The following is a 57671-nucleotide window of genomic DNA, read 5'->3' on the forward strand; positions in this document are numbered from 1 at the left end:
GGATGCCGGCGCAACAGGTTGTTGCAACCCTTGTGGGTCTTGTCGCCTCTCTGATCAAGATTGATGAATTGAAGACCTCCTGGCCCAGTGCGGTCGCGGTGTTGCCGTCGCTTGGCAAGGGCTTGCCAAATCTGGCGGAACTCTTCCATTGGTTGCAGGGACTGTCGAAGGAGTTCGCGGCGTCACCGGTCGTTGGCAAGTTGCCGCAGGACCCTCAATCGATACCTCTTGAAATTGCCAAATATATTCCCGAGGATATCAAGGCCCAGTATCCGAAGCTTGTTGCCTTGCTTAAAGGCAAGGGGCACATCAAACCGTTCCAGGTGCAGCGCGGTACCGATTCAGCCGGTGAATATAAATCATTCGGGCTGATGCACACCTATGACGATCAGCGTGATGCCATCAATCGCGGCTGGAATGATCAATGGATGCTGACAAAGGGCGAGGCGGCGATGGCGCATCTCGATGTCGCCAAGGACCTTTCATTCTACCACAAGCTTGTGGACGCCTTCACCATTTGCGACGGATATCATTGTTCTTCCCATACGGGGACGGACCCTAATCGTGCCCATTTTTATTCAGGCACGGCCAATGGCTGGACCAGCAATCTGTTTTTCAGCGGCGGCAAAACCGTGCCCGACTGGAAAACCTATCCGGAGACGTTGCAGAACCTGGGTGTAAGCTGGAAATGCTATCAGGATGGCCTGGGAGAAGAAGACTTATTTCATGGCAATTTCGGCGACAATCTGCTGGCGGATTTCAAGCAATATAAAGTTGCCGACAGTGAAATCGCCAAGCATACGCTGATCGTGAACACGATATTACGCACCGATGCCGATGTCCCCTCGCAACTGGAAAAGGATATCGCTGAGGGTACGCTGCCCGCCGTTTCCTGGATCGCCGCGCCCCAGGCCTTCTGCGAACATCCAAGCGGTATCTCGCCGCATTTCGGCGAATATTACGTTAACCAGATATTGAAAGCTCTCGCGGCCAATCCGGAAGTGTGGAAGAAGACCGTCTTCATCATCAATTACGATGAAAATGACGGTTTCTTCGATCACGTGCCGCCGCCATTGCCGCCGTTGCCCGCAGCCAAGGATGCAGGCAAGGTCTCGGATGGCATCGCGATTTCAGCGAACGGCTTCAATGCAGAACATGCGACGAAACTGGCGCAGGACCTTGTCACGGCGGAGTATGCCCGCTATCCGACCGGGCCCAAAGAGCAACTGACCATGGGTCTCGGCTGCCGTGTGCCTTGCCTTATCATATCGCCATGGACTGTCGGCGGGCGTGTCTGCTCCGAACTCTTCGACCATACCTCGACCTTGCGCTTCCTCGACACGTGGCTTGCGGCCAGGGGAATGCAACCGGCCGGCTCGACGTTCGAGAACATATCTTCCTGGCGTCGAGCCATTTGCGGCGACATGACCAGCGCCTTCGATTTTACCCGCAAGCTCGACACCGTCGCCAGCCAGGGCAAGACCAGGATCGATGCGGCGGTTGCGGCGATAAAGTCTGTTCCGGCTTACCGGACCGAGGCCGATCAAGCGGCGCTGATGAAGGCTCTGCCAAAGTATGAGGGGAAGGGAACCGATATCGCCGCCGACCTGGCCAAGGAAACACGGCTAAAGCAGGATCGGACGCAGGTGGAGCTCTTGCCACTCGGCTATGATTTCAACGTCCTTTCTGCCATTACCGAAGACGCTGGCAACCCGGACAAGTTCAAACTGACCTTCCGTAATAAGGGGAAGATCGGTGTCGCACTCAATGTCTATTCCTACCATAACTACGACGAGGACAGGGGTGCCTGGTTCTATGCGCTGACCAAGGCGGACAAGGATGGCAAACCTGTGGAACTTGCCGATGAGTACGATCTCATCGCGCGCGGCGGCGCCTATGAATTTGCCGTGCACGGCCCGAACGGCTTCTTGGCCGAGTTCAAGGGAGATACGAACCGGACGGAGCAGCGGCTTCCGGAGGTGATCGATATACGCTCGATCGACGGCGGCGAGACGGTCGAGTTCGTGTTCGATAAGTGGCCGACAGCCAATGGCAGCATAAAGGCAATCTCTGCCTATACCGGGCAGATAACTTATTTAAGCAGCGGCGCAATCAAACTTGCTTTGCCAACCGAGAATGGTTGGTACGATGTCTCTTTTATCGACAGCGACAACGCTATCGTGGTGTCAGCGGAAACGACCACCGGTTATCTGCGACGTTATGCCGGGCATCTCGAAAACGGCAAGCTCAGCAAGACCGACCCTGCCATCGGCAGGAAATATAACGAGAAAACCAGAATTTACGAGGCGGCGACAGCCTGACCTACAACTGCGCTTCCGCCGGGCGGGAGGGCTCTCCTGGCGGCAGAGCCTGATTTTTCGAATTTTGTTTCATTCATTTTTGTAGGGGATTATTTATGGAAAGACGCGATTTCATCAAGATGCTGGGCATTGCCGGCACCAGCGCTGCGGCCTATACGGCTTGTTCCAACTATATGAGTGAGGCGCTGGCGCAATCGACGGTGATCGACGATTTGCTGACCGCTTCGGCTGATTGCAAGCTCGGCTCGCTCAAGGATATCGATCATGTGATTTTCCTGATGCAGGAAAACCGCTCCTTCGATCATTATTATGGGACCTTGCGCGGGGTGCGCGGCTTTGGTGACCCGCGGCCGCTGCGGCTGAAAAATGGCGAGAGTGTTTTCAACCAGCCGAAAGGGAAGCTCAAGCTCAGTGGCAGCCACATCAAGCCGTTTCAGATAAGGCGGGGAGTGGAATCGGCAGGCGATTATAAGGGGTTTGGATTGGCCCATGGCTATACTGATGGTTTAAGCGCGCTTGGCGGCGGCTGGAACGATAATTGGATAGTCGCCAAAGCCAACGATGCCTCGGCAATGGCGCATCTTGAGACAAGCAAGGATCTCCCATTCTACCAAAAGCTCATTGAAGCGTTCACGATTTGCGACGGCTACCACTGCTCAATGCATGGATCAACGTCGCCCAACCGCTCGTATCACTTGACCGGCACAGCGAGCGGAGGAACCGAAAACAAATATTTCGGCGACACCACCGAGAAGGGTCTGCCGGTCCCGGATTGGAAAACCTATCCTGAAAGATTGCAGGATCTTAAGGTTAGCTGGAAATTCTACAAGAATGATCTTGTCACCGACGGCACGGGCTTGAAGGACAGTTTCAGCGGTGTATATGCGAACAGTACGCTCCGTTTCTTCAAACAGTTCCAGGATAAAGAAACCGACTTTGCAAAACAGTTTGCGATCAACAGTTCCGTTTTGCGCAACAGCGCCACACCGGACGAGCCATCACAATTTGAGCTAGATGTGAGGGATGGCAATCTGCCCGCTGTTTCGTGGGTCATGGCAAATGGGGCTTTCCACGAGCATCCGGGCTCAACCACGCCGCATTTTGGCGAATTCTACGTCAATGAAATATTGAAAGTGCTTGTTACCTATCCGGAAGTCTGGAAGAAAACCGTGTTCATCCTCAATTATGACGAGAATGACGGGTTTTTCGACCATGTGCCGCCACCCCTCTCGCCGCTGCCAGGCGTGAAAGATGTTGGCAAGGTTTCGGCAGGCATCGTCATTCCGGAAGCGGGCGATGTGACGAATGTAGATACTGAAAGCATGATATTTCCCAAGGTCGACGCCACAAAGACCCTGGGCCTTGGCTCGCGCGTTCCTTGCCTGATCGTATCTCCCTGGACAGCTGGCGGGCGGGTCTGTTCCGAACTCTTCGACCATACCTCGACATTGCGCTTTCTCGATACGTGGCTGGTGGCCAAGGGGCTGCAGCCGGAGGGAACGATTTTCGATAACATCTCCTCTTGGCGCCGGGCGATATGCGGAGACTTGACCAGTGCGTTCGATTTCAATCGGAGCGGAGCCAAGATCGCCAAACAAAGCCTTGCACAATTGAGTGATGTCACGAAAATCGTCAAACCAGTTACAACATATGTCAAGCCGAAAGATTACGCCGAATTCCTGAAAAATCTCCCGCAATATACAGGCGAGGATGCGGACATCGCCATCGACAATGCCAAGGAGACGCGTCTGAAACAGGACCGCACGCAGGTGGAGCTTTTGCCGCTTGGCTATGATTTCAACGTGTTTGCGACGATCATCACCAAGGCCGATGCGGCTAAAACCGACAAGCTGCTGCAACTGACCTTCAGAAACAGGGGCAGGATCGGCGTTGCGCTCAATGTTTATTCCTATGTGAAAGCGGATGAGAAGCGGGGCGCCTGGTTTTATGCGCTGACCAAGGCTGCAAAGACCGATGCGCCGGTGGTGGTCTCCGATGAATACGATCTCGTCAAACGCGGCGGCAAATATGAATTTGCCGTGCATGCACCGAATGGCTATCTGAGTGAATTCCGGGGCGATGCCAACAATGCCAATCAGAAGCTGATCGCGGATATTGTCGATGTGCAATCGGCCGACGACGCAACAAAGGTCCGCTTCGATTTCGGTGCTTGGCCGACGGCCAATGGCGATCTGACGATGATCAATGCCTATACGGGGGAGAGCGAGACTGTTGCCGCACAAACCACGTCGGTCAGCGCTGCCACCAGGGATGGCTGGTACGATGTGGCTTTCGTCGACAAGGCGGGCACCGGCTATCTGCGGCGTTATGCCGGCCATCTCGAAAACGGCAAGCTCAGCAAGACCGATCCTGCCATCGGCATTCGATACGATGTGACAAAACGAATTTACGATTGGGCGGGCGCTTAGCCCGAAATCCGAGTGCATTCAAATATTGATTTTTAAAATTTACAACTTTTACTTTGGAGTATTTATTTTGAAAAAGAATCTATTGTTGGTATTTCCGTTGATCCTGCTTTCCGCATGTAATGGATCGGATTCAAATTCAGACAAGGTTGCCAAATCGACTTTCGATGCGGTGACGGCAGAGCTTGAACAGGCAAACAAAGCCAAAGATGAACTGACCAAGAAAAATCAGGAACTTGCCGGTCAGCTCAATACCGCCAACGTGACCATTGTCGGACTTACCAGCGAACGCGAGGCCAGTTTGAAGAAAATCGCGGATCTGAACACCAGCATCGAAGCTGAAAAGCAAAATTATCTGACTTTGACGACAGACTATGATGCGTTGCAGATAAAACACCAGAATGCGCTGAGCACCGGCAAGATCGGACCGGATGGCAAGACCGGGTTTGAAGGTGAACTCAAGGACAAGGCGGATGCACTGAAAATTTCCGAAGATAACCTGACCAAGATGACATCGGAGCGCGACGCTGCAATCTTCGATCGTGACCGGTTAAACGCGGCGCTGGCAAAGCTCGTCGAAAAAGTCTGCAAATAACGGTTGGCGCAGGGTCAGGCGGCGCTTGTTTGGCTGCCTTGACCCTTTCACTCCCAACATCCTTTGTCGTTCAAAAAATTTCAGGTAGCCATTATGGATAGACGCGATTTCATCAAGATGCTGGGCCTTGCCGGCACCAGTGCCGCAGCTTACACCGCTTGTTCTGCCTATATGCAGGAGGCGCTGGCACAATCTACAACGATCCAGGACTTGCTGACCAGCGCTGCCGAGTGCCCGGGCGGTACGCTCGCTGACATCGAGCATGTGGTGATCCTGATGCAGGAGAACCGCTCCTTCGATCACTATTTCGGCACGCTGCGCGGCGTGCGCGGCTTTGGCGACCCGCGGCCTTTGCGGTTACGCAACGGCAAACCGGTCTGGGAACAATCGGATGGCGCAAGACCTTATCGGCTGCCCAAGATGAAAGCCCATGAATCGGGCATCGACGGGGAAACAATCCCGGCCAATAGCGCGGGGAGCGTCTTCCTCCAGGATCCGGCGCATGGATACGACACCGGCCTCTATGCCTGGAACGGCGGTTTGATGGATGAGTGGAAAGAACGGAAGGACTTCGTGTCCTTTGCTCACTATACTGAAGCTGATATTCCGCTTTATTTTAAACTGGCAGAAGCCTTTACGCTCTGCGATGCCTATTTCTGCTCGCACAACGGCGCGACGGATTCCAATCGCAGCTACTTTTGGAGCGGGACGTGTAATGGCCTGGCATCCAACGATTTCTTCAGCAGCAGATCAGGGCCGAGGCCTGAATGGAAAACCTATCCGGAGAAGCTGGAAGACCTGAAAATTGACTGGAAATTTTATCAGGACGGGCTGACCTGGACGGCTAACGATGCATTTGCCGGAAATTATGGTGACAACACGCTCGAATTTTTCAAGCAGTACGAAGACAAAACGACTGCCCTTTACAAGAAAAACCAGAGTGTCAATTCGGTGTTGCGCACGGATGCCAACAAGCCGTCGCAGTTCGAACAGGACATTATCGACGACAAATTGCCGGAAGTATCCTGGATCGTGCCGGCGGAAGCCTTCACCGAACATCCGAAATATCCACCGCATTTCGGCGAATATTATGTGCATGAGATTTTGCGGGCGTTCGCTGCCAACAAGAAGGTTTGGCACAAGACCTTATTCCTGATCACCTATGATGAGAATGGCGGTTTCTTCGATCACGTCCTGCCGCCAGTCCCTCCGCTGAATTCGAGTCTAGGCCAGGTTTCACCCGGAATCAAATTGACTTCGCCAGGTTTGCCTCGCGATTTCAATTCCGAGTATCCGGATAAGGTGTACGGTGACCCCGCGAAAGACGCACTCTATGTGGATGTCAAACCGAAAATCCCGCTCGGGATGGGTTCGCGCGTACCGATGCTGGTCATCTCGCCGTGGAGCGCGGGCGGCCGGGTCAATTCCGAGACGTTCGACCATACGTCGGTCATTCGCTTCCTCGACAAATGGCTGATTGCCCGGGGCAAGCAAGCCGCGGACACGCCCGTCTTTGCCAACATTTCCTCCTGGCGCCAGGCCATTGCCGGCGATCTGATCAGCACGTTCGATTTCAGCCGGACGCGGACCGAAGGACTCGACAAACTCATCGCTCCTGGCGAAAAAGCGACGATGCTTACGGAAGCCAACCGAACAAGTGCAAGGGCGGCGGCGGCAAAGGGTGCCCATTTCACACCGGGGATTGCAGACGTTAAGGCCGACGCTCATGCGGGCAGGCCGATCGGCAGCAAACAGGATAAAACACGCTGCGAAATCCTTCCCATCGGCTATGATTTTCAGGTGTGTTTCCGCTTCGGTACCCATGGTGATGGCAAGAAGCGCGTCGAATGGGTGATCCGCAACAGAGGGCCTCTCGGGGCGGCATTTTATGTCACCCCCTATTCGAGGACGGACGCGCCATCCTGGTATTACAGCGTCGAAGGAGTGAAGCCCGGCGGAAAGCCCATCGAGGTCGGGGATTATGCCCAGATTGCCAACGGCGTTTACGAGCATGCCATCCATGGGCCGAACGGCTATCTGTTCGAGTTTTCCGGAGACTCGCTGGACCCGTTGCAAACGCAACTTCCGAACATCATCGAGATGAAATCGGTGGATGACGGCAAGAAGCTGCAGATCGTCTTTGAGAAATGGCAAACGGCGAGCAGCAAGCTGAAACTGATCGATGCCTATTCGGGTACCGAACAGGCGATCGGCAAGGCGAAGGAAGTCAGTGGAACGACGACGGTCGAGATCGCGACAATGGATGGCTGGTACGATGTAGCCGTTGTCGATGGCGTTAACGGCAATAATTTTCTGCGCCGCTATGCCGGGCATCTGGAAAACGGCAAGATCAGCAAGAGCGATCCAGCTATTGGCCTGGAATACGATCCGTTGAAGCGGGTGTATGTCGGTATGGTGGTGTAGGAAGTTCGGAACGACTGCAGGTGTGGGGTGCGCTTGTCGAACCACACACCTGAGGCCCGCAGTGCAATTGCTTGTCTCAGGCTGCGTTTGCGGTTAGCTCTTGCATGAGTCACAGCAACGCCAGGATACCATGCGACCGCATATTCGACGCCGCCGATCGATTTCCGCCACATGGTCGGTACGCATCGCGTTTCTTGGCCTCATTCTGTTTGTTCTTTCGGGACTTGGCCATCGGTTCGAACGTATAGAAACGCCGGAGTTTCTCTGGCTGCTTGCCATTGTTGCTGGCCTCGCGCTGCTGGCGCTGTTGCTCAGTCTCAAGGGTTTCACCAGTGTCTGGCGCCGGGGCGATATGGGCTTTCCCAGTGCCTTTTGGGGTATGGTGATCGCGTTTGTGGTGCTGGCGCCCTTTGCCACGACGCTCTATCAGGCGTTGATGCTGCCGAGGATCTACGACGTTTCGACCGACATCGCCGATCCGCCCGAACTGTTTGCGGCCGGGCAAAGGACCGAGCGCATGAACCCGGTCGTGAATGACGAGGACAGCCGCGCGCTTCAATCCAGCGCCTACCCGCAGGTGACAGGCCGCCGCTATGATGGCTCGCCTGATCGCATTCTGACCGCAATCAACAAGGTCATTGCGGCTAATGGCTGGACGGTTGTTGCCCAAAAAGGCGAGCCGGGCGTTGATGAGGAAATCCTGCTCGAAGTGGTGGCGCGAACCTTTTTGCTCGGTTTCACCAGCGATGCGGTTATCCGCCTTTCCGATGAGGGCGAAACCACCTATGTCGATATGCGCTCGGTCTCCCGCTACGGCATACATGATCTGGGCGAGAATGCCGACCGCATCATTGCCTTCATGGCGGCGCTCGACGCGGAAGTGCAAAGCGCCCAGCCAGAAGAAGAAACGACCGAGCCGGCGCAGTAGGTTGCTTCACCGCTGCCCTTATCTCTCCCCTTGTGGGAGAGAAAGCGATTTCAGCATCTTAGCTTCTTTAGCTAAGTGCTAGAAATCGCCAGAGAGGGGATTTGCCTCACTCAACTACCCCCTCTCTTGGATTTTCTAAGGATTTAGCGAGGAGGCTAAATCCAAGAAAATCCTTTCTCCCCCACAAAGGGGGAGATAAGCGGCATAGACCATTGGTGCTGTTACTGGGTACTTTCACGCCCAATAAACGCCATCGATTGCCGGGCTGCCTTCGGTCTGCACGAGGCCGCGCGCGACCATATCCTCAAGATGCGCCAGCACGGAGAGGGCGGCCGCGCCGTGCAAGCGCGGATCGGTCTCGCGGTAGATCACCTTGACCATAGCAGGAATGGTGCGGTCTCCGGCGCGCACCCGTTCCAGAATTGCGCGCTCGCGCATTTTCCTGTGCGCTTTCAGACCGCGCATGAAGGTTTTCGGCTTGGTAACCGGGCCGCCGTGGCCAGGAAAGTAGACGCGGTCATGCCGTGCGAGCAGCCGATCCAGCGACGCCATATAGTCGGACATCGAGCCATCGGGCGGCGCGACGATGGACGTTGCCCAAGCCATGACGTGATCTGCGGAAAACAGGATATCCGTACCTTCGAGCGCGAAGACCACGTGATTTGCCGTGTGGCCAGGAGTATGGATGCTTCGAAGCGCCCAGCCATCGCCCTCGATGATGGAATCGTCTGGTGCGATGATGTCCGGCATGAACTCCGTGTCGCCGCTCGCATCGAGAAAGTTGATCTCTCCCGTGTGCAACGGGCGGGAGGGGCGGTGCGGCCCTTCTGCCACCAGAATGGCGCCGAGTTCATCCTTCAACACGCTTGCCAGGGGCGAATGATCGCGGTGCGTGTGGCTGATGAAAATATGGCTGACCGGGCGCCCGGCTATGGCACGCAGGAGCGTCGCCTTGTGCGCTTCGTCGATGGGACCTGGATCGATCAGCGCGAGGGTATCTTTACCGATCAGGTAGGAGTTCGTGCCGTGAAAGGTAAAGGGGCTCGGATTGTTGACTGTGATACGCTGTATATTCGGCGCAATATCGATGGCTTCGCCATAGTGCGGCGTAAATACCTTGTCGAAAACGAGGTTCATTGATCGGGATTTACCTTTTGTGCGGCTTTCGACGTATTGCAGTGCGGCATGATCCTCAATATACATTTTTCATGAAATGGTGAAAGCTTGAGGCGTGAATTTGCAGGGTTCACGACCTTCCGGAGGATAAGAACATGATTGCTGCCCAGACTCGTTCTCTTGCCGAGACGTTCCAGCCGGAAGGCCAGCTCGCCAAAGCCGTGTGGTTTGTTTCGCTCGCCCTCGTCGGCACTGCGTTGATGACGCTTGCCGCCAAGACCAAGGTCGACATGGTCTTTGTCAACGTGACGATGCAGACATTTGCGGTGTTCGCGATATCGGCGGCTTTTGGTTCCCGGCTTGCCGTTGCGACGATGGCGCTTTACCTGCTCGAGGGTGCGCTCGGCATGCCGGTATTCACCGGAACACCGGAAAAGGGCATCGGGCTCGCCTATATGGTCGGTCCGACAGGCGGCTATCTCCTGTCCTATATTGCTGCCGCCTGGATCGTCGGCCGCGCTGCCGACAACGGCTTTACCCGCAATCCGATTGTCCTTGGCCTCGCCATGCTGGCCGCCGAGGTGACTATTCTCGGCATGGGCTTCCTGTGGATGGCCTATCTCTTCGGCTTCGAAAAGGCGCTCGCCTATGGCGTTGGCGTTTTCATCGTCGGCGATATGCTGAAGCTTGCACTGGCTGCCGCGATCGTTCCGGCCGTTGGATCTTTGCTCAAGCGCCGGTAATACCGGCGCTCCAGTTCGCTGTTTTCATTATGTGTTTTTTGTAATTTCCTGTTTTGACCGGTGTCATATTGGATATTCCGACTAGCGTTCAAAATGAGCGAACGAAGCTGACTGCTACTTGGCTGAATGGGGCATCTGTTGCACTTTATGCCGTTGGAGGATTGGCGCCGTTAACGTCCAGTATTTATAATGAAAAGGCCCCGACTGCGTTGATCGCAGCGGGGGCGAGTATTTGTATTATGGCGGCCATTGCACTACATTGGATAGCAAGACAGACGCTGAAAGGGTTAAAACCGTGACATTGGAACAGTTTATGCTCTTTATGATTATGCCAGTAGGTGGGCTCCTGATGGGTGCCTTTGCGTTGTTTATTACGCGCAAGGATCGCTCAGACAATAATAAGCCGCGCCAATCCCACTGATAAGTACGTTCCTTGGCAGACTATCCCCGCAATCTGATTGGCTATGGCCGTAATCCACCTGATCCGAAATGGCCGGGTGGCGCGAAGCTCGCCGTGCAATTCGTTGTCAACTACGAAGAGGGCGGAGAGAGCTCGATCCTCGACAATGATCCGGCATCCGAGTGCCTGCTGTCGGAGATAGTCGGGGCGCAACCCTGGCCGGGCCAGCGCAATCTCAACATGGAATCGATCTATGAATACGGGTCACGCGCCGGTTTCTGGCGGCTGTGGCGCATCTTCACGCGCCGCAATCTGCCGGTGACTGTCTACGGCGTGACACTCGCCATGGCGCGCAATCCGGAAGCGGTTGCAGCCATGAAAGAGGCTGATTGGGAGATCGCCAGCCATGGCCTGCGCTGGCTTGAATACAAGGATTTCCCAGAAGAGTTGGAGCGCCAGCACATCCTCGAGGCTGTGCGCTTGCACACGGAAATCACCGGATCGCGTCCGCTTGGCATCTATCAGGGCAAGCCTTCCGATAACACGCTGAAGATTGTCATGGAGGAGGGCGGGTTTGTCTATTCCGCCGATAGCTATGCCGACGAACTGCCTTACTGGGTGCAAGGTCCGAAGGGACCGCACCTGATCGTGCCCTATACGCTCGACGCCAATGACATGCGCTTTGCAACGCCGCAGGGGTTCAACTCCGGCGATCAGTTCTTTACTTATCTGAAAGATACGTTCGATTGCCTGCTTCGCGAGGGCAAGGACGGCGCGCCAAAGATGATGTCGGTCGGGTTGCATTGCCGGTTGGTAGGGCGCCCGGGACGAGCGGCGGCGCTGGAACGGTTTCTCGATTACATCCAGCACCACGAGGATGTGTGGATCACACGCCGCATAGATATTGCAAGGCACTGGCATGAAAATCACGGGCCTTGATGTCCGAGCGCTGACCAAGGCAGCGTTTGCGCGGTTCGGCGATGTGATCGAGACGCAAGGCGCGGAATTGCGCCTGATCAATGGAGGCACGACAGAGCGCTACCACGATCTCGCCAATATCGACCTAACGGGCGAAGGCGCGCGGATGCTGGTCAATATCTTCCGGGGCAAGCCCTTTGCGCTGCCTGTCGATATCAGCATGTTGGAACGTCATCCACTTGGCAGCCAGGCATTCATACCGCTGCAGAACCGCCGGTTTCTGGTTGTGGTGGCTGAGGACGACGGCGGTAAGCCGGGAATGCCTGTCGCCTTTCTGTGCCAAGGCAATCAGGGCGTCAACTACGCCCGCAATGCCTGGCATCACCCGCTGATCTCACTGGACGAAGCGTCGGATTTTCTCGTCGTTGATCGTGGCGGCGGGGGTGATAACCTCGAAGAGTATTTCTTTGACGATGTGATCTACAGGATTGAAAAACTCTAGGTCTATGCAGCTTGATCGTCTCGCCCGGCAAAGAAGATTGCAAACCCAACCAGAATAAGACTGAGTGCGCTGAACGCGGTTCGCAAACTATTCCACCAGGTCCAGGGATCGGAATAATCGGTCCATATTTTGTCCGGTTGCGAAGCAGTCGAGAGATTCACTCCGGCAAGTTCATTGTTCATGGGGACATTGACCGCAAAGGTCGGCACGAATGCTCCACCAATGTATATAGCTGCCGCCGCCAGCATCGCGAGGCCAGCGCGTTTGCGTCCCAGAATCAGAAAGACGGCGCCAGCAGCAATCCCGGCGACAGGCGTACCAAAAAATGCTGGAGCAAACATGGCGTTGCGAACCGTCGCATTGATTCCCTGCATGGCGACAATTGCACTTTGTGGAGCAATGGCATCAAGACCCCGCATCACGGAAACGGAATAGGCGTAAAAAAAGCCGGTGATTGCTCCGGTGAGCACAAGCGTTGTTGCGGACAGGAGAAACGCGATGGATATCCATGATGACCTGTTCTTGGGTTGCGTCATGAAATGCTCGCGAGCGCTTGAGATGGCCAAATCTCGTTGACCGGAAGGTCGAAATCTATGCAACCACCATAAGCGAATTCCGCCTGAAAATTCAAACAGAATAATTGCTGGCCGAGACGGATAGACAACATTGCCGCCTCCCATTCATCGTCCCCCTTGACGCCCAAGCCCAGCCGGTTGAAGCTGGCAACATGTCACAAACGATACGTTTTTTTCTGAATGGTCAAAAGCAGGAAGCCTCGGTTCGGCCGGATACGACAGTACTGGACTGGCTGCGCAGCGGGCCTCGGCTGACCGGCACCAAGGAGGGCTGCGCCGAGGGCGATTGTGGGGCCTGCTCGGTGCTGATCGGCGACCCTTGGTTCGACGACGCTCACCATGAGGGGGCCGTGCACTATCAAGCGGCCAACAGCTGCATTCTCGCCATGGGCCAGATCGACGGCCGCGCCGTCGTGACGGTCGAGGGTTTGAAGACGGAGCAGTTGCACCCGGTACAAGCGGCGATGGCGGAAAACGGTTCGTCCCAGTGCGGCTTTTGCACGCCGGGTATCGTGATTTCGTTAGCCGGCCTTGCAGCGCAAAGAAGCGCTGCGGGAGCCGGTCTTGCAGCCCAAGAAAGCGCGGCGGGAGCAGGTCTTGCTCACAAGGCGGAAGTAACGGATTCCGACATCCACGATGCACTGGCGGGCAATCTGTGCCGTTGTACCGGCTACCGGCCGATCGTCGAGGCCGCGCGCAAGGTTGGAAATGCGACGATTGCGGGCCCGCATGTCGCCGCCTTTGCCAAGATCGAACCACGCACGACGATTTCGGCGTCCGGTTCGACATTTCATCAACCACAGTCGCTGAACGATCTGCTGCAACTGCGCAAGGAAAAGCCCGATGCGATATTGCTTGGTGGCGGCACCGATCTTGGCGTCGCACTGGCGGACTATCATTCCGACTGGAACGAGGTGATTTCGCTTGCCCGTGTCCGCGAACTGCGTGCCATTGGCGAGACCGGAAATCATTTGAGCTTTGGCGCGGCAGTAACGTGGGAAGAGATTCTCGCGAGCGTCATCGAATATTACCCCTCTTTTGCGACCTTGATCCGCCGTTTTGGTTCGACCCAGATACGCTCTATGGGAACGATCGGCGGTAATATCGGCACCGCAAGCCCGATCGGCGACGGCCCGCCTGCGTTGATTGCGCTCGGAGCCGAGATTGAACTTGCTTCGACGGGCGGCCACCGTTTTCTGGCGCTCGAAGACTTCTTCCTCGACTATCGCAAGACCGAACTGCGCGCCGATGAGGTGATTGCTTCGGTATCGATCCCGAAGCCCGCCGAGGGCCAGGAGTTCCGCGTCTACAAGATTTCCAAGCGCTATGATCAGGATATATCGACTGTCTGTGCGGCGTTTTCCATTGTCCGCGAAGAAGGTCAGGTTCGCAGCGCTCGCATCGCATTCGGCGGCATGGCGGCAACGCCGCAGCGCGCCGCAAAGGCTGAACAAGCATTGGTCGGCAGCACGTTTGACCATAGAGCCATCGAAGCATGCGCAAGTGCCATCACTGCGCAGTTTAAACCGCTGAGCGATTGGCGCGGCAGTGCCGAATATCGTTTGCAGGTTGCCGCGAACCTCGCTGAACGATTCTGGCGCGACGTTGCGGGCGAGACAGTGGAGGTCGTGGCGCTATGAATGTCGATGACATCGCATCAGGAGGCAACCCGCTTGAGATAATGGTGCGACGTGACCGCGTCTTACCCTCCCCCTTGTGGGGAGGGACGGAGCGAAGCGACGGGGAGGGGTTCTTTCTCTGTCACGGTGCAAAATTCTATGCCTCAAAAGACCCCTCCCTGCTGCTGCGCAGCCTCCCTCCCCACAAGGGGGAGGGTAAGGCGGCAACGTCGGAATCCTTCGATCGACGCGGGAGGGCGCTATGAATATTGACGCCAAGATCGTCCAGCGCAGCATTGTCGGCAAAGGCATCGCGCATGATTCCGCCGCGCGCCATGTGGCGGGTGAGGCGAATTACATCGACGATATGCCGGAACTGCCTGGCACGCTGCATGCGGCTTTCGTCCTTTCGCCGGTGGCGCACGGGAAGCTGAACGGCTTCGATGCCTCCGAAGCGCTGGCGATGGATGGCGTTGCCGGTGTCTGGGCAGCGCAAGATGTGCCCGGCCACAACGAAGTCGGGCCAATTCTCCATGGTGAGACGCTTTTTGCCGAAGATATTGTCGATCACGAAGGACGGGTGATCGCGGTCGTTGCCGCCCGGGATTTCGAAACGGCGTATCGCGCCGCGAAAAAGGTAAGGCTCGATATCGAGACGCTCGAGCCCGTGCTGGATATCGAAGAGGCACACCGGCGGAAAAGCTATGTTCTGCCGCCGCAGGAGGTCATCGAGGGCGATGTCGAAACGGCTCTTGCAGGCGCGCCACACGTCATTTCCGGCAAGCTGCACATCGGCGGGCAGGACCATTTCTACCTCGAAACCCATATCGCCTATGCCATTCCCGGCGAGAACGGTGAAATGCTGGTGCATTCCTCGACCCAGCACCCGACCGAGGTACAGCACCATGTTGCCGGTATTCTCGGCATACACGCCAACGCTGTGGAATGTCAGGTGCGCCGCATGGGCGGCGGATTTGGCGGCAAGGAAAGTCAGCCGACGATCATTGCCGGGGCTGCGGCACTGGTTGCGGCCAAGACCGGCAAACCTTGCAAGATGCGGCTGAAACGCCGCGATGACATGGTAGCGACTGGCAAGCGCCACGATTACATCGCCAACTGGAAGGCCGGTGTGGACAACAGGGGCCGCATTCTCGGTCTCGATGTCGAATATCTGGCGCGGGCGGGCAATCTGCCAGATTTGACGGGACCGGTTATCACGCGGACACTGACTCACACGGACAATTCCTATTTTATCCCGAACGCGCGCTTTATCGGCCACGCATGCAAGACCAATACCGTATCAAACACGGCGTTTCGCGGCTTTGGCGGCCCGCAGGGAATTATCACCATCGAGGCCGTTATCGATACGATCGCCCGCGAATTGAAGCTTGACCCCAATGCGGTCCGGGCGGTCAATTATTATGGCGACGAGACCGGCGACATGACGCCCTATGGCCAGCAGGTCGAGGATAATCGTCTGGTCGAGGTGACGGATGCGGTGCTTGGCTCCGCCGAGTGGGACTATCGCCGCGCTGAAATCGACGCGCACAATGCTGCCAATCCTGTTATCCGGCGCGGCCTGGCGATGATGCCGATCAAATTTGGCATCTCGTTCAATCTGACCTCGCTCAATCAGGCGGGTGCGCTGGTCCACGTCTATCTGGATGGGTCGATCTTCCTCAATCATGGCGGCACCGAAATGGGGCAGGGCCTGTTTGTGAAGGTCGCGCAGGTAGTGGCCGAGGTGTTTCAGGTTGAGCTCGACATGGTCCGCATTTCGTCCACCGCGACGGGCAAGGTGCCGAACACCAGTGCAACTGCGGCTTCTACCGGCTCGGACCTCAACGGTATGGCGGCGTTCAAGGCCGCGATGGCCATCAAGGCGCGCATGACACGGGTGGCAGCCGAGCATTTCGATGTCGAAGAAGACGTGATCGTCTATCGCGAAGGCCGTGTCCACGCCGACAATCGTTCCGTATCCTTCGGTGAACTGGCGAAAATGGCCTGGGCCAAGCGCATCCAGCTCTCGGAAGCCGGACATTATGCAACGCCGAAGATTCATTGGGACGGCAAGACGATGAAAGGCCGGCCTTTCTTCTATTTCAGCTATGGCGCAGCCGTTGCGGAAGTTGCTGTCGACACGCTTACGGGCGAGACGCGTTGCCTGCGCGCCGATATCTTGCAGGACGTCGGCTCGCCGCTCAATCCTGCCATTGACCTTGGCCAGATCGAGGGCGCCTTCGTGCAGGGGATGGGCTGGGTAACTTGCGAGGAGCTTTGGTGGGATAAATCCGGACGGCTGCGGACTGTCGGGCCATCGACCTACAAGATACCCGGATCGCGCGACGTACCGCCTGAGTTCAATGTGCGCATTCTCGACAATATGCCCAACAGGGAAGAAACAGTGTTTCGCTCCAAAGCGATCGGTGAGCCCCCATTGATGCTTGGCATCTCGGTCTGGCTGGCCATTCGCGATGCAATCGCTTCGATCCGTGGCGGGGTGCCGCAGCTCGATGCGCCTGCCACCCCCGAGGCGGTTTTGCGGGCTGTGCAGGCCGCACGAGGGGAAATGAATGACACTTGATGAGTTGAACAAGGTAAGCGCCACGGATTTCGTTGCAGCGCTAGGCGGCATATTCGAGCACTCGCCTTGGGTTCCGGAGGCTGTGGCGAAGTTGCGGCCTTTTGCCAGCACCGAGAATCTGCACGCCGCGATGGTCAATGCGGTGAACGCGTCAGGGCAGGTGGCGCAACTCGGCTTGATACGGGCACATCCCAGTCTCGCGGGTAAGGCGGCGCGGCAGGGCAATCTAACCGCGGAATCGACGAGTGAGCAGAAGGGCGCCGGTCTCGACAGGTTGACGAACGCTGAGTTCGATGAATTTCACCGGTTGAACAACGCTTACCAGAGCCGTTTCGGCTTCCCGTTTATTCTTGCGGTCCGGGGACACGACAAGCATTCTATCATGGCGGCGTTCCGCCAACGCCTGAACCACAATTCGGGCGAAGAGGTGATCGAAGCGCTGCGGCAGATCGCTTTGATCGCACGCTTTCGTCTCGACGATTTATTTGCATGAGGAGCTTTTGATGGGAAAGTTATCCACACATGTGCTCGATACGGCGGCGGGAAGGCCGGCCGCGGGCATGGCTTTGACACTGCACCGGATCGACGAAACCGGCCGTCATTTGCTCAAGACTGCGGTTACGAATGCCGATGGCAGGACAGATGCGCTGCTGCTATCGCCGGATGAGATGATGGCTGGTCAGTACGAGTTGACGTTCTTCATAGAGGATTATTTCAAGGCATCGCAAATTGCGCGTGACGAGCCTCCGTTCCTTGACGATATTCCTCTCCGGTTTTCAATAGCCAATGCCGATGGCAATTATCATGTGCCTCTGCTCGTAACGCCGTGGGGGTATTCCACCTACAGAGGGAGCTAGCGATTTCCATTTTAAGTCGGCGGCTGATGCCGGTTATCTCTCCCCTTGCGGGAGAGAAAGCGATTTCAGCATCTTAGCCCTTGCTAAGTGCTAGAATCGCCAAAGAGGGGATTTCAAATTTATGGGTTCAAATCCCCTCACTTGGATTTTCTAAGAATTTAGCAAAGGGCTAAATTCAAGAAAATCCTTTCTCTCCCGCAAGGGGAGAGATAATCGGCATCAAAACTTATCCATAAATCCCGATCACGCTGAAGCTACGAGCTTCATCGCTCTTGAAGTAAACGAGATTGGATGCGGATGTAGGGGACTGATCCGTGCAGGTGACGGTGATAGTCCCGGTGTTGCCTGCATCGAGCAGAATTCCATTCTGCCGGAATTCGCTTCCCAACATCTTCTGCATCAGCGGCGAGACATCAATGGCAATGAGGTTGGTAACCGGATCGCCAAGCTGGATCGTATCGCCCGCAGACCATAGCTTGATGTCCTCGACGTTGCTCACTTGCAGCTGATTGGCCGCCGTATCCCATTTGGCAAAGGCTGGTAGCGCGGGTGTTTTAGTTACATTCCAGATGCGAACCATCGATAGGCCGCGTATGGCAGCGCCGAAGAATTCGCCGGCGGTATTGTTGGTGAAAGTCACGATATCAGCGCTGATCGAAGCCAGTTTGGCGGTCTTCAGGGCTTGGGCGCGAACCCCCAGCGGCTGGAAAATCACCGTGCCGCTGTCGCTTGGCGGGAGGAAAATCAGACCGGACTGCTTCTTGCCGGTGGCCGAATGAGCAATGCCTGAGGGAAAACGGATAATCCCTGTAGCACTATCGACGACCACGGCCTCTTGCCAATGATCGCCGTCGGAGCTGGTCTTGATACGAAAATCACGACCCGACATGGTGCCCATCTCGGCCCGGCCCTGATAATTGGACTGGAAAAGCAGCGAGGCGGTATGGCCGTCATCCACCTTGTTTATTTTCAGCTGATGCCCCCCGCCAACATGATCGAATAACGAGGCAGGGCTTTTTAACGCCAGCCGGTTGTTCACGTCGGCGACCGTATTGATACCGATCAACGCAGCCGGGTTGGTTCCGCCAGCTACCCTGCTCCAGGAATTGCGATCGAAAACGACGAAGGTTTGCTCTTCTGCAACCCAGGCATGCCAGCCCTCCTGAGGCTGGAAGAACACCCAGGCGTCATCCTGCCACGCGGCGATCTGGTCCGTCTTCCCCGCCCACGGCGTGACGGCCTCGGACGCGACGATGTAACGGTCGCCTTCTGAGGGCTCCGGCGGGGCATTCTTCAATTTGCGGCTCATCACCGAGAGCTGCACCAGCGCATCGAGCGCACGGATAGCCTCGTTGTGGGTGACATGTTTCTGCGCCTGCGACGGCGCAATATAAGGTAATTTGAGGTTTGTCGTCGTCTGGTCCATCTGGCTGTCCTTTCAGCAATCGATCAAGACCAGAGACTTTAAGGCCACCCCATAGGTGGTGGATAAACCGCCAGCTGGAAGTGGCTGGCCGTAACAACCTCGCAGCGTGTTTCGGGCGCGTCGATGCAACCCTGCATTCGTTGCACACGGTGAACAATCCAACCATGGTTTGAAGGTTTTCAGGTGAAAGCAGCAGCATTGAGCCAGCCGGTGCATTCGAAGGGGATAGGCCGCTTCGACCGAGGCGAGGGCCTCGCCAGGAAACCGGAGGTGAAAGCGATATGTGGTATCTACCACTGAGCATCACCCTAGAAATGAAAAAGACCCGGACGAGCTGGCAACTCACGATCCGGGTCCATTTCATCAACTAGGAAAGGAGGGCGGGCGCAAGCCTGCCCTCTCTCCGACACCCAATATATCGAGTTTTCTGTTGATTTCCAAGCACGTCCCGGTTGATCGATAGACGAGCATTGCATTTATGATGCCCTATGCTACTGGTCTTGCGTTTTTTGCCTTGAACCTTGAGGATTAATGAAATTGGAAATCTTTCGGCAAAGCGTCTCGATGATGCCGCGTCGTTACAAGCAGATACTCCTTGTCATTTTTGACATGGTTACGCTGACTTTCGCTATTTGGCTCAGCTATTTGCTGAGATTCGGTGAATTTTTTATCCCGAACAGCGAGCAAGCTTTGTTGATGGTCGCTGCGCCGCTGATTGGTCTGCCGGTGTTCGTGCGCTTCGGGCTGTATCGGTCTGTCATCCGCTACCTTCCTGACAAGGCAATCTGGACGATGATTCAGGCCGTGACGATCTCCGTCATTCTCTGGGTCTGCCTCGCCTTCCTGACGCTAATGACCGGCGCAGAAGGCGTGCCGCGCGCCATACCATTTCTCTATTGGGTGCTGAGCATCGGTCTCATCTGCGGCAGCCGTTTTGCCGCAAAATGGCTGCTGTGGAGCCCCTTGCGTGAAAAGCTGCTGGCGCGGCAGTGTCTTATATTCGGGGCGGGCGATGCTGGCCGCCAATTGGCCAACGCTTTGAGGTCGCAAAACGAAGTCTTCGTCGCGGGTTTTGTCGATGACGACAAGAGCCTGCATGGCATGGATATTCTTGGTATCCGTGTTTACCCGACATCGCAGCTCGAGACTCTCATCGACAATTTCGGCATCAACGAGATGATCGTGACGACCTCGTCACTGAGCGGCATTCAGCGCCGCCGCCTGATCGGCAGGTTGAAGTCTCTCGATGTCAAGGTTCGTATCCTCCCGGCGATTTCAGATCTGACCGCAGGAAAATACCTGATCAGCCATCTGCGCGACATCGATATCGATGACCTGTTAGGCCGCTCGCCAGTGCCGGCCGATCCTATCCTGCTCGACAAGACCGTGGAAGACCGCGCCATTCTCGTGACTGGCGCTGGCGGATCGATCGGGTCGGAGCTTTGCCGCACTATCGTCAAGCTGGCACCGGCGAAGCTGGTCATTTTCGATGTCAATGAGCACAGCATCTATCAGCTCCATCGCGAGCTCGCCGCGGTCAGCGATTGTCTGATCGTACCGGTGCTCGGTTCGATCGCCGATGCGCCGTTGATCAGAAGCGTACTTGCAGCGCATAAGATCGAGAATGTCTATCATTGTGCCGCCTATAAGCATGTGCCGCTGGTGGAGGAAAATGTTGTCGAGGGCGCGCGAAACAATGTGATCGGTACGGAGGTGCTGGCCGCATTGTCGCGCGAGGCAGGGGTCAGAAATTTCGTCCTCATTTCGTCCGATAAAGCCGTGCGGCCATCGAATGTCATGGGCGCGACCAAACGATGGGCCGAGCTCATCGTACGCTATCATGGCGATGAGGCGAGCAGGCAGGGCAGCGGGCAGATATTCGCGTCGGTTCGCTTCGGCAATGTGATCGGTTCCAGCGGTTCGGTCGTGCCGCTGTTTCGCGAGCAAATTGCCCATGGCGGTCCGTTGACGGTTACCCATGACGATATGACCCGCTATTTCATGTCGGTGCGCGAAGCTGCGGAACTGATCATTCAGGCGGGAGCGCTTTCCGGGGGCGGGGATATTCTGCTCTTGGAAATGGGCGAAGCCGTGCGCATTCGCGATCTTGCAGAAAACATGATTCTTCTTGCCGGCCTTTCGATCAAGGACAGCCTCCATCCGGAGGGTGATATCGAAATCGTCACAGTCGGCATACGCGATGGCGAGAAACTGCATGAAGAGCTGTTCTACGATCCGACTGGTGTGTCGCCGACGAACCACTCCAAAATCCTGCGCGCCAAGCGCGGCGCCAATTCCGTAAACCATTTGCCCGAAGCGATCGCAGAGTTGCGGCAGCTGATCGAAAGGCAGGAAGCCGATGCTGTACGCAAGCTTCTGTTCGAGTACGCAACGTCCTAGAGCCTAGCGCAATTTGGCTCGAAACCGGAGCAAGACGAACCCGACGCCAATCAGCGCTACGACAATGCCTGCGGCACGAAATAGACCGTGTTGTGCCGCTGCAATGGCGCAGGCTCCAAGTATGACATTGAGCACGCCAACGCTGATGACGATGCCCCAGATCGACCAGCCGGAGCGCTTCGCCACCTGATAGGCGTGCTTGGAATGCGCGGCGAAAATATTGTCGCCGACCGCAAGCCGCATAAACAGCGTCGATGTTGCATCGGCGATAAAAAACAGCGGGAGGATCAGCCCGGCCCAGATCGACAGATCATGACCAAGCCGAAAGAAGGCAAGGCCACTGAGCAAGCCGATGGGCAAGCTGCCGGAATCACCGAGAAACACGCTCGCTTTCGGCCGGTTGAAGACGGCAAAGCCTAACAGCCCTCCTGCAATCGAAGCGGCAAGGCTGCCGGTCCCGAGCGTGGCAAGTCCGAAGATCGCAAAGCCGGCAAGGAGGGCGAGAGGAATACCGAGGCCTGAGACGACCATCAGGTCGAGCCCGTCCATGAAATTGGTCAGGTTGATGAAATAGACGAGGGCGAGAACGAGAAGGCCTCGCTCCACAAGGAAAGGCATGAGTTCCGGCAGCAGACGAAAGTCTGCCCCGAGCCCATGGACTGCAACCGCCGAGGCTGCGAGTTGCGATGCCAGCCGGATTGTCTCGGGCAGATGACGGCGGTCATCTAGGAAACCCACAACCCATAGCACGGCGGCTGCAATGGTTGTTGCGCTGAGAAACTGCGGGTCAAGGCCTGACGACGGGCCGAATATCCACAGCGAAACGATGATGACTGGAACGATGGCGAGGCCGCCCAATTGCCGCGCCGCCTGCGTATGATTGGAGCGCTCGGTCACCGCCGCGCCGAGGAAATCTGCGGGAAGCGCCCGCATTATGATCGCCAGCAAGAGGGCACTTGCGACGGCAGCGGCAAGAAAAGGAGCGATGATGGCGGCCAATGCTGATTCCCGTAATTATACGACCTCGGAGCGGTCACTTAGCACTCTTGGAAAATTTCTGAGAAGTGTTATATTTTAGCTTGGACAGGAGGCAGGCCGAAGCCCACCTCCGATCCTAGAGTAATGCAAATGAGACCCGCACCTTGAGTGTCCAGCTCGTGCGGGTCTTTTGCAGTTCTAGGGTGATGCTCAGCGGTAGATACCACATTCGCTTCACTCCAAGTTTTGACAGCATATTGGCCGTATGCCTCAGCCAGGGAGGCCCATCCCCCTGATCGCACCGGCTGGCACGGTGCTGCTGCTTCGCCGTCAAAACGCAATACTGCTCCAGCCTAGCGATATGCATTTCTGAACAGAACCCCGACTTAAGTTCAATGCCCCGCTCCTTGGGTATTGGTCATGAAAACGCGGAAACAATTGTGAAGAGCACAAACTCTCCAATCATTCACATTGCACAAGCTGGAACCAGAGGTTATAAGGCCGCGCTGTCACGCCGAATATTCTGATTGGCGCTGGCATTTTGGGGCGTAGCCAAGTGGTAAGGCAGCGGTTTTTGGTACCGCCATTCGGAGGTTCGAACCCTCCCGCCCCAGCCAGTCATTTCATGACAAGACCTGTTCCTTTCCGGCCAATCATTGCTATAGATCATTGGCAAAAGACTATTGAGAGGAAACAGATATGGCACGTCGCATCGCGGTCGTTGGTAGCAACATGACCGATCTCGTCACATCGATCATCCGCATGCCTGCGCCGGGAGAAACTTTGGAAGCGCCGGCATTTTCGATGGGATTTGGCGGTAAGGGCGCCAATCAGGCGGTCGCTGCGGCAAGACTTGGTGCCGACGTGATGATGGTCACCAAGGTTGGCGACGACGTTTTCGGTCAAAGCACCATCGACAACCTCAAGAGCAACGGCATCGACGTCTCGCATGTCGGAACCGTCACGGGCAAATCGAGCGGCGTTGCGCCGATCTTTGTCGATGAAAGCGGCGAGAACTCGATCTTTATCATCAAGGGCGCGAACAATGATCTGAAGCCCGCCGATATCGATGCTGCTGCAGAAGATTTGAAGCGCTGTGACCTCATCCTGATGCAATTGGAAGTGCCGCTCGAGACAGTCTACTACACGATTACCTTCGCTGATCGGCATGGCATCGAAACGATCCTCAATCCGGCACCCGCTGCGCCTGATCTCGATCCGAAACAGGTCACCAAGGCAACCTTCGTCGTTCCCAACGAAACCGAACTGGCCCTGCTGACGGGTATGCTGACCGGGACAGATGCCGAGATTGAAACGGCGGCGCGTTCCCTGATCGACAAGGGCATCCGCACGGTCATCGTTACGCTCGGCTCGCGCGGCGCGCGCCTGATCACAGCAAGTTCTTCGACATTGATCGAGCCGCTCAAAGTCAAGCCGAAAGACACGACAGGCGCCGGCGATGCTTTCATTGGCAGCTTCGCTCGCTATTACGTGGAGGGCCGGGAGCTCGAGGCCTCGCTCAGGAAAGCGGCGCTCTATGCCGCTGACTCGATTACCCGTGAAGGCACACAGAAGTCCTATGCAACAGCCGCAGAATTCGATCAATTCCTGCAAAATCACACGAAATAATCAGACGTACCGGGAGGAAACATGCTCAAGAATCTGGATCCATTGCTGAATGCGGATGTGCTCTACGCTCTGAGAGCTATGGGCCATGGCGATCGGCTGGTCATATGCGATACGAATTTTCCGGGGGATTCCATTGCGCGCCAGACACGGCTCGGCCGGCTGTTGCGCATTGACGCTGTGACCGCGCCGAGAGCCGCGCGTGCCATTCTCTCGGTCATGCCGCTCGACACGTTCATCGATGACGCCGCCGCGCGCATGGAAATCGTTGGCAGTCCCGACGAGATCCCTGATGTGCAGGTAGAAATGCAGGCGGAGATCGACGCCGCCGAAGGCAAGCATTGGCCAATGGTCTCGATCGACCGGATGGATTTCTATGAACATGCGAAGAATGCCTATTGCGTCATCGCCACCGGTGAGCGGCGGTTTTATGGGTGTTTTATCCTGACGAAGGGCGTGATCCCACCGGAAGACCTTCGATAATCCACCTGACGGCCATCTGATGCGATTTTCTGTGCTTCCGGTGCTCATGGACGAGAATGTCCACTGCGCCCCGGTTCTCGAAAACCACACCAGCTGTCTCATCAAGCTGAATTCTCAATAGGTCTTCCAAAGTCGCCCAAAATCCGGGATCAATTTTCCACGGATTGTATGTTTTAAAAAAGCTGGACTCCGGCGTTGCACTGCTATGGAATCGCATTCTGATAAAATGTCGTTCACGGCAATAAATTGGCGCGTATTTCGTATCCCTTGTGAAACCATCCTTTCCTTAAATATCGCCCTTCCACTATGTTGCCGCGAGCAATGGCGATATTGATACGCCGCGTGATTCAGTTGATATTCGTTGCGCCTGATGCTGGCAGCGAGAGTGGATAGTAATTTTCATGACCAAGAACCTGACGCATCTCCAGCGTCTTGAAGCCGAAGCAATCCATATTTTTCGTGAGGTCGCGGCGACGTTCTCCAATCCCGTGATGCTTTATTCGATCGGCAAGGATTCGTCCGTCATGCTGCATCTGGCGATGAAGGCCTTCTATCCGGCCAAGCCGCCATTTCCATTCCTCCACGTCGATAGCACGTGGAAATTCAAGGAGATGATCGCATTTCGTGATTCAGAAGCTCAGCGACTTGGCTTCGATCTTCTGGTTCACAGCAATCAGGAAGGCATCGAGCAGGGCATCGGTCCCTTCACGCATGGCTCCAACACGCATACGCACATCATGAAAACCGTCGCACTGCGGCAGGCACTCGACAAATACGGGTTCGATGCGGCCTTTGGTGGCGCACGCCGTGACGAAGAAAAGTCTCGGGCCAAGGAGCGGATTTTCTCGTTCCGCAATGCGCAGCATTCCTGGGACCCGAAGAACCAGCGGCCGGAAATGTGGAAGATCTACAATACCCGCGTCGCCAAAGGTGAATCCATCCGCGTGTTTCCAATCTCCAACTGGACCGAACTCGATATCTGGCAATATGTCATGCAGGAGGAAATTCCGATCGTTCCGCTGTACTTTGCCGCGAGGCGTCCGGTTGTCGAGCGTGACGGCATGCTGATCATGCGCGACGATGAAAGGATGCAACTGCTTCCCGGCGAAGTGCTGCAGCAGAAAATGGTGCGGTTCCGCACGCTTGGCTGCTATCCTCTGACGGGGGCTGTTGAGTCCGAGGCGGCAACGCTGCCGGAAATCGTGAGCGAAATGCTCGTCTCGCGCACCTCCGAGCGGCAGGGACGCATGATTGACAAGGACGAGGCGGGCTCCATGGAGAAGAAGAAGCGTGAGGGCTATTTCTGATGTCTAAGCTAGGACAGATCAAGATTTCGCCTGCAGCTTCAGCCGCCGAAGAAATCAGCGCCTATATGGTCGAGCAGGAAAAGAAATCGCTGCTGCGGTTTCTCACTTGCGGCTCCGTGGACGATGGCAAATCCACGCTCATCGGACGTCTGCTTTACGATACCAAGCTGATCTTCGAGGACCAGCTGGCAGCGCTGACCAAGGATAGCCGCAAGCATGGCACCAATGGCGAAGATATTGATTTCGCCCTATTGGTAGACGGGCTGGAAGCTGAACGCGAGCAAGGCATCACCATCGACGTCGCCTATCGCTTCTTCTCGACGCCGAAGCGCAAGTTCATCGTCGCCGACACACCTGGCCATGAACAATACACGCGCAACATGGCGACTGGGGCTTCGACTGCGGACCTCGCAATTGTGCTGGTCGATGCGCGGCAGGGCATCCTGCGCCAGACGCGGCGCCACAGTTTCATCGCGTCTCTGCTTGGTATTCGCAACATCATTCTTGCCGTCAACAAGATCGATCTCGTGGATTATTCACAGGACGTCTTCGACAAGATTGTTGCGGATTATCAGGAGTTTGCCAGCAAACTCGGATTCAAGACAATACAGGCCATCCCGCTTTCGGCGCGCTTTGGCGACAATGTCATTGGGCCATCGGCCAATCTGCCCTGGTACAAGGGACCGGCGCTGTTGCAGCATCTGGAGAACGTGCCGTTGGAAAGCGCGGATGACGCACGTCCGTTCCGCTTTCCGGTTCAGTTCGTCAACCGGCCCAACCTCGACTTCCGCGGTTTTTCCGGCACCATTGCCTCGGGCAGCGTTGCGCCGGGCGACGAAGTCGTCGTCGCCAAATCCGGCAAGTCTTCGCGGGTCAAGCGTATCGTCACTTGGGACGGCGACCTCAAGTCTGCAGGCGAGGGCGAAGCGGTCACGATCGTTCTCGATGACGAGATCGAGGTTTCGCGCGGCAATATGCTGGTCGCACCCGAAGCTCGGCCTGACGTTGCGGACCAGTTCGCCGCCAACGTCGTGTGGTTCGCCGAGCATGCGCTGATCCCGGGGCGATCCTATATCCTGCGGACGGAAACCGATCAGGTCACTGCGACGATTACCGATCTCAAATATCGAATCGATATCAATAGTTTCGCGCAGGAAGCAGCCAAATCGCTTGACCTGAATGAAGTTGGCGTCGTCAATATCTCGACGCAGGAGCCAATCGCCTTCGATCCCTACAAGTCGAACCGCTCGACAGGTTCGTTCATCCTAATCGACCGCCTGACCAATGCGACGGTCGGCGCCGGCATGATCGACTTTGCGCTACGCCGTGCTTCCAATGTGCATTGGCAGGCGCTCGACGTCGACAAGGCATCACGCGCCGCTCAAAAAGACCAGAAACCCGCGGTCGTGTGGTTTACCGGCCTATCGGGTTCCGGCAAATCGACGATCGCCAATCTGGTCGAGAAGCGCCTGTCGTCACTCGGAAAGCACACCTATATTCTCGATGGCGACAATGTCCGTCATGGTCTCAATCGCGATCTTGGCTTTACCGAAGAAGACCGCGTCGAGAACATCCGCCGTGTCGGCGAGGTGGCCAAGCTGATGGCGGACGCCGGATTGATTGTGCTCGTATCGTTCATTTCGCCGTTCGCTTCCGAGCGCCGCATGGTGCGCGAACTGCTCGGTGAAGGCGAATTTCTCGAGGTCTTTGTCGATACGCCGTTTGAGGAATGTGCGAAGCGCGATCCCAAGGGATTGTATGCCAAGGCACTGCGTGGTGAGATCAAGAACTTCACCGGCGTGGACTCGCCCTATGAAGCGCCTGAGAATCCGGAACTGCATTTGAAGACAGTTGGCCGGACGACGGAAGAGCTGGCGTCAGAGGTTGAAAAGCTTCTTGTAGAGCACGGTATTATCTTCAACTACGATCAAAGTTCGTGGTCGATCTAGCTCTGGCTATCTCTTCCCCACAAGGGGGGAGATAAACAGCGCAACAACTGGAAATCCCGTGACAATGCTCTCGCAATTCAATTATTCCGCTCTTCTCACGACCTTTGAATCCACAGCGATCGCCGCTGGACGCGAAATTCTGCGCATCTACATAGAAGGCTGCGATGTCGCGTTGAAAGACGACAATTCGCCGGTCACGGCGGCAGACCGCGCCGCGGAAGTGATCATCCTCGAAGCGCTGCGCCAGGCAACGCCCGACATTCCGATCGTGGCGGAGGAAGAGATTTCCGGCGGGCATGTGCCAGGTGATCTCGGCGACCGTTTTTATCTGGTCGACCCCCTCGATGGCACACGTGAGTTCGTCAATCGCAATGGTGACTTCACTGTAAACATCGCCCTGATCGAAGGCGGCGTTCCGGTGCTGGGCATCGTCTATGCTCCGGTACGCGGGTGGCTGTTTACCGGCGGCCCGAACGGCGCGCAGGAAGTGACCGTCGATTCCACCGGAAGCGTGACCACGCGCAACAGCATTTCGTGCCGGACTGCGCCGACGGAAATGATTGCCGTCGCCAGCCGCTCGCATCGTACGCCGGAAACCGATGAATACTTGAAGGATTTCGCCATCGCCGATTGCGTCTCGGTTGGCTCATCGATCAAGTTCGGGCTGTTGGCGCGCGGCGAAGCGGACATCTATCCGCGGCTCAGCCGGACGATGGAATGGGACACGGCGGCAGGTGACGCGGTTCTGCGCGCCGCGGGCGGCATCACGCTGACCCTTGACGGCAAGCCGCTGACCTATGGCCGCCGCAACCAGACCAATGATGCGGATTTCGCCAATCCCAGCTTCGTGGCACGCGGCAGGCTCTAGCCCGACCGCTTGCGCAACAGCAGCGTCACCACGAAGAACGCCCCGACGGAGCTCGTAACGATGCCGATCGGCAGTTCCTGCGGCGCGAGCAGGAGCCGTGCGGCAAGGTCGCTAAGGAGGATCAACGTTGCGCCGAGCAGTGCGCAGGTGAGGATCAGGCCCGCATGAAGCTGACCGGCAAAACGCCGGGCGATGTGCGGAATCATCAGGCCGACAAAACCGATGACGCCTGCGACCGAAACGAAGATCGCTGTTGAAAATGCGCAGACGATGAAGACTGTGTTGCGTGTACGGTTGACGCGGACGCCCAGGCTTTCGGCCGTATTTTCGCCGGCGAGAAACGCATCGAGGTTGCGATGGTTATAGAGCGCGTGGATGAGAATTGCGGTTAGGCCTAGCAATGCCAGCGGCAGGTTTTCCCAGCGTGCGAGGCCGAGCCCTCCAAGCGTCCAGAACAGGACGGAATGGGCGGCGCGCTGATCACCCGAAAACACCATGTAGTTGGTGAGTGCGGCAAACAGGAACGAGACGGCAAGGCCGGCAAGGATCATGCGTTCCGGCCCCTGACCCTGGACGCGGCGCACCAGCAACAGCACAATGATCGCAGCGAGCATGCCGCCAATGAAGGCAGCGATTGGCAGCGTCCAGATGCCGAAGCGGTCGCCGAAAATGCTGATTACCGAAACCGCACCGGCTGCGGCACCCGATGATAGCCCGAACAGGAATGGGTCGGCGAGATCGTTACGCGTTACCGTCTGCAACATCGCGCCGACAATGCCGAGCCCAGCGCCGACGCAGATGGCCAGTATGACGCGCGGCAAGCGCAGATCGACGACAATGCGTTCGATTGGTATCGTTGTGTTCAGATCGCTGAGACCAGCCGCATGAGAGAAGGCATTCAGCACATCACCCAAGGGTATAACAGTCGAGCCGTAGGCGATGGATAGCAGAGCGAGGGCGATGACCAGCATCACCCCTGCCACGAGCGAAATGCGTTGTCGGGCTTGCACTCAGAAAGCTTCCGGATGCATGGCCTTGGCGATCTTTCCGATGGCTTCGATATTGGCCGGACCCGGCGTGAGCTCGGCATAGCGCAGTGCCACGAAACGCACATTCTTCACCGCATCGGTTTCTTTCATCGCGGGATGCGATTTGAGGAAGTCGAGCAGCTTCTGATAGCCTGCACCATCCTGATAATCGAGCAGGATAAGGAATTGCGGGTTGCGCGCCGCGACGGTTTCCCATGACGTCGTGCCCCAACTCGTCTCCATGTCGGACATGATGTTGGTACCGCCGGCCTCGCTGATGAGTGCCGTCGGCATTGCGAACTTGCCTGCAGTGAAGGGCTTGTCCTCGCCGGAATCATAAAGGAAAACACGGGTTTCGCCGCTGCTGCTGATTCTCTTTTTGATCTCCGCGAGCTGTGTCTTCCAGCCGGAAACCAGTGCCTCAGCCTGGTGTTCCTTGCCGAAAATCTTGCCGAGTTTTGTTATGTCGCCATAGAGCAGATCCATCGAGGCGGCCGGGCGATTCTTGTCGAGGTGCACGCAGCTCTCGGTCAAGACGAGGGTCTTGATGCCGTAGGGCAAAAGCGTATCCGGCGTCACATCGCCGCCGGGTTTCATCCCATAGTACCAGCCGGCAAAGAAGAAATCGGGGTTGGCGGCGACGAGGTTTTCCACCGTCGGTTCCTTGGAAGCGAGCTCCGGGATTGCACCAAGCTGCTTCTTGAAGGCGTCATCCACCTTGTACCAGCCTGTGATGCCGGTCACACCGACCATTGACGATTGCAGGCCGAGTGCGAAGGCCATCTCGCTCATATTGAGATCCTGAATCACGGCTCGTTTTGGTGCTGCATCGAAAGTCAGCGGTTTACCGCAATTGTCGACAGTGACGGGGAACGCGAACGCGGGCGTCGACAATATGGTGAGTGCGAGGACGAGAATTGTCTTTTTCATCAAATGCTCCGTGCGTGGGGGTGGACTGATGGCGATGGTTCTGGCGTCTCGAACACCATGAGGTCGCGGTTCTGCGATGGATGGCGCAGGCGAAGCACGTCGAGGTCGAACACATCGCCGACAATGCGCGGCGTCAGCGTTTCATCGGGGGTGCCGGTGGCCACTACCCGGGCGTTGTGCATGACTGCGACATGCGTTGCAAAGGGCGCGACCAAAGGCAGATCGTGCAAGACCGCGATCGTCGTCACGTCAAGTCCGGCGACCAGTGACAGCAACTCGCTGCGCGCCCTGGGGTCGAGATGGTTGGTTGGTTCATCAAGGAATAGCACAGCCGGTTGTTGGGCAATGGCCCGCGCCAACTGTACGCGCTGACGCTCGCCGCCCGACAGCGATCCGATGGCGCGTCGCGAAAACTGCGCGATCTTCGCGCGATGCAATGCTTCGGCCACGATCTCGCGTTCCCGTGCCTTGCTAAAGGCGCCGATATGCGGAATACGGCCGAGAGAGACATAATCCTCGACGGAAAGTTGCAGCGCCGGCGTGTCGTTCTGGCCGACAAAGGCAAACTGCCGGGCACGCTCAAGCGGTGTCAAATGGCTGACGCTTCTGCCACGGAGTGTGATATCGCCGAAAGCCGGCTGGAGAAGACCTGCCAGCATGCGTAACAAGGTCGACTTGCCGGCGCCGTTCGGTCCGATGATCGCCAGGCGTGCACCGCATTCGATCGTCAAGGATGCCTTGTCGACCAGGGTCTCGCCGGCGATGCGATAAGTCACGACCTCGGCGTTGAGCACGATATGACTCATGAGTGAAGTCCTCCGGATGCTGAAACGCGGCAAAAGTCGCAGCGCGCAGCACCTCCATTACGTAACGTTATAACGTATGTAAAGAGCGGCGATGTGATGAAGGCAAGAACTGGCCTGACGCGGGAGAAAATCTTTGGGGTGCTCATTCCCGTCCATCTGCTAGCGACGGGATCAGGGAACGGACAATGTAGCCATCAGGCACGGACCCGCGAAGGGGACCGTTGCAGCGGGAAACATCGCATCGCTCCCGGCACACCCCGTCCGGTTCGAATTTCAGTATTGATGGCAGGTCTCCTGGCTCGCGGGTCTCGGTTTGGCCCGGCCTTCCCGGTTTTCACCAGTGGCGCTATTGAGCCTCACTCACCGCTTACAGTTGCGGGGGCAGCCACGGTCTCGGTCCCTTTTGGGTACGCCTCACCGTGTTCCCTTTTCATCTCCAGCGTTGTCTTGCCGGAGAAACCATCACAATAACCAGTAGAGGAAAGAACGTTCGAAGGGAACCTCTTTCGCTGAAACACATAGAGCTTGGAAAAAAGTCGAGAAATGCTATGTTTGGGAAGGGAGTGGAAGGCAAGCTTTCGCCTGCCTTCCGTTTTCCTGGTTTTATTGAAAGTGGACCCGGACCGTTATTGACCAACTCGTCCGGGTCTTTTTCAATTCCAGGGTGATACGCAGTGGTAGAAACCACATAGCGTCACCTCCTGTCTTGCGAGCAAGGCCCTTGCTCTAGCTCGGAGAGGCCTATCATCTCCGATACACCGGCTGGCTCGGTTGTTTTCTGCTTCACTCACAAAACTCGACGAAGGTGCCTGTGATCGACCTTGGCGGCAACGGATGCAGGGTTGCATTCGTCAGGTCGCGACGGCGTTCCAAGTTGTGTGGCCAAGCCCGTTTATGCGGCAACGGTCTGATGTGCTAAAATAATTGGCAGGGACATTTAACAAAGGCGTGGAGTAGGCTACGGTTCTTCGGGGACAAGCATTTCAGAAAAAAATTTGAGGCGACATGGCAATTCACGCAGCAGTCTATCATCTGACCCATTACAAATATGACCGCCCGATCATGCTCGGGCCGCAAGTGATCCGCCTGCAACCTGCGCCTCATTCCCGGACCAAAGTTCTCAGCCATTCGTTGAAGGTCAGTCCGGCCAATCATTTCGTCAATCTGCAGCAGGACCCCTACGGCAATTTCCTGGCGCGCTTCGTTTTCCCGGAGCCGGTGACGGAACTCAAGATCGAAGTCGACCTCATCGCCGACATGACGGTCTACAATCCATTCGACTTTTTCGTAGAACCCGTCGCCGAGACCTGGCCCTTCGCTTACCCTGACGACATAAAAGATGACCTGTCGATCTATCTGAAACCGGACCCGATCGGTCCGCTGCTCTCGAATTTTCTTGCGACTGTCGATCGTACTCCGACAAACACCGTGAATTTCGTCGTGGATCTCAATGCACGTATCCAGCGCGAAGTTGGCTATGTCATTCGAATGGAAACCGGCGTGCAGGAGCCGGAAGTGACGCTGGACGTGCGTACAGGCTCCTGCCGTGATTCGAGCTGGTTGCTGGTGCAGGCGTTACGCCATTTAGGTCTCGCTGCTCGGTTTGTTTCCGGTTACCTGATCCAGTTGAAGCCCGATCTTGTTTCGCTGGACGGGCCCGCCGGCACGAGCCAGGATTTCACCGATCTCCATGCCTGGTGCGAGGTCTATCTGCCGGGTGCCGGCTGGATCGGCCTTGATCCGACATCCGGTCTTTTGACTGGCGAAAGCCACGTGCCGCTTGCTGCCACGCCGCATTATCGCAATGCGGCGCCGATCTCGGGGATGGCAGAACCCGCGAATGTCGAATTCGGCTTCGATATGCGTGTTACACGCGTCTCCGAACACCCGCGCATCACCAAGCCATTCTCCGATGAATCGTGGACAGCGCTGGATGAACTCGGTGAAAAGGTCGACGCGTTCCTCAAAGAGCGCGACGTGCGCCTGACGATGGGCGGCGAGCCGACATTCGTATCGATCGACGATTTCGAATCCGGCGAGTGGAATACCGATGCTGTCGGCCCGACCAAACGCGAAAAGGCCGACAAACTCATACGCCGCCTGCGCGAGCGTTTCGCTCCGGGCGGGTTCCTGCATTACGGGCAGGGGAAGTGGTATCCCGGCGAAAGCCTTCCGCGCTGGACGTTCTCCCTCTACTGGCGCAAGGACGGCAAGCCGATCTGGGTCAATCCGGATCTGATTGCAGCCGAGAACAGCGTGGCAAAGATTAAACCGGACGATGCGGGCAAGCTTCTGACCGGCATGGCGGAGGTGCTCGGGGTCGAGAACGAGATGGTCACACCTGCCTACGAAGACCCGGCTGAATGGATCGTCAAGGAAGGCAATCTGCCTGCCAACGTCGATCCCTCCAATTCCAAGCTTAAGGACCCGGAAGAGCGCAGTCGCATGGCCCGCGTCTTCGAGCGCGGACTGACCGAACCCACAGGTTTCGTACTCCCCGTGCAGCGCTGGAACAGCCAGGCTGCCACGGGTCCGCGCTGGCGCAGCGAAAAATGGACGACGCGCCGTGGCAAGCTTTTTCTGGTGCCGGGTGATTCGCCCGTTGGCTATCGCCTGCCGCTCGGCTCCTTGCCGCATGTTCCCCCATCTGAATATCCGTTTATCGTGCCGGTAGACCCATCTGTCGAGCGCGGCCCTCTGCCGGATTCGGTTGCTCAGCCTGGAGTCGCTCCCCGAGATGCGCCGCAGACTGTGGCCTCGTTCACCGCGGCCGAGGGTAATCAACAGGAGCGTGTCGAACAGGAACTCGGTGAGATCGGCGGGGCGGTGCGCACGGCCATTTCGGTTGAACCGCGCAATGGCCGATTAAGCGTTTTCATGCCGCCGGTTGAGGCGCTGGAAGACTATCTCGAACTTGTTGGCGCGGCGGAAGCTGCGGCGGCAAGCCTGGGCCTGCCGGTCCATATCGAAGGTTACGGGCCTCCGCAGGACCCTCGCATCAATGTCATTCGCGTTGCGCCAGATCCCGGTGTCATCGAGGTGAATATCCACCCGGCGTCGAACTGGCGCGAATGCGTCGAGATAACGACGGCGATCTATGAAGAGGCGCGGCAGACTCGGCTTGGAGCCGACAAGTTCATGATCGACGGCCGCCATACCGGTACAGGCGGCGGCAATCACGTGGTGGTCGGCGGCGAGACACCGAACAACAGCCCGTTCCTGCGGCGGCCTGATCTGCTGAAAAGCCTCGTTTTACATTGGCAGCGTCACCCGTCACTGTCGTATCTGTTCTCGGGGATGTTTATCGGGCCGACCAGCCAAGCGCCGCGATTCGATGAAGCGCGCCATGACAGTCTTTACGAGCTCGAGATCGCCATGGCGCAAGTGCCGTTACCCGGCAAGGGCACGCCGCCACTGCCTTGGCTCGTCGACCGCCTGTTCCGCAATCTGCTGGTCGACGTGACGGGCAATACGCATCGCTCGGAAATATGCATCGACAAGCTGTTTTCTCCCGATGGTCCGACCGGAAGGCTGGGTTTGGTCGAGTTTCGTGGATTCGAGATGCCGCCCAATGCCCGTATGAGCCTCGCGCAGCAATTGCTGGTGCGGGCATTGATCGCGCGGTTCTGGAATACGCCGATCGAGGGGAGTTTTGTGCGCTGGGGCACCACGTTGCATGACCGCTTCATGCTGCCGGCGTTCGTCTGGCAGGACTTTCTGGATGTTTTGGCCGATCTGCGCCAGAACGGCTTTGATTTCCGCCCGGAATGGTTCGAGGCGCAACTTGAATTCCGCTTCCCATTCTGCGGCGAAATCGAGAACGAAGGCGTCAAGCTTGAACTGCGCCAGGCGCTGGAGCCTTGGCACGTCATGGGAGAGCAGGGCGCGATTGGCGGTACGGTGCGTTTCGTCGATAGCTCGGTCGAGCGGCTTCAGGTCAAGGTCGAAGGCTTCAATCCTGCCCGCCACAGCGTCGCCTGCAATGGTCGCGAAGTACCGCTGAAAATGACCGACGTGCAAGGCACGGCCGTCGCCGGCGTCCGCTACAAGGCGTGGCAGCCCCGATCCGGTCTCCACCCGATGATCCCGGTCAATACGCCGCTGGTGTTCGACCTCTACGATCAATGGTCGGGACGTGCTATCGGCGGTTGCGTCTATCATGTCGCACATCCGGGCGGGCGTAGCTATGATACGTTTCCGGTGAATTCAAACGAGGCGGAAGCACGCAGGCTTACCCGGTTTGAGCCGCGCGGGCACACAGCCGGAGCTTACGAGCTCAGAAGGGAACAGCCCGCAGCGGAGTTTCCAATGACACTTGATCTGCGAAGGCCACGCGTGTGAACACAGGTATCGAAAAGCGACGATGTCAAAGGTGAGCCAAGCTCCGTCCCTCGTCAGTACCGGCCTGCTTGCAAGCTATAAGCCCCTGCCTGATGTAGCCGATGAGATGATCGATCCATCGGGCGCGGTGCGCCCTGGCTGGGAAACGCTGCTCCATACGCTCGACCAGATTGGTCCTGAAAAGCTCGCGACGCGTTTTGCCCGCGCCAACCAGTACTTGCTCGATGCCGGTGTGTTTTACCGCGTCTACGATGAGAACGGCACGCAGGAACGCGAGTGGCCGCTGGCGCATATACCGATTCTGATCAATGAGGCGGATTGGCAGACAATCACTGCCGGTCTCACACAGCGAGCCGACCTCCTGGAGGAGATCGTCGCGGATATCTATGGTGAGACCAAGTTGATCCGCGATGGAGTATTGCCGCCTGACCTTATTGCGTCCAATCCGGAATTCCTGCATCCGCTGGCAGGCGTAAAACCGGCGAGCGGCCATTTCCTGCATTTCTGCGCATTCGAACTTGGGCGTGCGCCTGATGGCCGGTGGTGGGTGCTGGGTGATCGCACCCAAGCCGCTTCCGGTGCCGGTTTCGCGCTCGAAAACAGGGTGGCGACGACACGCGCACTTTCGGATATTTCCGGCGCCATGAACGTGCACCGTCTAGCGGGGTTCTTCAAGGATTTCCGCGATTCGCTGCAGAGCCTCGTCACCGATCCACAGGGACGTGCCGCGATCCTGACACCTGGACCCAACAACGAGACCTATTTCGAACATGCCTATATTGCCCGGTATCTCGGCTTCATGCTTCTGGAAGGCGATGACCTGACAGTCAGCAAGGGCAGGGTGATGGTGCGCACTGTCTCCGGTCTCAAGCCTATCGACGTTCTATGGCGGCGGATGGATGCCGCATATATGGACCCGCTCGAGCTTAAAACCGACTCGTGGATCGGCACGCCCGGCATTGTCGGCGCACTCCGTCAGCAATCGGTCTCGCTGGTCAACGCGCTCGGCTCCGGAATACTCGAAACGCGTGCGCTGCTAGCGTTTCTGCCGGCAATTTCCAAAGCCTTGCATAATCGCGATCTCGCGCTGCCGAGCATCGCCACGTGGTGGTGCGGGCAGGAAAAGGAACGTAAGCATGTCATGGACCGGCTCGACCAGATGATGGTTGGCCCGGCACTTTCGACGCGTCTTCCTTTCGAGGATGTGGACGCGACAATGCTTGGCTCATCGCTCGATGCCGATGCGAAGGCTGCGCTTCTCGCCCGGCTGGAGAAGGATGGGCGCGGACTGGTCGGCCAGGAAAAAGTCAAGCTTTCGACCACGCCGGTTTATGTCAATGGCAAGCTGGAACCGCGGCCATTCGTGCTGCGCGTTTTTGCGGCACGCCACAAGGACGGCTGGAGCTTCATGCCCGGCGGCTTTGCCCGGGTCGGACGCACGATGGACACGGCGGCTATTGCCATGCAGCGGGGTGGACAGGCCGCCGACGTCTGGATTACCAGCAGTGGATCCGTGCCCAAGGATACATTGCTGCCACGCGAGGATGACACATTCCGGCGTAATGTGCCGGGCACGCTACCTAGCCGCGCTGCCGAAAATTTGATGTGGATGGGACGCTATATAGAACGCGCTGAAGGAACGGCGCGGATCCTGCGCGCCTGCCATGCACGCTATGCCGAAGCGGCCAACATGGAAATTCCGCTGCTAGTGGAAATGCGCGCTTACCTGAAACCGCTTGGCGTCAATCTAGATACGGCAATTCCAAAGGGATTACAGCGCTCCATTGACGGCGCCATGCTCAGCGCAGGCCGCGTCCGTGACCGCTTCTCACCCGATGGCTGGCTGGCATTGCGCGACCTGTCCAAGACGATTCACCGTTTTAACGATGCAGTTTCGCCGGGCGATGACGCCACGCGTGCCATGACGATTATCCTGCGCAAGCTTGCCGGGTTCTCCGGCCTTGTGCATGAAAACATGTATCGTTTCACAGGATGGCGCTTCCTCGAAATCGGCCGCCGCCTGGAGCGTGGCATCCAGATGACGCGCATTCTGGCGACGCTGTCGCGGGATGATGCGGCCGAGGGTGCGCTGGAAATGCTGCTCGAGATCGGCGACAGTGTCATGACCCATCGGCGCCAGTACAGCGTCTATTCGGGCCGTCTCAGCGTGCTCGACCTTCTGGGGCTCGATCCGCTCAATCCGCGCTCGATCATCTTCCAGCTTGACGCGCTTAAGACGGAGTTTGGTCTGCTGCCCGCGCGCGATACGGACACCCACATGCCTGTATTTTCCAAGGAAGTGCTGCGTCTGCATACGGAGCTTGCGATTATGGAGGCAAACGACCTCACGCCTGAAAAGCTCGAGACAATAGAATTCGAATTGGGCAATCTTTCCAACATGATTTCCGACACCTATTTCGCGTGAGAGTGTGAGAGTGCTGGTTATCTCTCCCCTTGCGGGAGAGAAAGGATTTTCCTGGATTTAGCCTCTTTGCTAAATCCTTGGAAAATCCAAGAGAGGGTAGTTCAGTGAGGCAAACCCCCTCTCTGGCGATTTCTAGCACTTAGCAAGGGCTAAGATGCTGAAATCGCTTTCTCCCCCACAAGGGGGGAGATAATCGGCGCTCTCGATCAACTACTTCTAAAGGCAAGAAAACAGGTACATGCTCTACAATATCCGCCTTCATCTTCACTACGATTACGAGCGGTCTGCTGCGGGTGGGCGGCACCACGTCCGGGTCATGCCGCAGGCGATGCCCGGCATTCAACGCATTGTCGCTTCCAGCCTTTCGTTCGATCCGGTTTCGGCGGAGCGCTCCGAATTTACGGACTTTTTCTCCACCAGCGTGACCTCGATCGTCTATCGCAATCCGCACGAGACGCTGGATGTGACGATGATGGCACGGGTGAATGTGACGCGGCCGCAGAATATGCTCGATGTTTCGCCCGATCTTGCCGGACTTCGGAAGGAGATACGCAGCGTCTGGTCGATTGCCGCCGATGCGCCGCACCATTTCCTGGCCACGAGCGCTCATGCAGCGATCGACCCGGATATCACGGCCTACGCCGCGCAAAGCCTTGTCGATGCGCGGACGGTGATGGAAGTGGTCAATGATCTCAACAAGCGCATCCATGCGGACTTCACCTATGACGGTGACGCGACAGACGTGCGCACGACCGCGCGCCAGGCATTCGATCTGAAGGCGGGTGTGTGCCAGGATTTCAGCCACGTGATGATTGCAGGGCTGCGCGGACTGGGCATTCCGGCCGGTTACGTCAGCGGTTTTCTGCGAACAATCCCGCGGCCGGGCAAGGAGCGGCTGGAGGGTGCTGACGCGATGCACGCGTGGGTGCGCGCATGGTGCGGACGGGAAGCCGGATGGCAGGAATTGGATCCGACCAACAATATGGTTGCGGGGAACGATCACATTACCATTGGCTATGGCCGCGACTACTCCGATGTGTCACCCATTGTGGGCGTGCTCAAGACAAGCGGCTCGCAAAAGGGGAAGCAGTCTGTCGATGTGATCCCGCTGGAGTGAAATTGAGCGCAATGCTGCTGTGCGTGGTTCGACAAGCTCACCATGAGGAAGGTGGGCTGGTTTGCAAGCCAACCGGTGACGTTGCAGTGTAGATCTCCCTGCCATACGCAGCATCCCTTATGGTGAGCTTGTCGAACCACGCACAATGAATTTGCTGACCGGATAGGATGATTGAAACGGTTTTTCTTGGTTTCTGGAAATCCCGAGAATATGGTCTGCACCATGCTTCCCATTCCGGCCCTGATGCTGACCACTGGTCCCGTTCCTGCCTATCCTGAAGTCCTTGCGGCGCTGGGATCGCCGGTGCTCTATGACTATCACCCGGCATTTCAAATCTTCTATGCGGACGTCACCGAAAAGCTGCGACAGGCGCTTCGCTGCGATACTGCGCCGGTGATCATGCAGGGTGAGGCTATTCTAGGTATCGAGGCGGCGGCAGGCGCGTTGATTTCGAAAAGCGATGTCGTCCTTAATCTTGTTTCCGGCGCTTACGGCAAAGGTTTTGCCATCTGGGCATCACGCTATGGCAAGGAAGTCATCGAACTCGCTGTACCCTATGATGATGTCATCGATCCGCAGGCTATTCGCGAGGCATTGAGAAAGCGGCCCGATATCTCGGTTGTGGCGGTATGCCACCACGATACGCCGTCCGGCACGCTCAATCCTTTGAACGAAATCGGGGCGGTGGTCGCCGAGCATGGCGCCTGCCTCATTGTCGATGCCGTGTCATCCTTCGGCGGCATGAACGTGCATCCACAGGATGCGCATGCCGATATCTTCATCACGTCGCCGTCGAAATGTCTTGGCAGCACGCCGGGATTGAGCCTGATTGCGTTGAGCGCGCGCGCCTGGCAAAAGATCGAAACCAATCCGGACGCGCCAATGGGCTCATTCCTCAGTCTCCTTGTCTGGAAGGATGCATCGGAGCCCGGAAAGCCTTTTCCGGTTACGCCGTCCATTGCCGAGATTTATGCGCTGAACGCCGCGCTCGACCGCCATGTGGAGGAGGGCCCCGAAAACGTGTGGGCCCGCCATGCGCTGACCGCGGCGATCACGCGAAAGGGCCTGTTCGAGCTTGGGCTGCCCTTGTGGCCAAAGGACGAAGCTTTCTGTTCTCCGACGGCGACCGTTTTCAAGGTGCCGGAAAACATCAGCGACGTGGCGCTGCGCGATCGCCTGTTGCACGACCATGGCATTCTTGTCTCGCTCGGGCGCGGGGAGACAGCGGGCAAGGTGCTCCGTGTTGGCCATATGGGCGCTTCGGCACAGCCTGACTTCGCCCGACAATTCATTGCCGCCTTGAGCGGGATTCTATCCGAACCATTTTTTGCTGATTGAGAGGATTGCAACAATGTCCCGTATCCTGTTGAACAGGCGCAGTTTTCTCGCGACGACCGCGAGCGTCGGAGCGATGATGGTTTTGCCCAAATGGGCTCGTGCGCAGACTGCTACACCTGTCAAAGGCGGGCGTCTCGTCGTTGCCGGGGATAGCGAACCGGCAAACCTCAATCCCGCCATCGTCGCTTCAAATGGTGTGTTCTTCGTCGCCAGCAAGGTCATCGAGCCGCTGGCCGAACAATCCTACGAAGGACAGGATGGGCTTGCCCCGCGTCTCGCTGTTTCTTGGGAAGGATCGGCCGACGGACGTACCGCGACCTTCAAGCTGCGCGAAGGCGTTACCTGGCACGATGGCAAGCCATTCACCTCGGCGGATGTGGCGTTTTCCGCGCTGGAAGTCTGGAAGAAGTTGCAAAATCTGGGGCGGGTGGTGTTCAAGAACCTCGAAAGTGTCGAGACGCCGGACGATCACACCGTTGTCTTCAAATTTTCCCAACCGACGCCATTCCAGCTAGTCCGCAACGCCCTGCCTGTGGTCACATCAGTCGTGCCGAAGCACCTTTATGAGGGCACGGATATTGCCAAGAATCCTGCCAATCAAAAACTGGTCGGCACCGGGCCATTCAAGTTCGGCGAATACAAACCTGGTGAATATTACCTGCTGAAGCGCAATGACGCCTATTGGCGACAAGACGAGCCGCTCCTCGACGAGATTGTCTATCAGTTCTTGCCGGACCGCGCGGCGGCAGGCAATGCGCTCGAAGCCGAGGAGATCCAGCTGGCTGCATTCTCCGCTGTTCCGCTCGCGGACCTCGAACGCATCTCCAAGGTGCCGGGGCTGAAGGTCTACTCCAACGGTTATGAAGGACTTACCTATCAGTTGATTGTCGAAATCAACCATCGCCGCAAGGAACTCGCTGACGTCAAGGTGCGTCAGGCGCTGGCGCATGCGATCGATCATGATTTTGTCGTCAAGACGATCTTCCTTGGCTACGCGAAGTCCTCGACGGGACCGGTGCCAGCCTACGACAAGACATTCTTCGAACCCGATGTGACGAAGTACGCTTTCGATCCGGCCAAAGCGGAGGCATTGCTGGATGAGGCTGGCTACAAACGCGGTGCGGACGGCAACCGCTTCAAACTGAAGTTATTGCCGGCACCCTTCTTCAATGAAACCAAGCAGTTCGGCGATTATCTTCGGCAGGCGCTGGCCAAGATCGGCATCGATGCGCAGATCGTCAGCAACGACACCCCTGCGCATCTGAAGGCGGTCTATACGGACCATGATTTCGACATTACCGTCGCGACGCCGGTCTATCGGTCCGATCCGGCGATCTCGACGACGATCCTGTTCGAAAGCGGTCTGCCAGCGGGTGTGCCTTTCTCCAACCAGTATGGTTATGCAAACGCGGAAGTCGACAAGCTGATCAAGGATGCCGCCTCCGAGATCGATGCCGACAAGCGCGCCGGGCTTTACAAAGAGTTGCAGAAGAAGGTGGCCGAGGACCTGCCGCTGATCAATGTCGCCGAATTCTCCTTCATCACCGTGGCGCGCGACAGCGTGCAGAACGTATCGAACAATCCGCGCTGGGCGGTTTCAAACTGGTCGGATGTGTGGTTGAAGGGGTAATCCGTTCTCAGACGGGTAGATCATCCATAAACGGATTGAGAAATCGGACACCGAGTGGGCCGAAATCTTTTGTATTCGCTGTCAGTACCGTCATGTTGTTGGCCGCAGCGATGGATGCGATAGCGATGTCGGCAAAGCCCACCGCATGACCTCTGGAGCGGTCCATTATCTTCCCGGCGTGTCGCGCAGCTTCAACATCAAATGACAAAATCCGACCGGCATAGAGCCGTTCAACTGCGAATAGCCATGTGCGTAGCCTGTCTGCTTTGGCTGTGGCCTCGATTCGATCGAGGCGGGCAATACCACGTTCGATTTCGGCGATGGTCACGGCCGATGTGTAAAGCCGCGCGTCCATATGCTGCATCCACGCAATGAACCTCGACTCGGCCATGCGTTTGGTCGGGGCGTCGGCAGAAATGATGTTCGTGTCGACGAGAAACATCACAGATCGGCATTCCGCCCGGGTACCTTGTTGCGTTCGGGAATGTCACTCGGTTCGCCTGGAAAGGCCAACAGTAGGTCTGCGAAACTGGGCACTTGGGAAATTCTTTGCCACTCATCGAACGCAACCACAACAGCTTCCTTTCGTCCATGGCGCGTGATCACGGATGGCTCTCCGGCAACAGCCTGATCGACAACGGCAGACAAGGTCGCCTTCGCATCTTTCAGCTGGATTTCTTTCATGGCAATACCCTTCATATAACTATAGGTAGTCATTATATATATTTCTGTTGACAGGGACAAGTTGCGGGAACATCAAAAGCTTCATCTGACGCCGGAGTTCTCCTTGCCGCCTCTCGTTTCCTTTTTCCTGAGACGTCTCGCAACGGCGCTTCCGGTTCTCGCGGTGGTGCTGGTTGGGAGCTTCCTCCTGCTTGAGGCTGCTTCCGGCGATGCGGTGGATTCCTATGTGGCGCGATCCGGCAGCATGGATGCGGAACAGATTGCACAACTGCGCCAGGAATGGGGCCTAGACCAAGGGCCAGCTTACCGCTTCAAGGCCTACGCATCGGCGCTCGCCCAAGGCGATCTTGGCTGGTCCACCGCCTTCGAACGGCCAGTTGCCTCGGTCATATTGGAACGCTTGCCCGTCACATTGATGCTCATGGGCGTGGCCACGGCGCTGGCCTTCTTCATCGGGTCGCTGCTCGGCGTGGTCGCCGGGGCAAATCCTGGATCGTTTCGCGACCGCTTTTTGTCGACCGGTTCGCTCGCACTTTATGCGGTTCCGGGCTTCTGGCTAGGTCTGGTGCTCATCGTGATCTTTGCCGTGGATCTGCGCTGGCTGCCGATCGGCGGCATTGAATCAGTCGCGTCCGGGAAGACAGGTCTTGCACGCATGGCTGATATCGGCGCGCATCTGATCCTGCCGGTTGCCTCGCTCGCCATGGTCTACCTCGCCCTCTATCTACGCTTGATGCGCGACCGGATGAGCGAGATCTGGCGCGATCCTTTCGTCAAGGCACTGAAAGCGCGTGGATTGAGCAGGGGGCGGATCGTTTGGCGGCATGTGGCGCGCAATGCAGTCTTGCCTGTCATTACAATGCTTGGCTTGCAGGCGGCGGCGATGCTTGGGGGCAGCGTCGTGGTGGAGAGTGTGTTTGCTATTCCGGGCTTCGGCCGATTGGCGGCAGAAGCAGTGGCGCGCCGCGATACGCCGCTGTTACTCGGGGTCATCCTGTGCAGTGCCATCACCGTGATCATCGTCAATCTCCTCGTCGATCTCGCCTATGGCAAGCTTGATCCGCGCGTAAGGGTTGGGCGATGACGTTTTGGCGGATGCTCAACTGGGAGGGACGGGCAGGTGCGGCCGTGCTCGCGGTTCTCCTCCTCATGGCGTTGCTGGCGCCATGGATCGCACCGGGCGATCCGCTGGCGATTACCGGCGAGCCCATGCTGCGCCCCTTCGCATCCGGTGCGCACATACTTGGTACCGATCGCCTTGGCCGCGACGTGTTTGCCGGACTGTTGCATGGCACGCGCACGACACTGCTGGTCGCCTGCTTCTCTGCGGCTGTCGCATTGGTTATCGGCAGCGTCGTTGGCACGCTTGCCGGATATTTGGGTGGTTTTGCCGACACGGTGCTGATGCGCATCACCGAAGCTTTCCAGACTGTGCCGGCATTCCTATTGGCACTTGCAGCAATCAGCGTCACTGGCCCAAGCGTTCCGACGCTGATCTTCGCCATCAGCCTTGGAACCTGGACACAGGCAGCCCGCGTAACGCGGGCCGAGGTGCTGTCACTGCACGAGCGCGATTTTGTTGCCGCAGCGCGCACACTCGGCATGCGCCCGCTCGAAATAGCCTTTCGCGAAGTGCTTCCCAACGCCTTCGGACCAACGGCATCGCTTGCGGCCATTTCCGTCGCCGCCGCGATTCTCATCGAGGCTGCACTGTCGTTTCTCGGTTTCGGTGACCCTAACCGAGTGACGTGGGGCAGCATGATCGCCGAGGGCCGCACAGTCTTGCGGGCGGCGCCATATCTTTCAATCGTTCCGGGTATCGCTCTGGTGGTCACTGTTCTGGGCGTACATTTGCTTGGGCGAGGGCTGTCACGGACCGAAAGATTGCAGCCATGACAGAGACTTATCTGCGTGTCCGGAATCTTTGTGTGAACTATGATCGGACCGCCGCCTTGCAGGACGTGTCTCTCGATTTTGCCAAGGGGGGTAGGCTGGCGGTCATTGGCGAGAGCGGCTCGGGAAAGTCCACGCTCGCCATGGCCATTGCCGGGCTTCTGCCCAAATCGGCAAGAACAGAGGGTGCAATAGAATTTCCAGGATTCTCGCATGCGCCAAAGCTCGGCAAGGACATTGGCGTGCTGTTTCAGGACCCGAGCGGCAGTCTCGACCCGGTGATGAATATAGGCGACCAGATCGCCGAAGTGGTGATGACACATGAGGGCACAGGCTGGATATCGGCGCGCGTCAGGGCGGTGGAGCTACTTGAGCGTGTGCGCATCCCGAAAGCGCTGGCGCGGCTCAACAGCTATCCGCATGACTTCTCCGGTGGACAAAAGCAACGCATCGCGCTTGCCGCTGCCTTGGCGGGCAATCCCTCACTGTTGATCGCCGACGAGCCAACCAGTGCTCTCGACACGGTCGTCCAGAGACACATCGTCAATCTGCTCGATGAACTGGTGCGCGATAGTGGCCTGACGCTGCTGTTCGTCACGCACGATATCGCGCTGGCTTCAGAGCGGGCCGACGAGATTGCCGTGCTTTACAACGGCAGGTTGGTGGAGTTCGGTTCGGCGGCCAAGGTGCTTGGCCAGCCAGAGCATCCTTATACGAAAGCTTTGATCGGCACGCATATCGGGCTAGATACACCACGGCGCAAGCGGCTTGCCGAAATCGATGCGAGCGAGCTGCAATGACGGAAACTTCGCGTGCACTGCCGGTATTGGAGGTCAACAATCTTGCCAAGCGCTTTGGCGATCGTGGCGCGGCAGGGCTGAAGGATGTGACTTTCGAGATCGCGCAAGGTGAGACCTTGGCGATCGTTGGCGCTTCGGGTTCCGGCAAGACGACACTGGCGCGGCTGATCATGCGTCTTGCAAACCCCGAGGCGGGTTCGATCCAACTTCATGGCCGGGATATCACGCGGTTGCATGGCGAGCCCCTGCGGCGCATGCGTCCCCAGTTCCAGATGGTGTTTCAGGATGCGCTGGCTGCGTTTAATCCGCGCGCCAGTGTCCGCCGCATTCTGGAAGACCCTTTGCGGATCCATGGACTTGCCGAACCAAAGGACTTTGACGCATCCATTGATGCGATTCTCGAACGTGTTGGCCTTGGCACCGAATTCAAACAACGTTTGCCACTCGAACTTTCCGGTGGCCAGCGCCAACGAGTCGCTGTCGCCCGGGCAATGCTGACCAAGCCTGATCTCATCGTGCTCGACGAACCTGTCTCGGCACTCGACGTTTCAGTACGGGCGCAAATCCTCAACCTTCTTCTCGATCTGCAGGATGAGACGGGGGTCGCCTATCTCTTCATTTCACACGACCTTGCCGTCGTGCGGGCGTTCGCCGACCGGATGATCGTCATGGATGAGGGGCGTATCGTCGAAAACGGCACCACCGAAGGGGTGCTTGCCGCGCCACAAGCAGAAGCGACGCGGGTTTTGATCGAGGCTGTCCCCCGATTGATCAGATGAGACCGTACTGCTCCGCCTTGTTGCGCAGGAAGGGCAAGCCATTGCCCATGACTTCTGCCTCATCCTTGGCAACGGGGCGCCACACCGCCAGGCCGTAGGCAACTTCCGGCGGCATATTGATGAAGCTTTCCATGGCTAGTCCGCCCTTGAAGCCTATGGCCGCGAGCGCCGCATAAATCTCGTCCCACGGACAGTTGCCGTAACCCGGCGTTCCGCGGTCGCTCTCGGAAAGGTGGATGTATTTCAGGTGTTCGCGCGCGTCGAGAATGCCATTGGCAGCGCCCTTTTCCTCAATATTCATGTGATACGTATCGAGGTGGACGAAGATGTTGTCGGCACCAACGCGCTCGATCATCTGCACCGCCTGCCAGCCGGTATTGATCAAATGGTTTTCATAGCGGTTGACCGCCTCTACGCCAAGCTCGATGCCGAGTGTCTTGGCGCGTTTCGCCGCCGCGGTGAGCACCCGTGCGATGTTCTCATATTCGCCTTCCGTGGGCGGCACGCCTGTTCGTTCGCCGATGCCGCCGAAGATGACGCCTGACAGCGCGACAGCGCCCATTTCGGCGGTCTTATCGATGGCTACCCGCAGATGTTCGATTGCAGCATCCGGACGAACGGATGCCCAGGCGGATTCAGGCAGACCGAGCGAGCAGACGGCCGGCAGTTCGTGCTTGTCCAAAAGCGCGCGTGTATGCGCTGCATCGACGGCGGGAGCGTTGAGCAGCGCAATCTCGATGAAATCCATCTTGTATTTCACCGCTGCCGCAATGGCTTTTTCGGCACCGGCGCGGTCCCAGTTCATCGTCCACATGCTGGTGTGAACGCCAAATCCGTGAACAGACATTTTCCTATCCTTTTCTGCGATTGAAAATCATGAGCTGAGCGGCGAGCCAACGCAGGATCATGACGGCGATGAGGAGGATTCCCCAGACCGCGGTTGCCAGATGTTGGTTGGCTCCCATGAGGTTGAGCCCCGACGAAAGAAGCTGGAGCACCACCAGGGCGACGAAAACCGGGATCACGCGTCCGAACCCGCCGAACGGATTAACGCCGCCGAGGAAACAGGCGAGCACAGTAATCAAAAGGTAAGACTCCCCGTGGCCGACGCGCACGGAATTGAACCGCGCCAGCATGATGATGCCTGCGACCGCGGACATGGCGCCAGAGAGGGTATAGACCAGCACAAGCACCTTGCGGGTATTGACACCGGAATAGCGTGCTGCGTCGATATTGGAGCCGATCATGTAGGTGTTGAAGCCGAGCTTCAGCCGCGTCAACAGCACATGCCAGACGAGCACGCACACGATGAATATCAGGAGTGGTATGGGAATGCCCGCAAGGCTGCCGTGACCTATTGGCTGCAGGAAGGCAGGAAATCCCGAAATATCGCCACCACGGGTCAAGAACTCACCGAGACCACGAACAAAGATCATCATCGACAGCGAGACGAGAATGGGATGAGCGCGCGTATAGGCAATGACCAGACCCATCACGACACCTGTCGCAGCGCCCACGGCGATTGCCAGGATGCATCCAAGGACAAACGAAGCCATGCTTGCGTCCACGCCGCCATTGGCCTGAAGCACCCAGGCGACAGTGAGACCCGCGAGGTTCGCCGTGAAAGTAATTGCGAGGTTGAGGCCGCCGGTCAAAACCGGAAGCAACATTGCGAGGGTGAGCAGGCCGAGTTCAGGCAGCTGGAACGCCACCGATCCGAACGTTGCAGAGCTGAGAAATTGCGGAGACGCGAGACTGAAGAACAGCATCACGGCCACGAAGGCCAAGCCCGGCCCCGCTATCTCGGGGCCGAGAAACTCTTTGATGCGGTTGACGGCCGTATTCATCGGCGGGCTCCTCGCATGAACGGCAACAGCTTTTCGATGCTTGTGTTCGACAGCGTAATGGCGACGAGGATGATCGCGCCGACGATCATCTTGAAGGCGAATGGCGATACGCCGAGGAGGTTCAATCCATTCTGGGTGATGGCGATGAGAAGGACGCCGAGGACGCAGCCCAGAACCGATCCCTTGCCGCCGCCAAGCCTTGCGCCGCCAAGAACGACCGCTGCCAATACGTCGAGTTCCCGCCCGTAAAGGGCATTGGGCACGACCTCCTGCGCATAATGCGCCTGGATCAGACCCGCGATCCCTGCCATCATCCCGAGCCATCCGAACGCGATGAATTGCATCGCACCGATATTGATGCCGAAGCGGCGGGCGCCTTCAGGATTGTCACCGAAGGCGTATAGCTGCCGTCCGGTCGTGGTTCGGGTTATGAACAGCCATGTCGCAGCGACGCAGATCACCATGACAAGGACAGGCAAGGTTATCTCTGCCCACGTTCCATCGGCCATCTCGTGTTCGAACAACACCACCCTGTCAGTCAGCCAGTCGGGCAGATCGTAGATCGATACGCCTTGCGTGAAGAACATCAGCAGCCCGAAGTAGATGTTGAAGGTGGCGATGGTGGCGACGATGGAAATGATGCGGAAACGGTGAATCAGGAAGGCGTTGAATGCCCCGAGCAATATGCCGAGGCTGCCGGCGATGAGGAGCCCGCTGATCCAGCCGCCACCACCGATGTAGCCAAGGATCAGGGCCGTAACATATTGCACGACGGACGCGGCAACCGCGAAGGAAATGTCGATGCCGCCCGCAATCAGAACGACCAGAAGCCCGACGGCGAAGATGATGTTGACGGAACTCGTGTTCAGCAGATCGAATGCATTGCCCAGGGAAAAGAAGCTATCCGTGGTCAGCGAAAGAACAACACAGATGGCCGCTATGACGGCGAGGAGCGCGAATTCGGTCGCGTGGGATTGAACGAGCTTACGCATAGACGGCGGCCTCGATCTCCTGGAGGCTGCACGACTGCGGATCAAACCATCCTGCAATCTGGCCTTGCGCCATGTGCAGGACCCGGTCCGCGTTGAAATAGACTTCAGGAACCTCATCCGAGATCAGGATGATGGCAAGACCACTCTCGGCGAGCTTCGCCACGATTTCGAAGATTCCGGCGCGCGCGCCCACATCGACGCCGACGGTCGGCGCATCGAGGATGAGGAGCTTCGGGTCAGTGGCGAGCCATTTGGCGATCGCAATGCGCTGCTGATTGCCACCGGACAAGGTCGAGACCGCATCGCTCTGTCTGCCGATCTTCACGCCGAGATCGGCAATCCACCGCGCAACCAGCTGGCGTTTTCGGTCGTCGGACAAGAGCCCGCCCGATTTGATGCTATCAAGCGAGGCTATCACCAGATTGTCAGCGATTGACTGCGGCTGAATAAGTCCAAGCGACAGGCGGTCTTCGGAGAGATAGGCGATGCCTGCCTTGATCGCGTCGCGGTTCGACGAAAAGCGTACCGGTTTTCCATGCAGCGAAACGGACCCGGACCGGGGCTTCAGCATGCCGAAGAGCGCGAGCGCAAGTTCCGTGCGTCCTGCGCCGAGCAGGCCGGTTATGCCGAGCGTTTCACCGCTGCGTACGTTGAACGAAATATCGTGAAATTGACCCGGGCGCGAAAGCCTCTTGACCTCGAGAACGATCGGATTATCGCGAACTGACTTTGCCCGCACCTGCTGATCGAAATTCTTGCCGGTCATCAGCTCGGTAACGCGTGATTGCGTCATTCCTTCCACGGGGTAAACGCCGACCAGGGCGCCATCACGCAGCACAGTGAGACGGTTGGAGATTTCCAGCACTTCAGCCAGACGGTGACTGACGAACACGACTGCGACACCGGAAGCTGACAACGAGCGCACGATCTCGATCAAATGGTCGGTTTCGGACTGCGTGAGGGAAGCTGTCGGTTCATCCATGAAGACGAGCTTCGCTTCGCCGACAAGCGCGCGGGCAATAGCCACGATCTGGCGCTGCGCAATCGAATAGTCCTTGAGCGGTGCATCGACATCCAGTGCGACGCCGAGGCGCTTGAGCGCTTTGACCGCGATATCATGCATAGTGCGATAGTTGACGAACCGCGGCCAGCGGCCGATCACGGTCTGGAAAGCGATGTTCTCCGCAACGGTCATTTCAGGAAACAAGGCAAGATCCTGCCAGATCACCTGAATTCCGCTGGCTTGGGCAGTAACGGGAGACATATGCGAATAGGTTTGCCCGTCATATTCGATGACGGCGCCGTCCTCCGGACGATAGACTCCGGTTATGATCTTGATGAGCGTACTCTTGCCGGACCCGTTTTCGCCGGCAAGACAATGGACCTCGCCAGGCAGCACTTCGAAGCTCACGTTCTTGAGCGCCTTGATGCCGCCGAAGGTCATATTGATATTGTGCAACGACAAGAGGGGCTTCGCGCCCGTGCCCGGAATGTCTGCCATTATAAGTGCCTGTCAAAATCGGAGACTTGACGCTGCCGGCGTAGTGACACCGGCAGCAGAAGAACCAGGGCCGATCAAAGACCCATCTTGGCCAGATCGGCCACGGTTTCCTTGTTGATCGGCACAAGCTGGTCGACGATGATGTTGTGGTTCTCGACGTCAGGGTGGATTACACCGAGACCTTCGATATCGTCACCATCTTTCAGTTTTTCACCCTTCATCAGCTTGTCAGCAAGCGTGACAAAGACTTCGCCGGCCTGCTTCGGATTCCACATGAAGCCGCCGGAAATAGCACCGGATTTGATCAGCTTCTGTCCCTGGCCCGGCGAGAACGGTCCAAGCACGAAGATTTCACCGGTCTTGCGCCGTTCTTCGATAGCCCGACCCGCACCGATCGGTCCCTGGCTGCCGAACGCCAGGAAGCCCTTGAGGTCGGGATGCGCTGAAATGAGATCGAGCGCCGTCGAGCGGCTCTTGTCCACGTCCTCGGCAACGCCATAGCGTTCGCCAACGAGCTTCATGTCTGGATAGTTCTTCTTGATATATTCATTGGCGGCATCGGCCCACGCGTTGTGCAGCGGAACGGTCAGAGATCCAACGAAAACGGCATATTCGCCCTTGCCGCCCATCTTTTCCGCGAGAAGCTTGGCGTGCGCTTCACCGAAGCCGGTCGCAGAGGCGAGTTCGAAATCCCAATCAGCGCCTTTTTGGCTCGGCGATTCGTGGGTGATGACGATGATGCCCTTTTCCTTGGCTTTGCTGAGCACCGGTTCAAGAACCTTCGCATCGTTCGGTACAACGCCGATGACCTTCACGCCTTGCGCAATCAGATCTTCGATGGCGCGAACCTGGAGTGCTGGATCGGCACTTGTCGGCCCAACCATGAAGGCGTCGACGCCGAGCTTTTTGCCCTGTTCCTTGATGCCTGCATCCATGGCGTTGAACCATGGAATACCGCCGATCTTGACGACGATACCAACCTTGCCGCTGTCGGCTGCGAGAGCCGTGAAGGCGCCCGCCAAAGACAGCGATGCCGCAACGGCGGCGATTACAAATCTTTTCATTGTTTCCTCCTCCATGTGCTCCCCACGGGAGCTTAACATCCAATCGGGCGGCGGTCATTGGCAGAACCGGAATGGTCCTGGAAAACCCGCGCTCGATCACCGCCTCCTCACGCTGCGATGTCTGCACCACCGATGTTGCATTTTTGCACAATCGATGGTGCAATGAATATCATTTAGTTTGCCACTTTCGTCAAGCGATGTTTGGCGGTAGAGCAGCCGGAGGAGAAATCATGGAACATCAGCCGAAGAAAAAGGCGACCATCTACGACCTTTCGGTGCTTTCCGGAAGCTCGCCGTCTACTGTCAGCGCGGTTCTCAATGGCACCTGGCGCAAGCGCCGGATCAAGGAAAGTACGGCTGAGCTGATACGCGATCTGGCCGATCGGCATCAGTACACCGCGAACCTGCAAGCGCGGGGACTGCGCAGTTCAAGGTCTGGCCTTGTCGGCCTTCTGCTGCCTGTTCACGACAACCGTTATTTTTCATCAATGGCACAGTCGTTCGAAGCACACGTTCGCAGTCGGGGGCAGTGTCCCATCGTCGTCAGTGCCTGCCGTGATCCGGAGGAGGAAAGGCGAACAGTGGAAACGCTGATTTCCTATTCCGTCGACGAGCTGATCGTGGCCGGCGCCACCGATCCCGACGGTGTACATGCCGTCTGCATCGGGTCCGGCCTCAAGCACGTCAATATCGATCTGCCAGGCAGCAAGGCGCCCTCCGTGATCAGCGATAATTATCAGGGTGCACGCATGCTGACGGAGGCGATAATTCGCCATTTCAGCGATGATCTGAAGCTTGGCCCCGACGAACTTTATCTATTTGGCGGCCGCGACGATCACGCGAGCCGGGAACGTATTCGCGGATTTCGTGCCATCAAGCGCGAGCTGATGCAGGGCGATTCAGACAAGTGCATAGAACCGACCGGCTACTCCCCCAACATGGCACAGATTGCTTTCGAGCGTTTCTACGAGCGGGAAGGCAAGCTGCCGCGAGGATTGTTCATCAATTCGTCCATCAATTTCGAAGGCCTTCTGCGTTTCATGGCCCAGCACCCGAATGAAGCGTTCCTCGACATCGTCGTTGGCTGCTATGATTATGATCCGTTCGGGTCGTTCCTGCCGTTTCCGGTTATCATGATCCGTCAGGATATCGAAGGGATGATCACGAAGGCGTTCGAGATCATGGCGGAGAACCGCCCGTCAGTGCAGACTTACCTCATTCAGCCGGAACTTGTACCGCCGCGCACCGCACTCAAGGGACCTCTCGACGCCATCAAGGATATAGCGTAGGCGGGCGGCTACGACCGTGTGAACGAATAACGCCCCACCGAAGCAGGGCGTCAAAGTCTTGATGAAGAGTGTTTAGGCAGCTCGGATTAGCGTCGCTGAGAAAATAACCCCCGTTATCGGGAACTACCTGCAACGGGCTGTATAGATATGACCGCGACTGTTACGATATTGACAGTTGCCGTTTCGCAGATTTCGAACCAACAGTCCGCCAAGAGCGCCGGCCCCGGCGCCAATCAAAGCCCCTCTGCCGCCACCAGCGATTCCGCCGATTGCCGCGCCTGCCACCGTGCCTATACTGAGATCTTTTTCTGTCGTCGTGCAGGCCGAAAGCATAAACAATGCCGCCACAGCAGCAATTAATGTTCGCATGTCAACAATCCCCCTTTGCGATTCCACAATTTTGCTTGGCCCCCACGCTGGAATAGCGAAGCCGTAAATATCTTACGTCGCAAAAACCAGGTTAGGCAATAGTGCTGAAATCCGCGGCGCAATGGGGCGAGCGGCGTTCAGCTGAGACGTTTGAACGTTAGCGTAGTACGAGCGGTGAAAGGGTTGACGATCCAGCCAATGGCGCGCCCCACGCAGGCGGAAATGAACAATCGTTGCTGTGGGATGAAAGTGGGTAGCCAGCTACCCGATTTCACTGGTCGGAGTGAGAGGATTCGAACCTCCGACCCCGTCGTCCCGAACGACGTGCGCTACCAGGCTGCGCTACACTCCGTGACCAGTACGCGGGGTATATAACGTCCGGTTTCAGCGCCTGCAAGTTGTTTCCTGCGCCCGTTTTTAATTATGGCGGCAGGAACTACGGGTGACATGCGAAACAGCCGATTTATGCACTGTGATCGGGGCGGAAAGTCTAGTATCCATTCGAAAAGCATAGTTTTGAGGCACTTGAGCAGCGGGAATGCGATCGATGGCGGCGAAAAAGCAAAAGATCATCAGCTTTGTCATGAGTGGCGGTGTTGGTTCCCGACTCTGGCCGCTATCGCGAGAGGATTTCCCCAAGCAATTCCACAATATTTCCGGGCAGGGCTCGATGCTGCTGCGCACCGTCAAGCGTATGGGCGCCCGGATCGAAGGGAGTGCCGTGCCGGTTTATCTGCTGGCGTCGGAGCGTCATTCGGATCACATCAACCAGGATCTGGCAGGGGTCGACCTCGGCGGCGGCAGGCCTATCCTCGAACCGATGGGCCGCAATACCGCGTCTGCAGTTGCATTGGCAACGGAGATAACGTTGCGCGAGCATGGCGATGAACTCGTGCTCGTGGTTCCGTCCGATCATGAGATAACCACCGATCGGGATTTCTGGAACACCATCGAATCCGGCATCAGTGCCGCTAACGAAGGCCGGATCGTTGTCTTCGGTATCCAGCCGGATCGCGCAGAAACCGGATACGGCTATATCGAGACCAGCCTGCAGACTGGAGATATCCGCGACGTCGTGCGTTTTGTCGAGAAGCCAAACGAACAGACTGCGAAACAATATCTGGAATCCGGGAATTTCCTCTGGAATGCAGGCATTTTCTTTTTTCGGGCGAGTGTCATGCGCGACGTCTTCAAGTCGCATGCCGCTGAAATCTGGGATGGTGCGATTGCCGCGCTCGACAAGGCGGATACGAACATATCCGGCACGTATCTGCCGCATGACCTTTACGCCGCTGTGCCATCCATTTCGGTTGATTATGCCATCATGGAGCGGGCCTCGGACATTGCACTCGTTCCGGCAAAATTCCGCTGGAATGATCTTGGTTCCTGGCAATCCCTTTTGGAAGTCGGTTCCGTCGATGGCAACGGCAATGTGATCGTTGGTGATGTGGTGGCGATCGATTGCGAGCATAGCTATCTGCGGAGTGACGGCCGTCTGCTTTCCGCAGTCGGGCTGCGCGATACGGCTGTGGTCGCCACGGCGGATGCCACTTTCGTTGCGCCGGTGAGCGAGAGTCAGAATGTTCGCAAGATTGTCGAACAACTGGAGAAAACCGGGCGGCTGGAGACCAAATTCACGCCCGCACAAGACCGGCTCCCGCATGTCGGAGCCTACGGTAACAGGGTTCGTCACTGGCTCTTCGATGAAACACTGCCGCTATGGTCCACAGTGGGTGTCGATGACAGACACGGTGGTTTCCACGAGGCCCTTTCCTTCGATGCGATTCCCATCAAGAAGACCAAGCGCATGCGCACGATGGCCCGGCAGATCTACGCATTTGCCGTTGCGCATGAGATGGGCTGGGATGGACCAGCCAACGCGCTGATCGACCACGGAATCAGCTACATCAAAAAGGGCCGCACTGACCGTGGCGGCTGGACCAAGACATTCAACGAGGATGGCAGTGTTTTGGATCCTACCGAGGATGCCTATGATCAGTCATGTGTATTGCTAGCGTTGGCCCACGCACACAAGGCGGGCCACAAGGAGGCATTGGCGCTCGGTACTGAAACCTTTGTGTTTATCGACGATTATCTGGCCGACGCCCGCCTGACGGGTTTCCTCGAGACACCGGGCGACACGGGCCTGCGGCGGGCCAACCCGCATATGCATCTGCTTGAAGCTTTTCTCGCCTGGCATGAAGCGACCGGCAATCGCGACTATCTTCAAAGGGCCGCGCGAATCGTTGATCTCTTCCGGCACCACATGTTCGATGCCGAGACCTGGACGCTGGGCGAATATTTCAGCAATGATTGGTCCCGCGCACCCGGCGAACAGGGGGAATGGACGGAACCTGGCCATCATTTCGAATGGGCTTCGCTCCTGTCCGACTTTGCCCGCGTTACGGGTCAGAAAGATGTCATGCGCTATGGACGCAAACTCTATGCGTCGGCGATCGCGAACGGCCTCAACCGCTCGACAGAACTTGCCTACAATGCTGTGTCGCGTCACGGTTTGCCGCTGGACACCAATTCACGCAGCTGGCCGCAGACCGAAGCCGTCAAGGCCGCCATTGCGCTTGATGGCAATGGGGGACCGGACCTGAAGCCTGAGGTAGAAGCCCGGGTAGGCCGTCTCTTTCGCTGGCACATAGAACCCGCACCAAAGGGGCTGTGGATCGACCTCATCGATGAAACGGGAAAGGCCAAAGCCGAGGATGTCCCGGCCTCGATCTTCTATCATCTGGTGTGCGCGCTGACGCAGTATGTGGCTTACGTCGGCAAGAAGGCTTAGTCCGGACCCTTAATAAGGGCTCTCTACCTTGCCGGTTTCGACATAGACCGACTTGATCTGGCTGTAGTGATAAAGCGCGGCAAGGCCGTTCTCGCGGCCGACGCCGGATTGCTTGAAGCCACCGAACGGCATTTCTACCGGTGCAAGATTATAGGTATTGATCCAGCAAGTGCCTGCCTTGAGCTGGCTGATCACGCGGTGCGCGCGTGACAGGTCCTTGGTGAATACACCGGCTGACAAGCCGAATTCAGTATCGTTGGCACGGGCGATGACTTCGTCCTCCTCCTGAAAATCAAGGACTGCCATCACGGGGCCAAAGATTTCTTCCCGGGCGATGACCATATTGTCAGTTACGTTGGTGAAGATGGTCGGTTCGACGAAGCACCCGCCCTCGAAACCCTGCATCTGAGGGACGCCGCCACCGAAATGCAGCGTCGCACCCTCGGCTTTGCCCTTTTCGATGTAGGACACGACCTTGTCGCGCTGGGAAGCGTTGACCAGTGGTCCGAGGTGAATTTCCGGATCGAGCGGATCCCCGAGGCGAATGGCCTTGGTGCGCGTGGTCAGGCGGTCGAGGAACTGCTCCTTGATGCCACCCTGTACGAAGACGCGCGTGCCATTGGAGCACACTTGGCCGGTCGAATAGAAATTGCCGAGGAGCGCGCCGCCGACAGCATTTTCCACGTCGGCGTCGTCGAAAATGATCAAGGGAGATTTGCCGCCGAGTTCCATGGTCGCGTGCTTCATATGCGAGCCCGCCTGTGCCAGCACGCGCTTGCCTGTCGGAACCGAGCCGGTCAGCGAGACCTTGGCGACGAGCGGATGATCCACCAGCTGCGAGCCGACATCGCCGAAACCCTGCAACACGTTGAACAGACCATCGGGCAGGCCAGCTTCCTTGTAGACTTCAGCCAAGGCAAGGGCCGACAGCGGTGTGTTTTCGGACGGCTTGAAGATCATGGCATTGCCGGCAGCAAGCGCTGGAGCGGACTTCCAGCC

General features: G+C 57.4%; 44 protein-coding genes, 2 tRNA genes, 1 pseudogene and 1 riboswitch (2 of these 48 cut by a window edge). Of the genes and pseudogenes, 30 read left to right on the plus strand and 17 right to left on the minus strand.

All coding sequences use genetic code 11. The annotated features are described in order from the left end of the window. The 5 genes from LB462_RS00270 to LB462_RS00290 all read left to right on the plus strand — a co-directional run. Positions 1-2321 carry the 3' portion of an alkaline phosphatase family protein gene (locus tag LB462_RS00270; RefSeq protein WP_370637014.1) on the plus strand. The gene continues 742 nt to the left of window position 1, outside the view, so only the last 2321 of its 3063 coding nucleotides appear in the window; its start codon lies off the left edge, out of view; its stop codon occupies positions 2319-2321. Between the two features lie 95 nt (positions 2322-2416). Then, positions 2417-4750, plus strand: a complete 2334-nt coding sequence (locus LB462_RS00275; protein ID WP_224505443.1) for an alkaline phosphatase family protein — start codon at positions 2417-2419, stop codon at positions 4748-4750. Positions 4751-4817: 67 nt separating this feature from the next. Then, the gene (locus LB462_RS00280; protein WP_224505444.1) at positions 4818-5342 is read left to right on the plus strand and encodes a hypothetical protein; all 525 of its coding nucleotides are present in this window, start codon (positions 4818-4820) and stop codon (positions 5340-5342) included. Between the two features lie 93 nt (positions 5343-5435). After that, positions 5436-7766 (plus strand): alkaline phosphatase family protein, encoded by a 2331-nt coding sequence (locus LB462_RS00285; protein ID WP_224505445.1) that lies wholly within the window; start codon positions 5436-5438, stop codon positions 7764-7766. Between the two features lie 130 nt (positions 7767-7896). Beyond that, a complete protein-coding gene (locus LB462_RS00290) occupies positions 7897-8694 on the plus strand; it encodes a DUF1499 domain-containing protein (RefSeq protein ID WP_224505446.1) in 798 nt (265 codons plus the stop codon). Positions 8695-8928: 234 nt separating this feature from the next. On the opposite strand, the gene LB462_RS00295 is transcribed toward LB462_RS00290, so the two are convergent. Beyond that, entirely contained in the window at positions 8929-9831 is a 903-nt protein-coding gene (locus tag LB462_RS00295) for an MBL fold metallo-hydrolase (protein ID WP_224505447.1), read from the minus strand. A 134-nt stretch (positions 9832-9965) separates the two neighbouring features. On the opposite strand from LB462_RS00295, the gene LB462_RS00300 reads away from it, so the two are divergent. From LB462_RS00300 to LB462_RS00310, 3 genes and pseudogenes are all read left to right on the plus strand, one after another. Further along, positions 9966-10553 (plus strand): biotin transporter BioY, encoded by a 588-nt coding sequence (locus LB462_RS00300; protein ID WP_224505448.1) that lies wholly within the window; start codon positions 9966-9968, stop codon positions 10551-10553. A 433-nt stretch (positions 10554-10986) separates the two neighbouring features. Further along, a pseudogene (puuE, locus tag LB462_RS00305) lies at positions 10987-11889 on the plus strand (allantoinase PuuE); the annotation flags it as partial. Further along, a complete protein-coding gene (locus tag LB462_RS00310) occupies positions 11873-12373 on the plus strand; it encodes an ureidoglycolate lyase (RefSeq protein ID WP_224505450.1) in 501 nt (166 codons plus the stop codon). The pseudogene puuE and the gene LB462_RS00310, both read left to right, overlap by 17 nt. Before the next feature lie 2 nt (positions 12374-12375). On the opposite strand, the gene LB462_RS00315 is transcribed toward LB462_RS00310, so the two are convergent. Next, positions 12376-12909 carry an anthrone oxygenase family protein gene (locus tag LB462_RS00315; protein ID WP_224505451.1) on the minus strand — a complete coding sequence of 178 codons (534 nt, stop codon included), beginning with the start codon at positions 12907-12909 and terminating at the stop codon, positions 12376-12378. A 191-nt stretch (positions 12910-13100) separates the two neighbouring features. On the opposite strand from LB462_RS00315, the gene xdhA reads away from it, so the two are divergent. The 4 genes from xdhA (at position 13101) to uraH (ending at position 18008) form a co-directional block, all read left to right on the plus strand. Next, positions 13101-14588 (plus strand): xanthine dehydrogenase small subunit, encoded by a 1488-nt coding sequence (xdhA, locus tag LB462_RS00320; protein ID WP_224505452.1) that lies wholly within the window; start codon positions 13101-13103, stop codon positions 14586-14588. A gap of 241 nt (positions 14589-14829) precedes the next feature. Further along, positions 14830-17151: a xanthine dehydrogenase molybdopterin binding subunit gene (gene xdhB / locus LB462_RS00325; protein WP_224505453.1), complete on the plus strand. Its 2322-nt coding sequence runs from the start codon at positions 14830-14832 to the stop codon at positions 17149-17151. Further along, a complete protein-coding gene (uraD, locus tag LB462_RS00330; protein ID WP_224505454.1) occupies positions 17141-17644 on the plus strand; it encodes a 2-oxo-4-hydroxy-4-carboxy-5-ureidoimidazoline decarboxylase in 504 nt (167 codons plus the stop codon). The genes xdhB and uraD overlap by 11 nt, the downstream gene beginning before the upstream one ends. Before the next feature lie 10 nt (positions 17645-17654). After that, on the plus strand, positions 17655-18008 hold the full coding sequence (gene uraH / locus LB462_RS00335; RefSeq protein ID WP_224505455.1) for a hydroxyisourate hydrolase: 354 nt from the start codon (positions 17655-17657) through the stop codon (positions 18006-18008). Positions 18009-18234: 226 nt separating this feature from the next. Here uraH and LB462_RS00340 read toward each other — a convergent pair whose 3' ends face one another. Continuing rightward, the gene (locus tag LB462_RS00340) at positions 18235-19434 is read right to left on the minus strand and encodes a DUF2793 domain-containing protein (RefSeq protein WP_224505456.1); all 1200 of its coding nucleotides are present in this window, start codon (positions 19432-19434) and stop codon (positions 18235-18237) included. Positions 19435-19965: 531 nt separating this feature from the next. On the opposite strand from LB462_RS00340, the gene LB462_RS00345 reads away from it, so the two are divergent. Then, a complete protein-coding gene (locus tag LB462_RS00345; RefSeq protein ID WP_224505457.1) occupies positions 19966-21834 on the plus strand; it encodes a polysaccharide biosynthesis protein in 1869 nt (622 codons plus the stop codon). Between the two features lie 3 nt (positions 21835-21837). On the opposite strand, the gene LB462_RS00350 is transcribed toward LB462_RS00345, so the two are convergent. Then, positions 21838-22833, minus strand: coding sequence for an MraY family glycosyltransferase (locus LB462_RS00350; protein ID WP_224505458.1), 996 nt, complete (start codon positions 22831-22833; stop codon positions 21838-21840). A 521-nt stretch (positions 22834-23354) separates the two neighbouring features. On the opposite strand from LB462_RS00350, the gene LB462_RS00355 reads away from it, so the two are divergent. From LB462_RS00355 to cysQ, 6 genes are all read left to right on the plus strand, one after another. Further along, positions 23355-23429, plus strand: a tRNA-Gln gene (locus LB462_RS00355). 82 nt (positions 23430-23511) lie between these two features. Then, complete coding sequence (rbsK, locus tag LB462_RS00360; protein WP_224505459.1) at positions 23512-24441, plus strand: ribokinase; 930 nt, start codon at positions 23512-23514, stop codon at positions 24439-24441. 21 nt (positions 24442-24462) lie between these two features. Further along, the gene (locus LB462_RS00365; protein ID WP_224505460.1) at positions 24463-24921 is read left to right on the plus strand and encodes an RbsD/FucU family protein; all 459 of its coding nucleotides are present in this window, start codon (positions 24463-24465) and stop codon (positions 24919-24921) included. Between the two features lie 401 nt (positions 24922-25322). Further along, entirely contained in the window at positions 25323-26228 is a 906-nt protein-coding gene (gene cysD, locus LB462_RS00370) for a sulfate adenylyltransferase subunit CysD (RefSeq protein ID WP_224505461.1), read from the plus strand. A gap of 65 nt (positions 26229-26293) precedes the next feature. Beyond that, complete coding sequence (gene nodQ / locus LB462_RS00375) at positions 26294-28177, plus strand: bifunctional sulfate adenylyltransferase/adenylyl-sulfate kinase NodQ (RefSeq protein ID WP_370637049.1); 1884 nt, start codon at positions 26294-26296, stop codon at positions 28175-28177. A 64-nt stretch (positions 28178-28241) separates the two neighbouring features. After that, a complete protein-coding gene (gene cysQ, locus LB462_RS00380) occupies positions 28242-29045 on the plus strand; it encodes a 3'(2'),5'-bisphosphate nucleotidase CysQ (protein ID WP_224506008.1) in 804 nt (267 codons plus the stop codon). Here the strand turns inward: cysQ and LB462_RS00385 are convergent. Genes LB462_RS00385 through LB462_RS00395 form a run of 3 tightly spaced genes read right to left on the minus strand, consistent with a single transcriptional unit; the run spans position 29042 to position 31809 of the window. Beyond that, positions 29042-30016 carry a FecCD family ABC transporter permease gene (locus tag LB462_RS00385; protein WP_224506009.1) on the minus strand — a complete coding sequence of 325 codons (975 nt, stop codon included), beginning with the start codon at positions 30014-30016 and terminating at the stop codon, positions 29042-29044. The two genes, cysQ and LB462_RS00385, sit on opposite strands and share 4 nt — an antisense overlap. Before the next feature lie 39 nt (positions 30017-30055). Continuing rightward, positions 30056-31003 carry an ABC transporter substrate-binding protein gene (locus tag LB462_RS00390; RefSeq protein ID WP_224505463.1) on the minus strand — a complete coding sequence of 316 codons (948 nt, stop codon included), beginning with the start codon at positions 31001-31003 and terminating at the stop codon, positions 30056-30058. Beyond that, on the minus strand, positions 31003-31809 hold the full coding sequence (locus LB462_RS00395) for an ABC transporter ATP-binding protein (protein ID WP_224505464.1): 807 nt from the start codon (positions 31807-31809) through the stop codon (positions 31003-31005). The genes LB462_RS00390 and LB462_RS00395 overlap by 1 nt, the downstream gene beginning before the upstream one ends. A gap of 267 nt (positions 31810-32076) precedes the next feature. Next, positions 32077-32288: riboswitch (cobalamin riboswitch) on the minus strand. Positions 32289-32814: 526 nt separating this feature from the next. Between LB462_RS00395 and LB462_RS00400 the strand changes: the two genes are divergently transcribed. From LB462_RS00400 to LB462_RS00420, 5 genes are all read left to right on the plus strand, one after another. Beyond that, positions 32815-36150 (plus strand): transglutaminase family protein, encoded by a 3336-nt coding sequence (locus LB462_RS00400; RefSeq protein WP_224505465.1) that lies wholly within the window; start codon positions 32815-32817, stop codon positions 36148-36150. Positions 36151-36172: 22 nt separating this feature from the next. Further along, positions 36173-38575 (plus strand): circularly permuted type 2 ATP-grasp protein, encoded by a 2403-nt coding sequence (locus LB462_RS00405; protein WP_224505466.1) that lies wholly within the window; start codon positions 36173-36175, stop codon positions 38573-38575. 238 nt (positions 38576-38813) lie between these two features. Continuing rightward, the gene (locus LB462_RS00410) at positions 38814-39692 is read left to right on the plus strand and encodes a transglutaminase family protein (protein ID WP_224505467.1); all 879 of its coding nucleotides are present in this window, start codon (positions 38814-38816) and stop codon (positions 39690-39692) included. A gap of 171 nt (positions 39693-39863) precedes the next feature. Further along, the gene (ppaT, locus tag LB462_RS00415) at positions 39864-41030 is read left to right on the plus strand and encodes a pyridoxamine--pyruvate transaminase (protein WP_224505468.1); all 1167 of its coding nucleotides are present in this window, start codon (positions 39864-39866) and stop codon (positions 41028-41030) included. A 13-nt stretch (positions 41031-41043) separates the two neighbouring features. After that, positions 41044-42660, plus strand: coding sequence for an ABC transporter substrate-binding protein (locus tag LB462_RS00420; RefSeq protein ID WP_224505469.1), 1617 nt, complete (start codon positions 41044-41046; stop codon positions 42658-42660). A gap of 7 nt (positions 42661-42667) precedes the next feature. Here LB462_RS00420 and LB462_RS00425 read toward each other — a convergent pair whose 3' ends face one another. Together LB462_RS00425 and LB462_RS00430 are read right to left on the minus strand one after the other, a co-directional pair. Next, positions 42668-43102: a PIN domain-containing protein gene (locus tag LB462_RS00425; RefSeq protein ID WP_224506010.1), complete on the minus strand. Its 435-nt coding sequence runs from the start codon at positions 43100-43102 to the stop codon at positions 42668-42670. Then, entirely contained in the window at positions 43102-43344 is a 243-nt protein-coding gene (locus tag LB462_RS00430) for a type II toxin-antitoxin system Phd/YefM family antitoxin (protein ID WP_224506011.1), read from the minus strand. The genes LB462_RS00425 and LB462_RS00430 overlap by 1 nt, the downstream gene beginning before the upstream one ends. Positions 43345-43447: 103 nt before the next feature. Here LB462_RS00430 and LB462_RS00435 point away from each other — a divergent pair, with 103 nt between their 5' ends. Genes LB462_RS00435 through LB462_RS00450 form a run of 4 tightly spaced genes read left to right on the plus strand, consistent with a single transcriptional unit; the run spans position 43448 to position 46816 of the window. After that, positions 43448-44428, plus strand: coding sequence for an ABC transporter permease (locus LB462_RS00435; RefSeq protein ID WP_224505470.1), 981 nt, complete (start codon positions 43448-43450; stop codon positions 44426-44428). Continuing rightward, complete coding sequence (locus tag LB462_RS00440) at positions 44425-45240, plus strand: ABC transporter permease (protein ID WP_224505471.1); 816 nt, start codon at positions 44425-44427, stop codon at positions 45238-45240. Before LB462_RS00435 ends, LB462_RS00440 begins: the two co-directional genes overlap by 4 nt. Continuing rightward, positions 45237-46037: an ABC transporter ATP-binding protein gene (locus LB462_RS00445; RefSeq protein WP_224505472.1), complete on the plus strand. Its 801-nt coding sequence runs from the start codon at positions 45237-45239 to the stop codon at positions 46035-46037. The genes LB462_RS00440 and LB462_RS00445 overlap by 4 nt, the downstream gene beginning before the upstream one ends. Then, entirely contained in the window at positions 46034-46816 is a 783-nt protein-coding gene (locus tag LB462_RS00450; RefSeq protein ID WP_224505473.1) for an ABC transporter ATP-binding protein, read from the plus strand. The genes LB462_RS00445 and LB462_RS00450 overlap by 4 nt, the downstream gene beginning before the upstream one ends. Here the strand turns inward: LB462_RS00450 and LB462_RS00455 are convergent. From LB462_RS00455 to LB462_RS00475, 5 genes are all read right to left on the minus strand, one after another. Beyond that, a complete protein-coding gene (locus tag LB462_RS00455; protein ID WP_224505474.1) occupies positions 46809-47663 on the minus strand; it encodes a sugar phosphate isomerase/epimerase family protein in 855 nt (284 codons plus the stop codon). The genes LB462_RS00450 and LB462_RS00455 overlap by 8 nt on opposite strands. A gap of 4 nt (positions 47664-47667) precedes the next feature. Next, positions 47668-48663: an ABC transporter permease gene (locus tag LB462_RS00460; RefSeq protein WP_224505475.1), complete on the minus strand. Its 996-nt coding sequence runs from the start codon at positions 48661-48663 to the stop codon at positions 47668-47670. After that, positions 48660-49655: an ABC transporter permease gene (locus tag LB462_RS00465; RefSeq protein WP_224505476.1), complete on the minus strand. Its 996-nt coding sequence runs from the start codon at positions 49653-49655 to the stop codon at positions 48660-48662. Before LB462_RS00465 ends, LB462_RS00460 begins: the two co-directional genes overlap by 4 nt. Further along, on the minus strand, positions 49648-51156 hold the full coding sequence (locus LB462_RS00470; protein WP_224505477.1) for a sugar ABC transporter ATP-binding protein: 1509 nt from the start codon (positions 51154-51156) through the stop codon (positions 49648-49650). Before LB462_RS00470 ends, LB462_RS00465 begins: the two co-directional genes overlap by 8 nt. A 74-nt stretch (positions 51157-51230) precedes the next feature. Beyond that, complete coding sequence (locus tag LB462_RS00475; protein WP_209997625.1) at positions 51231-52220, minus strand: autoinducer 2 ABC transporter substrate-binding protein; 990 nt, start codon at positions 52218-52220, stop codon at positions 51231-51233. 230 nt (positions 52221-52450) lie between these two features. On the opposite strand from LB462_RS00475, the gene LB462_RS00480 reads away from it, so the two are divergent. Then, on the plus strand, positions 52451-53509 hold the full coding sequence (locus LB462_RS00480) for a LacI family DNA-binding transcriptional regulator (protein WP_224505478.1): 1059 nt from the start codon (positions 52451-52453) through the stop codon (positions 53507-53509). 123 nt (positions 53510-53632) lie between these two features. On the opposite strand, the gene LB462_RS00485 is transcribed toward LB462_RS00480, so the two are convergent. Together LB462_RS00485 and LB462_RS00490 are read right to left on the minus strand one after the other, a co-directional pair. Continuing rightward, positions 53633-53878 (minus strand): YMGG-like glycine zipper-containing protein, encoded by a 246-nt coding sequence (locus tag LB462_RS00485; RefSeq protein ID WP_112527454.1) that lies wholly within the window; start codon positions 53876-53878, stop codon positions 53633-53635. 275 nt (positions 53879-54153) lie between these two features. After that, positions 54154-54230: transfer RNA gene (locus LB462_RS00490), tRNA-Pro, on the minus strand. A gap of 195 nt (positions 54231-54425) precedes the next feature. Between LB462_RS00490 and LB462_RS00495 the strand changes: the two genes are divergently transcribed. Further along, positions 54426-56672 carry an AGE family epimerase/isomerase gene (locus tag LB462_RS00495; protein WP_224505479.1) on the plus strand — a complete coding sequence of 749 codons (2247 nt, stop codon included), beginning with the start codon at positions 54426-54428 and terminating at the stop codon, positions 56670-56672. A gap of 9 nt (positions 56673-56681) precedes the next feature. Here LB462_RS00495 and betB read toward each other — a convergent pair whose 3' ends face one another. Further along, positions 56682-57671, minus strand: partial view of a betaine-aldehyde dehydrogenase gene (gene betB / locus LB462_RS00500; protein ID WP_224505480.1) — the 3' portion only. Its footprint extends 474 nt past the window's final position; 990 of the gene's 1464 nt are visible here — the last part of the coding sequence; its start codon lies off the right edge, out of view — the gene reads right to left on this strand; its stop codon occupies positions 56682-56684.

Origin of the sequence: Phyllobacterium chamaecytisi (assembly GCF_020164455.1) — a bacterium.
Taxonomy (GTDB): domain Bacteria; phylum Pseudomonadota; class Alphaproteobacteria; order Rhizobiales; family Rhizobiaceae; genus Phyllobacterium; species Phyllobacterium chamaecytisi.

Bases quoted from the DNA above. Each gene is read 5' to 3' on its own strand.
- LB462_RS00275 (WP_224505443.1), top strand. From the start codon at position 2,417: ATGGAAAGACGCGATTTCATCAAGATGCTGGGCATTGCCGGCACCAGC.
- LB462_RS00285 (WP_224505445.1), top strand. From the start codon at position 5,436: ATGGATAGACGCGATTTCATCAAGATGCTGGGCCTTGCCGGCACCAGT.
- LB462_RS00290 (WP_224505446.1), top strand. From the start codon at position 7,897: ATGCGACCGCATATTCGACGCCGCCGATCGATTTCCGCCACATGGTCG.
- LB462_RS00295 (WP_224505447.1), bottom strand. From the start codon at position 9,831: ATGAACCTCGTTTTCGACAAGGTATTTACGCCGCACTATGGCGAAGCC.
- LB462_RS00300 (WP_224505448.1), top strand. From the start codon at position 9,966: ATGATTGCTGCCCAGACTCGTTCTCTTGCCGAGACGTTCCAGCCGGAA.
- LB462_RS00310 (WP_224505450.1), top strand. From the start codon at position 11,873: ATGAAAATCACGGGCCTTGATGTCCGAGCGCTGACCAAGGCAGCGTTT.
- LB462_RS00315 (WP_224505451.1), bottom strand. From the start codon at position 12,909: ATGACGCAACCCAAGAACAGGTCATCATGGATATCCATCGCGTTTCTC.
- xdhA (WP_224505452.1), top strand. From the start codon at position 13,101: ATGTCACAAACGATACGTTTTTTTCTGAATGGTCAAAAGCAGGAAGCC.
- xdhB (WP_224505453.1), top strand. From the start codon at position 14,830: ATGAATATTGACGCCAAGATCGTCCAGCGCAGCATTGTCGGCAAAGGC.
- uraD (WP_224505454.1), top strand. From the start codon at position 17,141: ATGACACTTGATGAGTTGAACAAGGTAAGCGCCACGGATTTCGTTGCA.
- uraH (WP_224505455.1), top strand. From the start codon at position 17,655: ATGGGAAAGTTATCCACACATGTGCTCGATACGGCGGCGGGAAGGCCG.
- LB462_RS00340 (WP_224505456.1), bottom strand. From the start codon at position 19,434: ATGGACCAGACGACGACAAACCTCAAATTACCTTATATTGCGCCGTCG.
- LB462_RS00345 (WP_224505457.1), top strand. From the start codon at position 19,966: ATGAAATTGGAAATCTTTCGGCAAAGCGTCTCGATGATGCCGCGTCGT.
- rbsK (WP_224505459.1), top strand. From the start codon at position 23,512: ATGGCACGTCGCATCGCGGTCGTTGGTAGCAACATGACCGATCTCGTC.
- LB462_RS00365 (WP_224505460.1), top strand. From the start codon at position 24,463: ATGCTCAAGAATCTGGATCCATTGCTGAATGCGGATGTGCTCTACGCT.
- cysD (WP_224505461.1), top strand. From the start codon at position 25,323: ATGACCAAGAACCTGACGCATCTCCAGCGTCTTGAAGCCGAAGCAATC.
- nodQ (WP_370637049.1), top strand. From the start codon at position 26,294: ATGGTCGAGCAGGAAAAGAAATCGCTGCTGCGGTTTCTCACTTGCGGC.
- cysQ (WP_224506008.1), top strand. From the start codon at position 28,242: ATGCTCTCGCAATTCAATTATTCCGCTCTTCTCACGACCTTTGAATCC.
- LB462_RS00385 (WP_224506009.1), bottom strand. From the start codon at position 30,016: ATGCTGGTCATCGCCCTCGCTCTGCTATCCATCGCCTACGGCTCGACT.
- LB462_RS00390 (WP_224505463.1), bottom strand. From the start codon at position 31,003: ATGAAAAAGACAATTCTCGTCCTCGCACTCACCATATTGTCGACGCCC.
- LB462_RS00395 (WP_224505464.1), bottom strand. From the start codon at position 31,809: ATGAGTCATATCGTGCTCAACGCCGAGGTCGTGACTTATCGCATCGCC.
- LB462_RS00400 (WP_224505465.1), top strand. From the start codon at position 32,815: ATGGCAATTCACGCAGCAGTCTATCATCTGACCCATTACAAATATGAC.
- LB462_RS00405 (WP_224505466.1), top strand. From the start codon at position 36,173: ATGTCAAAGGTGAGCCAAGCTCCGTCCCTCGTCAGTACCGGCCTGCTT.
- LB462_RS00410 (WP_224505467.1), top strand. From the start codon at position 38,814: ATGCTCTACAATATCCGCCTTCATCTTCACTACGATTACGAGCGGTCT.
- LB462_RS00420 (WP_224505469.1), top strand. From the start codon at position 41,044: ATGTCCCGTATCCTGTTGAACAGGCGCAGTTTTCTCGCGACGACCGCG.
- LB462_RS00425 (WP_224506010.1), bottom strand. From the start codon at position 43,102: ATGTTTCTCGTCGACACGAACATCATTTCTGCCGACGCCCCGACCAAA.
- LB462_RS00430 (WP_224506011.1), bottom strand. From the start codon at position 43,344: ATGAAAGAAATCCAGCTGAAAGATGCGAAGGCGACCTTGTCTGCCGTT.
- LB462_RS00440 (WP_224505471.1), top strand. From the start codon at position 44,425: ATGACGTTTTGGCGGATGCTCAACTGGGAGGGACGGGCAGGTGCGGCC.
- LB462_RS00445 (WP_224505472.1), top strand. From the start codon at position 45,237: ATGACAGAGACTTATCTGCGTGTCCGGAATCTTTGTGTGAACTATGAT.
- LB462_RS00450 (WP_224505473.1), top strand. From the start codon at position 46,034: ATGACGGAAACTTCGCGTGCACTGCCGGTATTGGAGGTCAACAATCTT.
- LB462_RS00455 (WP_224505474.1), bottom strand. From the start codon at position 47,663: ATGTCTGTTCACGGATTTGGCGTTCACACCAGCATGTGGACGATGAAC.
- LB462_RS00460 (WP_224505475.1), bottom strand. From the start codon at position 48,663: ATGAATACGGCCGTCAACCGCATCAAAGAGTTTCTCGGCCCCGAGATA.
- LB462_RS00465 (WP_224505476.1), bottom strand. From the start codon at position 49,655: ATGCGTAAGCTCGTTCAATCCCACGCGACCGAATTCGCGCTCCTCGCC.
- LB462_RS00470 (WP_224505477.1), bottom strand. From the start codon at position 51,156: ATGGCAGACATTCCGGGCACGGGCGCGAAGCCCCTCTTGTCGTTGCAC.
- LB462_RS00475 (WP_209997625.1), bottom strand. From the start codon at position 52,220: ATGAAAAGATTTGTAATCGCCGCCGTTGCGGCATCGCTGTCTTTGGCG.
- LB462_RS00480 (WP_224505478.1), top strand. From the start codon at position 52,451: ATGGAACATCAGCCGAAGAAAAAGGCGACCATCTACGACCTTTCGGTG.
- LB462_RS00485 (WP_112527454.1), bottom strand. From the start codon at position 53,878: ATGCGAACATTAATTGCTGCTGTGGCGGCATTGTTTATGCTTTCGGCC.
- LB462_RS00495 (WP_224505479.1), top strand. From the start codon at position 54,426: ATGGCGGCGAAAAAGCAAAAGATCATCAGCTTTGTCATGAGTGGCGGT.